Origin of the sequence: Amycolatopsis tucumanensis (genome assembly GCF_021654135.1) — a bacterium.
In the GTDB taxonomy this organism is placed as follows: Bacteria; Actinomycetota; Actinomycetes; order Mycobacteriales; family Pseudonocardiaceae; genus Amycolatopsis_E; species Amycolatopsis_E tucumanensis.
Genome location: NZ_JAKGSD010000011.1, coordinates 72,879 through 127,879, shown reverse-complemented (window position 1 = coordinate 127,879; position 55,001 = coordinate 72,879). Strand labels below are relative to the sequence as shown.

Below are 55,001 nucleotides of genomic sequence, written 5' to 3'. Positions count from 1 at the left end.
CGCGCGTTCAGCCTGCGCAGCTTCTCCGGGCAGCCGGGCACCCTCCGCGAGTACGCCGCGAGCCTGGTGCACCGGCGGCACTGGAGGTTCTCCTGGGACTGACGGAAGGGTTGAGGAGGTCACCATCGCCGAAATCCGGGTGGGCACCTCGGGCTGGCGGTACCCGCCGTGGCGGGGCACGTTCTACCCGAAGGGCCTGGCGCAGCGCCGCGAGCTGGAGTACATCTCGCGGCAGGTGAACTCCGTGGAGATCAACGGCTCGTTCTACTCGCTCCAGCGTCCGGAGCGGTACCGGGCTTGGGCGGAGCAGACGCCGGACGACTTCGTGTTCGCCGTGAAGGGCGGTCGCTTCATCACCCACATGAAGCGCCTGGCCGACACGGAGACACCGCTGGCGAACTTCTTCGCGTCGGGGGTGCTGGCGCTGGGCCACAAGCTCGGGCCGATCCTCTGGCAGCTGCCTGCGAACTTCGCGTTCGAACCCGGACGGTTCGCGGAGTTCTTCGCCGGACTGCCCCGGGACACCCGTGCGGCCGCGGAACTGGCCCGCAAGCACGACGACAAACTGAAGGGAGAAGCCCACACCGAAGCCGGAACCAACCGGCCCCTGCGCTACGCGCTCGAACCGAGGCACCCGAGTTTCTCCTCGGACGAGTGCCGGAACCTGTTGCAGGACAACAACATCGCACTGGTGGCGGCCGATTCGGCCGGCACCTGGCCGAGTTTCGAGGAGGTGACCGCGGACTTCGTCTACGTCCGCCTGCACGGCGACGAGGAGCTCTACGCGAGTGGGTACACCGACGAGGCCCTCCAACGGTGGGCCGACAAGATCCGCCGCTGGCGGCGCACCGGCGGCGGGAAGACACGCGACGTGTACGTCTACTTCGACAACGACATCAAGGTGAAGGCGCCCGGCGACGCCATCGCGCTCGCGACCCGGCTGGGGGTCACGAGCCGCCCGATCGACCTGCCGTCCTGACAAGCCGACCGGGCGTCCTGAAACCGGGTCAGGCGCTCTTCGCCTGGGCGCGGTGCTTGCCCTCCGCGAACTCCTCGACCAGCTTGCGGCAGAAGGCGGGCAGGTCGTCCGGCTTCCGGCTGGTGACGAAACCGGAGTCGGTCACGACTTCCTCGTCCACCCACTCGGCGCCGGCGTTGCGCAGGTCTGTCTGCAGGCTCGGCCAGGAGGTCATCCGGCGGCCGCGCACCACGTCGGCCTCGATGAGCGTCCACGGCGCGTGGCAGATCGCCGCGACGGGTTTCTGCTGCGAGAAGAACCCGCGGACGAAGCGAACGGCGTCGGGAACGGTGCGGAGGAAGTCCGGGTTCGCCACACCGCCCGGCAGGACCAGCGCGTCGAAGTCGTCCGGCGAGACGTCGGTGACGACCTTGTCGACCGGGAACGTGTCGGCCTTGTCGAGGTGGTTGAACGCCTGGATGCTGCCCGGCGAAGTGGACACCAGCTCAGGCTGCCCGCCCGCTTCCTGGACCGCCTTCCAGGGCTCGGTCAGTTCGACCTGCTCGGTGCCCTCCGGCGCGACGACGAAGGCCACTCGCTTACCGGAGAGTGTGTTCGCCACGATTGCACTCCTTCCGTTCCGGGGATTCAGCGGTGAACTACCCGCGTCCGGGCGGGCGTGAAACATGCGGACGTACGATGAGAACAAGCCGATCGGGTGGCAGTCGGAGGGTTCGATGACGAGCACGACGGCCGGCGAAGGCCCTGGCCACGGCCCGCATTTCGTGCAGGCCGTCGGCCGCGCGTTCGCGATCCTGCGCTGCTTCGGGGCGGACCACCCGGCCCTGACGGCGGGCGCGGCGGCCAAGCGGACGGGGCTGGACCGGGCGACCGCGCGGCGGTTGCTGCTCACCCTCGCCGACCTCGGGTACGTGCGTTACGACGGGCAGGCGTTCCGGCTCACGGCGCAGACCCTCGACCTGGGTTACTCGTACCTGTCCGGGCTCGCCCTGCCTGAGATCGCGCACCCGCACCTGCACGATCTGGCGCACAGGCTGAACGAGACGGCTTCGCTCGCCCTGCTCGACCGGGGCGACGTGGTGAACCTGGCCGTGGTGCCCGGGCACCGGCACGCTCCGCCGACGCTCACCGTCGGCGCGCGACGGCCCGCCCACGTCACCTCAAGCGGGCAGGTCCTGCTCGCCGCGTTGCCCGAGGACGAGCTCGCACGGAGGCTCGACGCGCTGCCGGACATCGCCGGGCTGCCGAAGGAGATCGAGCAGGTCCGGGAACGCGGGTGGGCGATGGCCGAACACGACGTCGACGACGACCTGCGGGCGATCGCCGCGCCGGTGCGGCACCGGCGCGGACGGGTGCTCGCCGCGGTGACCGCGTCGGTGCACCCGGACCGGCTCGGACACGGCCTGGTCGAGCGGGACTACGTGCCCGAGCTGCTGCGCGCGGCCTGGTCGATCGAGGCGGATCTGGCGAACCTGCCGGAGGCGTGAGCGTCAGTCGAAGCTGATCCAGGACTTGCCGGCGACCGACTGCACCGACGCGAACGCCTGCGCGGCCTCTTCCAGCGGGAACCGCGCCTGCAGCACCTTGCCCGGCCGGACCTCGTCGCGGTTGAGCAGGCCGACGGTCGTCTCGAAGTCGACCGGGTGGTCGTAGATGAGCGAGCCCTTGAGGGTGTGCTGGCGGTAGACCAGGTCGGCGGTCGTCAGGTCGAGCGGGCGCGAGTTGATGCCGACGAGCAGGGCGGTGCCGCCGCGGCGCAGGCGCTCCAGGCCGGCGCGCAGGGCCTGCGGGACGCCGGACGTTTCGAAGAGGAGGTCGAACTCGCCCTCGACGCCGGTCTCGGCGCCGAACGAATGGGCCAGCTCCGCGCGCCCCTCGTGTGGTTCCTGGACCGCGACCGTCGCACCGAGCGCCCGCAGCGCCAGGCACAGCAGCAGGCCCTGCGAGCCGGCGCCGACCACGAGGACCCGCTGACCAGGCTCGACGCCGGACCGGCGAATCGCCGACCGCGCGACGGTCAGCGCCTCCGTGCAGACGAGGTCTTCCAGGGCGACCGTCTCCGCCGCGGGCCAGGCGAACTCGGCCGGGACCGCGACGTACTCGGCCAGCAGCCCGGGGTGGTTCATGCCGACGATCACCCGGTCGGTACAGGCGGAGGTGAAGCCGGCGACGCACGCCGCGCACCGGCCGCAGCAGTAGTTCGGCTCGATCGCGACCTGCTGCCCGACCACGCGGTCCGCCACGTCCGCCCCGACGGCCACGATCTCGCCGACGCCCTCGTGCCCCATCAGCCACGGCCGCTCGGGCACCTCGCGGGCACCGCGGTAGACGCCGAGGTCCGACCCGCACAGGCCGAGGCCCCGCATGCGCACGAGCACCTCACGCGGCCCGATCTCGGGTTCCGGCAGGTCGACGAGCCGCATCACCTCGGGCTCGGCCAGCACTACGGCCTTCATTCGCTACCTCCACATGTCCGCACCTCGCATGCTAACCGCTAATTAACCAGTTAGTCCATTAGCTGTGAGGCGGGCCCGGATGGTTCGGCGCTTCCGATGGGCTGGTGCACCGGAGGGGCCGATGCAGGCCGGGGCGGTGTGGCGGGCCGGTGCGAGGGGATGACCTTGACCGTGATCGGGTGACGCGGGGCTCTGGAATCGAGCGACACGGCAGGGTTGGGAGACGGTGGTTTCGGGCAGGCGCACGGTGATGGTGGTTCGGGCAGGCGCAGGGTGAGGGAGTGCCTCACACAGGAAGCCCCACCAAGCCGAGTCGGGCACCACTGCCGTCCCTCAGCGTCTGCGCAGGTTCGTACCGCCCAGCGTGCGAGGATGGTCGCCGTGGATGAGCGCCTGGTCTACGCGATCCCCCTGCGGAACCGGTTCCGTGGGATCACCGTGCGCGAAGGGGTGCTCCTGCGCGGCCCCGCGGGCTGGGGGGAGTTCTGCCCGTTCGCCGACTACGACGACCGCGAATCCGCGCCCTGGCTCGCGGCCGCGGTGGAGGCTGCCCAGGTGGGGTGGCCGGCTCCGGTGCGGGATCGGGTCGAGGTGAACACCACCGTGCCCGTCGTGGGCGCCGACGCCGCCTACGAGATGGTCGCCGCGTCGGGGTGCCGGACCGCCAAGGTCAAGGTCGCCGATCCGCGGGCGTCCATTCTGGAGGACTGCGAGCGCGTCGCGGCCGTCCGGGACGCGCTCGGGCCCGGCGGGGCCATCCGCGTCGACGCCAACACGGCCTGGGATGTCGACACCGCGGTGAAGGCGATCCGCGAGCTGGACCGCGCCGCGGGTGGGCTCGAGTACGTCGAACAGCCGTGCCCGTCCATCGACGAGCTGGCCGCCGTGCGGCGGAAGGTGGACGTGCGCATCGCGGCGGACGAGTCGATCCGGCGGGCCGAGGATCCGCTCCGGGTGGCGGTCGCCAACGCGGCCGACGTGGCCGTGATCAAGGTGGCTCCGCTCGGCGGTGTCCGGCGGGCACTCGAGGTCGCCGAGGCCGCCGGGCTGCCGTGTGTGGTGTCGTCCGCGGTCGAAACCAGCGTCGGGCTGGCGGCGGGCCTCGCGCTGGCCGGGGCGCTGCCCGAGCTGGAGTTCGCCTGCGGGCTGGGCACGATGTCCCTGCTCACCGACGACACCACCAGTCAACCACTGTCCCCTGTGGACGGTTACTTGCCGGTCCTGCGACAGGCGCCGGAACCGGACCGCGCAGCCGAAACCGCCGCGGACGAGGTCACCACGAAGGCCTGGCTCGATCGGCTCCGTCGCGTCGAGGGTCGACGGTAGACACGACGGCTGACAACCGGTGGGCTAAGCCACTGCCTCGTCTGCGTCCGAAGACGCCGCCGACGAGCGCACGGGCAACGTCTCGAACGCTGGAGGCGGCTCGCGCCACGTAACGGACTCTCCAGCCCTCACAGCGCGCCACACGCGCTGCGGCGTCAGCGGCATGTCGATGTGCCGCACGCCCAGATGAGCCAGCGCGTCGATCACCGCGTTCTGGACCGCCGGTGTTGAACCGACCGTCGCCGACTCGCCGATTCCCTTGGCGCCCAACGGGTTCCGCTCGGTCAGCGTCTCGGTGTTGCTGACCTCCAGCGCCGGCACGTCGGCGGCCGTCGGGAGGTGGTAGTCGGCGAAGGTGGCGGTCACCGGGTTGCCGTCCTCGTCGTAGGAGACCTGCTCCCACAACGCCTGCGCGATCCCCTGCACCGCGCCGCCGTGCTGCTGCCCGCGCACGATCATCGGGTTCAGCACGCGCCCGCAGTCGTCCACGGCGATGTGCCGCAACGGTTTCACGAAGCCCGTCTCGACGTCCACCTCGACCACCGACACGTGCGCCCCGAACGGGAACGTCGCCCCGCCCGGCTTGAAGTCCGTCGTCTCCAGCAGCGGACGTCCCTCCGCCGCGGCGGCCTCCGCCAGCTCCGCCCAGCCGATCGTCGCCTGCGGGACGCCCGCCACGCCGAGCCGCCCGTCAGTCAGCACGATGTCGTCCACGCCCGCCTCCAGCCGCGACGCGGCCAGCTCGCGAGCGCGCTCCAGCACCAGGTCCGCCGCCTGCCGCACCGCGCTGCCGCCCACCTGCAGCGACCGCGAACCACCCGTGCCGGCGCCACGCGGCACCGCGGCCGTGTCCGACTGCACGAACTCGACCGACTCCAGCGGGATCCCCAGCGCGTCGGCCACCAGCATCGCGAACGACGTCGCGTGGCCCTGACCGTGCCCGGACGTGCCGACCTTGATCGCCGCCGTACCGTCCGCCCGGACCTCCACCGACGCGAACTCGCCGCTGCCGCCGCCGGTGATCTCGACGTACGCGCTCACCCCGATCCCGAGCAGCCGCGACTCGCCGGCCTCGATGCGCCGCCGCTGCTCGGCCCGCAGCTCGTCGTAACCCGCGACCTCCAACGCCTTCCGCAGCGGCAGGTCGTAGTCGCCGCTGTCGTAGCTCGCGCCGCTGAACGTCGTGTACGGGAACTCCTCCGGGCGCAGGAAGTTGCGCCGCCGGATCTCCGCCGGGTCCATGCCGAGCTCCGCCGCGGCCAGGTCCATCAGCCGCTCCAGCATCGCCGTCGCCTCCGGACGGCCCGCACCGCGGAACGCGCCGACCGGCGCGGTGTTCGTCAGCGCCGCTATCGCCGCGTAGCTGATCTTCGGGATCCGGTACACGCCCTGCGCCATCGTCCTGGTCGGACCGAGCGCCAGCCCGCCGCCGAACCCGGCGTACGCGCCCGCGTCGCCGACCACCCGGCAGCGCAGGCCGACGATCGTCCCGTCGCGCCGCAGCCCCAGCTCGCCGTACTGCACCTGCGCCCGGCCCTGCGGCGAGGCCTGCAGGTTCTCCGACCGCGTCTCCGTCCACTTCGCCGGCCGCCCGAAGCGCCGCGCCGCCTCGATCACCACCGCGTGCTCGGCCGTGACCCCGACCTTCCCGCCGAACGCGCCACCCACGTGCGGCGCGACCACGCGGATCCGGTCGCCGTCGTAGCCGAACAGCTTCGCCGCCGCGGCCCGGAAGCCGTGTGGCATCTGGGTCGACACGTAGACCGTCAGGTCGAACTCGCCGTCGCCGGGCAGTGCGACGATCGCGTTGCCCTCCATCGGCGCCACCGCCAGCCGCTGGTTCTCGATCCGCGCTCGCACCACGACGTCGGCGCCGTCGAGCACCTCGCCGCCCACGGCGTCCCGCTCGCCGGCCGCGATGTTCGACCCGATTTCCGGGAACTGCAACGGCGCGCCGTCATCCAGAGCCTGCTCCGGGTCGACCACGGCGGGCAGCGGTTCGTAGTCCACATCGACCAGTTCGAGTGCGTCCACCGCGGCGGCCGCGCTTTCCGCGACCACGGCGGCCACCGGCTCCCCGGCGAAGCGCACCCGGTCGGTGGCCAGCGCGTACCGCTTCGCCCGCGGGTTGAGGTCCAGGAACACCGGCAGCTCGGCCAGGTCGAGGTCCGCGGCGGTGAGCACCGCGATCACCCCCGGCACGGCGGCCGCCTCCGCGGTGTCGATGCCGTTGACCAGCGCGTGCGCGAACGGCGACCGGACGAACGCGACATGGCAGACGCCCTCGAACTGCAGGTTGTCGACGAAGGTTCCACGGCCACGCACCAGATCCGGGTCCTCGACCCGCCGGACCTCGGTGCCGAGCAAAGATCCCGCCATGTGATCGACCTTAACCGTCCCGGAGCACCCTGGCCCAGAGGTTTCCGGGTGCGCTCCGGGTTCGTCCCCGATGTGCTGACCACCCGCGCGGCCGACGATGGGGACATGACGAACACAGTGACCACGAAGAAGCTCCGCCGCAGCTCGACCGACAAGATGATCGCCGGCGTGGCGGGCGGCTGGGCCGACCTGCTCGGCGTCGACGCGGCGATCATCCGCATCGTCCTCGTCGCCGCGACCCTGCTCGGGTTCGGCGCGCCCATCCTGCTCTACGCGATCTGCTGGATGCTCATGCCGCAGGAGTAGCGCAGCAAAAAGCCCGGATGCGCTGTGCGCACCCGGGCTTTCGCCGGACTAGTGGATCAGAAGTCCATGCCGCCCATGCCACCGGTCGGGTCGCCACCCGGAGCGGCAGCAGCCTTCTCCGGCTTGTCGGCGACGACGGCCTCGGTGGTCAGGAACAGGCCCGCGATCGAAGCCGCGTTCTGCAGCGCCGAACGGGTCACCTTGGCGGGGTCGATGACGCCGGCCGCGACCAGGTCCTCGTAGTCGCCGGTCGACGCGTTCAGGCCGTGGCCCTCCGGCAGACCCTTGACCTTCTCCGCCACGACGCCGCCCTCGAGACCGCTGTTGACCGCGATCTGCTTGAGCGGAGCCTCGACGGCGACCTTGACGATGTTCGCACCGGTCGCCTCGTCACCCGAGAGGCGCAGGCCCTCGAAGGCAGCCTTGGACGCCTGCAGCAGGGCCACGCCACCACCGGCGACGATGCCCTCCTCGACGGCGGCCTTCGCGTTGCGAACGGCGTCCTCGATGCGGTGCTTGCGCTCCTTGAGCTCGACCTCGGTGGCGGCACCGGCCTTGATGACGGCCACGCCGCCGGCCAGCTTGGCCAGCCGCTCCTGCAGCTTCTCGCGGTCGTAGTCGGAGTCCGACTTCTCGATCTCGGCGCGGATCTGGTTCACGCGGCCCTGGATCTGGTCCGCGTCGCCGGCACCCTCGACGATGGTCGTCTCGTCCTTGGTGATGACGGCCTTGCGGGCCTTGCCCAGCAGGTTCAGGTCCGCGTTCTCCAGCTTGAGGCCCACGTCCTCGGAGATGACCTGGCCACCGGTCAGGATCGCGATGTCCTGCAGGATGGCCTTGCGGCGGTCACCGAAGCCCGGAGCCTTGACGGCGACGGACTTGAAGGTGCCGCGGATCTTGTTGACGACCAGGGTCGCCAGGGCCTCGCCCTCGACGTCCTCGGCGATGATCAGCAGCGGCTTGCCCGACTGCATGACCTTCTCCAGGACCGGCAGCAGGTCCTTGACGTTCGAGACCTTCGAGCCGAACAGGAGGATGTACGGGTCCTCCAGGACGGCTTCCTGGCGCTCGGCGTCGGTGACGAAGTAGCCCGAGATGTAGCCCTTGTCGAAGCGCATACCCTCGGTGAGCTCGAGCTCGAGGCCGAAGGTGTTCGACTCCTCGACGGTGACGACGCCTTCCTTGCCGACCTTGTCCAGCGCCTCGGCGATCAGCTCGCCGATGGTGCGGTCCGCGGCCGAGATCGAGGCGGTGGCAGCGATCTGCTCCTTGGTCTCGACCTCCTTGGCGGCCTTGTGCAGCTGCTCGACGACGGCCTCGACCGCCTGCTCGATGCCACGCTTGAGGGCGATCGGGTCGGCACCGGCGGCCACGTTGCGCAGACCTTCGCGCACGAGCGCCTGGGCCAGCACGGTGGCGGTGGTGGTGCCGTCACCGGCTACGTCGTCGGTCTTCTTGGCGACTTCCTTGACGAGCTCGGCCCCGATCTTCTCCCACGGGTCCTCGAGCTCGATCTCCTTGGCGATGGAGACACCGTCGTTGGTGATCGTCGGCGCGCCCCACTTCTTTTCGAGCACGACGTTGCGGCCACGGGGGCCAAGCGTCACCTTGACGGCGTCGGCCAGGGTGTTGAGTCCGCGCTCAAGCCCGCGGCGGGCGTCCTCGTCGAACGCGATCAGTTTGGCCATTGGGGTGTTGTCCTCCGGTAGTGGTCGCTGCCATGACCTGCTTCAGGACTGGCAGCAGGACACTTAGCTCGGCCAGGCTCGGTGCCCGCGACGGACGACCTGCTCGGTGCTCCGAGCCGGCCTCACCGTCCCGACCATTGGTGCGTTGGCACTCGACACCGCCGAGTGCCAACGCCTGTTTAGCACTCTCCGGGGGCGAGTGCAAGAACCGCACGTCAGGGGCTCGGTTTGATGGAGATCGTCGCGGGGGGCGGGCCGCCACCGGTGGATGGGCCGGTCGCGCCGCCGGTGGGACCGACGGGGATGTTGGGCGCGGTGGTCGGCGCGGGCGCGGAGCCGCCGCCGCGATTCACCAGAACGAGGGTCACGACGACCGCCGCGACGACGACGAGCCCGGCCAGGCCCGTCCACAGCCACTTGAGGCCGCCACCCTTCTTCGGCGGCTGCTGGCCGTAGCCGTAGGGCTGCTGCTGGGGCGGCCAGCCCGGGTTCCACGGCTGGCCCTGCGGGGCGTTCGGGTGGAACTGCGGCGCCGGCATGCCGGGGTGGCTTTGCATGCCGGGGTGGCCGTACGGGTTCCCGGGCGGCTGGTGGCCCGGCGGGCCGTAGGGACCCGGCTGGCCGGGGTGGCCCGGTTGAGCGGCGCCGGGACGGCCCGGCTGGTCGCCGTGGCCCTGCGGGCCGCCGGGACCGGGCTGGTGTCCTGGGCCGTGCGGGCCGGGGTGGCCACCGCTGGGGACTGCGCCCTGCTGGCCGCCAGGGCCGGGCTGACCCGGCACGCCGGCGCTCGATTGCCCGCCTGCCTGGCCGCCGCCAGGGCCGCCGGCTCCTGCCTGGCCGCCCGGACCGGGCTGCCCTGGTTGACCAGCCCCCGGCTGCCCGCCTGCCTGGCCGACGCCAGGGCCGCCGACGCCAGAGGCACCGGCGCCCGAACCACCAGGGCCCGGCTGCCCGGTACCTGGGCCACCGACACCCCCTTGCCCGGCGCCCGGACCACCAGCGCCCGGTTGGCCGGCGCCGTGCGGGCCGGGGTGGCCGCCCGGCTGTCCCGGCGGGTACGGCTGCATGCCGGCCTCCCGTGTCGCAGCCTGGGGCGGGCCCGGCGGTGTCGTCGAGGCGGCGGCCGGGCCGAGGGCCTTGCGCGCCGCGGTGATCAGCTCGACGCAGTTGTCGTAGCGGTCCGCCGGGGCCTTGGCCATGCCCTTGCGCACGACCTCGTCGACCGCGGCGGGCAGCCCCACCACGCCCGACACCGCGGGCGGTTCCACGGCCAGGTGCCCCTTGATGACCGTCGGCACGTCGCCGCTGAACGGGGGCTGCCCGGTGAGGCACGCGTACAGCACGCACGCCAGCGCGTACTGGTCGGTGCGCCCGTCCAGCGGCTCCCCGCGCAGGTGTTCCGGCGCGGCGTAGGTCGGCGACCCGAGGAAGTCGCCGCCACGGGTGCGGTGACCGGTCGCGCCGCGCCGGGTCAGCCCGAAGTCGGCGACGTAGACGTGCTCGCGCGCCGACTCCCGGCTGGTGACCAGCACGTTGGCCGGTTTGACGTCGAGGTGGACCAGGCCGCGCTCGTGCAGGCAGTCCAGCGCGTCCGCGACCTGGTCCAGCAACCGCAGCGTGCGGTCGGGGGAGATCGGTCCGTCCGCGATGAGACTCGCCAGATCGGCCCCGTCGACGAGGCGCATGGCGATGTAGAGCATCCCGTCGAGCTCACCGAAGTCGTACAACGGCACGACGTTCGCGTGGTCCACGGCGGAGGTGTTGCGCGCCTCGTCCACGAACCGTTCGCGGAACTCGGCGTCGGCACCGAGGTGCTCGCCGATCACCTTCAAGGCCACCTTGCGGCCGAGCCGCACGTCGGTGGCCTTGTACATGACGCTCATGCCACCCTTGCCGAGCACTCCGTCTATGCGGTAGTTGCCCAGCCGGCGACCGGTGAGGTCCCCCGACACATCGCCTGTCACACGGGGCAGCCTACTGCCGGCTTCCACAGCGACGCGAAGCGTCTCCGTTGAGGGTGGTGGCGGGGAAGCGGCCGGCCCCTAGGACACCTTGCGGACGTCCGCTGCCTGTGTCCGGCCGTCCCGGCCCGCCTCGATCTGGAACTCGACTTGATCGCCCTCGTCCAGAGTGCGGAATCCGTCCGACTGGATGGCCGAGTAATGCACGAACACATCAGGTCCCTCGGGGGACGCGATGAACCCGTAGCCTTTTTCGGAATTGAACCACTTGACCGTGCCAACAGCCACGGTTTCCTCCTTGCGAAAACCACCGGGAGCCGTGCCCGCCCGGCTCCCGAAGTGGAAGTCACGGTACCGGAGAAACGCGAAGGATCAATAAGATTCAGCGAGATTTACGCGCTTGCACCAAAAGCGTGCCCGGCCCCGCGAAGTCGATCATGAGTCCTTCGCCCGTCCGGATCGACTGTTGGCCCGAAGGGTCCAACGCCCGCAGGCGGCACTGGACGCTGTCCGGGTAGGCCAGCAGGTGCCCCGGCCGCACCGAGATCAGCTCGCCCGCCGCGAGCTGGAACTGATCCACCGGCCCGGCGCACGCGAGCACGAGCGGGCCCGTTCCGCTGTAGTGCTCCAGGAACCCGTGCTCAGCGCCGAACATCGCCTGCAGACCCGGCCAGGAGTCGGCCCGCACCGACGCCGGGCGCGCGAGCACGGCGTGCCGCGCAATGCACCAGCCGGTGCGGCCGTCGAACTCCAGTGGGTAGACATCGCCGGCGCCGGCGGGCGCGAGGTCGAGCCAGCCGCCTTCCTTGGGCGCGGTGAACACCGACGGCGCCTTGCGCCCGCCGGCCACCTCGGTGAGGCCGAAGCTGCTCGCGAACATCGACTCGCCCCGCGCCTGCACGGCCTCGCCGGGCCCCAGGATCACTCGGGCGACGCCGAACGCGGGCGTGTGCCGGGTGCGGACCTGCATGCCTCCCCCTCCAGATCAACGAGCGGGGGAAGTGTTGCACGGCCACCCCGGCGAGGCAGGATGGTCCGCGTGATTTCCGTCGACACCTACCGCGCCGCCGTCACCGAGTTGCTCGGCACCGCCGCGGCGACCGCGCTCCCGCTGGCCGAGTGCCCCGGGCTGGTGCTGGCCGAGGACGTCCCCGCGGGCGTCTCGCTGCCGCCGTTCGACAACTCGGCCATGGACGGCTACGCGGTGCGCGCGGTCGACGTCGCCTCCGCCACCGCCGCGACCCCGGTCGAACTGCCGGTCGCCGAGGACATCCCGGCCGGGCGCACCGACGTGCCGCCGCTGCTGCCGGGCACCGCGCACCGCATCATGACCGGCGCGCCGATGCCGCCGGGCGCGGACGCCGTGGTGAAGGTCGAGGACACCGACGGCGGCACCGAGAAGGTGTCCATCCGGGAACCGGCCGCGGTCGGCACGCACCTGCGCCGCACCGGCGAGGACGTCACCGCGGGCACGGTCGCGCTGCACGCCGGCACCGTCCTCGGGCCGGCGCAGCTCGGGCTGGCCGCCGCGGTCGGCCTGGACCGGCTGACCGTGCACGCGCCGCTGCGGGTGCTCGTGGTGTCGACCGGCTCGGAGCTGGTGACCCCGCCCCAGGAGCTGCGGCACGGGCAGATCTACGAGTCGAACAGCATCATGCTGGCCGCCGCGATCCGCGCGCTGGGCTGCCGGGTCGAGGTGGTGCGCAGCGTGGTCGACGACGTCGGCGAGTTCCGGTCGGCCATCGAGCCGCGGCTGGCGGACACCGACCTGGTGGTGACTTCCGGCGGGGTCAGCGCGGGCGCCTACGAGGTGGTGAAGGACTCGCTGACCGGCGCGGGCGTCGAGTTCGTCAAGGTGGCCATGCAGCCGGGCGGCCCGCAGGGCAACGGCCGGTGGCACGGGGTGCCCGTGGTGACCCTGCCCGGCAACCCGGTGAGCGTGCTGGTGTCGTTCGAGGTGTTCCTGCGGCCCGCGATCCTGACCGCGCTCGGCCACCGTCAGGTGGACCGGCTGCGGGTGCGGGCGCGGCTCACCGAGTCCCTGCGCTCGCCCGCCGGGCGGCGGCAGTTCCGCCGCGGGTTCTACTCGCACCACGACGGCGAGGTGACCGGCGAGGTCGGCCCGCGCGGTGGCCCCGGCTCGCACCTGCTCGCCGCGTTCGCGCAGGCCAACTGCCTGATCGAGCTGCCGGAGGACGTGGTCGACGCGCCGGAGGGCAGCGAGGTGGACGTGCTGCTCCTGCCGACTGGTACCTCAGTGTGACTTCTTGTAACAGTTGACCTACGACTGGTTACTGATTCGCTTGCGGAGGCTAAGATTCACCCCCTACGGCACCAGCCCGTCACGCCGGGCCGCTGGGCCGTCGGGGGGTTCAGCGGCCCGGCGCGACGAATCGAGAGCTCGCGCGCAGCGCACCAGCGCGACCGCGGTTTCGGTGGACACCAGCCGGGGTAGCGGAACACTGTCGATGTCCGCACGCCATGCCTGGAACAGCTCGGAAAGGCGCTCTTCACGGATGCGCTCCGGGGCCGACATGACGGTTCCTCTCTGCTGTTACTACGGTCTGCATCGGCCGTCGCCACGAATTGTCAGCAACACCCGCCCCGCTCGGGGGCCCGTTCGGCGGGATGCGGAACGGGCCACGCAGACCTGGCGGTAGCGTGGATACCCGGATCGGCGAATCGGCACGCCTGGCCTGGCGTCACGGACCGGTCACACCTTGGACACGAACCAATCGGGACACCGCTTCGATGAGCAGCACTGCGCCGGACAAGGCGAGCAATCCGATCACCCATGCCCTGAACCTCGCGCGCGAGACCTTGCCACCCATGCACCCCGCCGGGCGGCCGTTCGTCGCCGGCGGGGTCGCGGCCACGCTGCTGCTGCGGCGGGCCTGGAAGCCGCTGGGCGCCGTCGGCGCGCTGGCGACCCTGGCGACCGCCGCGTTCTTCCGCGAGCCGAAGCGCGTGCCGCCGGAGCGGGACGACCTCGTCCTCGCCGCGGCGGACGGCATCGTCTCGCTGATCGAGGAGGCCACCCCGCCCGCGGAGCTGGGGCTGCCCGCCGAACCGCGGATGCGGGTCAGCGTCTTCCTCTCGGTCTTCGACGTGCACGTGCAGCGCGTGCCGGCCACCGGGGTGGTCGAGCGCGTCGCCTACCGCCCGGGCAAGTTCCTCTCCGCCGACCTGGACAAGGCCAGCGACGACAACGAGCGCAACTCGGTGCTGCTGCGCACCGAGGCCGGGCACGAGCTGGTGGTCGTGCAGATCGCCGGGCTGGTCGCGCGCCGCATCCTGTGCCAGGTCGCCGACGGCGAGAAGGTCCAGGCCGGGGACACCTACGGCCTGATCCGGTTCGGCTCGCGGGTGGACATCTACCTGCCGCCGGGCAGCGAGGTGCTGGTGCGCAAGGGCCAGCGGACGATCGGCGGCGAGACGCCCCTGGCTGCGCTGCCGGAGCGAGGAGCCTGATCATGGTCCGGGTGATGACTCCGTCGGTGCGGCTGCTGCCCAACGCGATCACGGTCCTCGCGCTGTGCGCGGGCCTGTCCGCCGCGCAGTTCGCGCTCAACCGGCAGTTCGTGCTGGCGATCGGCGCGATCGGCGTCGCGGCCGTCCTGGACAGCCTGGACGGCCGCATCGCCCGGCTGCTCGACGCGACGTCGAAGATGGGCGCCGAGCTGGACTCGCTGTCCGACGCGATCTCCTTCGGTGTCTCCCCGGCGCTCGTGCTCTACATCTGGTTCGGTGACACCTCCGGCATCGGCTGGATCGTGTCGCTGACCTTCGCCGTGTGCATCGTGCTGCGGCTGGCGCGCTTCAACACGCTCCTGGACGTGGAGAAGCCGCCGTACGCGAAGGAGTTCTTCGTCGGCGTGCCCGCGCCCGCGGGTGGCCTGTGCGCGCTGATGCCGGTGATCCTGACGCTGGAGTTCGGCGAGGGCTGGTGGTCGTCGGCGCCGGTCGTCTACGTGTGGACGGTGGCGATCGCGCTGCTGCTGATCAGCAGGCTGCCGACGCTGTCGCTGAAGTCGGTCAAGGTGCCCGCGAAGGCCGCCGCGCCGCTGCTGGTCGGGGTCGGCCTCGCGGCGGCGGCGATCATCCAGTACCCGCTGATCGCGCTGGCCGTCGCGCTGCTGCTGTACCTGGCGCACATCCCGTACGCGGTGCGGCGCTACCAGTGGCTGGCCAACCACCCCGAGGCGTGGGGCGTGCCGCTGCGCGAGCGCCGGGCGATCCGGCGCAGCACGAGCCGCCTGCGCCTGCGGCGGCCGCGGATCCGCGTGGCGGGCAACCAGCGGCTCGGCGTCCGCCGGACGCCGGACCACGTGGTGCGCGGGGTGCGCACGTACCCGGCCGCGGAGAGCCAGGACCGCTCCCGCCGCCGCAGCTGGCGCCGCATCGGCCTGCGCCAGCGCAACCGCTAGCGCAGGCCCCGGACGAACACGTCGAGCTGGTAGCGGAAGTCCTGCACGCCGTCGATGCCGGCCAGCGCGGGCATCACGCGGTGCACGTTCGGGTGCCGCTGCGGCGTGACGGTGCGGCGGCACCACTCGACGGCCGGGTGGCGGTTGAGCGTCTCGAACGCGTTCAGGCCGAGCGCGCGCAGCCGCTCGACCTGCTCGAAGACCCGCGCCGCGATGCCGTCCAGCAGGTCCTGCTTGTGCGCAGATGGACGCGGACGAGCTGCTTACCACCACCCGCTTGGTGCGGCGGAAGCTGGACCTGGACCGGCCGGTGGAGCAGGAGGTGATCACCGAAGGCCTGCGCGTCGCGATGCAGGCGCCGATCGCGGGCAACCAGCTGGACGCGATCCGCTGGCTCGTGGTCCGCGACCCGGAGCTGAAGGCCCGCGTCGCCGGACCGGTCCGCGAAGTGGGTGAAGCCGCCCAGCGCCAGTACGGCCACCTGGTCGCGCCGCGCTCGCTCGCCTCGGCGAAGTTCCTGCTGGGCAACATCCACCGCGTCCCGGCGCTCGCGTTCGCCTGCCTGGCCGGGCGGCCGGACGGAGCTGACCGGTCTACCCGGCGATCTGGAGCTTCCAGCTCGCGCTGGCGCGCCCGCGGCCTCGGCAGCACGATCACCGGCTACCACCTGTTCGGCCACGAGGAGGAGGTCGCGCGCCTCCTCGGCATCTCCGAGGGCTTCACCCAGGTCGCGTTGCTGCCGGTCGCCTACACGACGCAGAAGGACTTCCAGCCCGCCGCGCGGCCACCGGTCGAGGAGATCACCTACCTCGACCGGTGGGGCGCCCGCGTCAGCTGAGTTCCAGGACAGCCTTGCCGCGCAGCCGCCGGCCGAGGAGCGCCGCGGTCGCCTCGGCATGCCGGGACCAGTCGCCGCGCCAGGTGATCCCGGCGTCGAGGCGGCCCCCGGCCACCTCGGCGGCGAGCCAGGTGAGGTCCTCGGTGAAGTCGGTCCGCGGGTCGGCGAGCAGGAAGAACGTGCTGATCGACCGGTCGTGGCGGCCGTCGGTGGGCACGAACGCGCCGACCGGGAACACGACGTCCTCCCCCGCCGAATGCCCGACGCTGACCAGCCGGCCGCCGGCGCGCAACGCCGTGAACGCGGCCACCATCTGCTCGCCCTCCACGTTGTCGAGCACGCCGTGGACGGGCCGGCTCACCTCGGCCGGGTGCTTGATCACCTCGTGCGCCCCGAGCGCTTCGAGCACGCTCACCTGAGCCGGGTCCGCGCTGACCGCGACGACCTCGGCGCCCGCCCGAGCCGCGAGCTGCACCGCGAACCGGCCGACGCCGCCGGACGCCCCGGTGATCATGATCCGCTTGCCCAGGGTCTGCCCGAACCGCCGCAGCACGTGCAGCGCGGTCAGCCCGGCCACCGGGATCGTGCTGATCGCGCCCCCGTCCGCCCCCTCCGGCACGGTGCCGATCGCGGTGGTCCGCACGGCTCGCAATTCGGCCCAGGCGCCGGTCATGCCGAGCGTGATCACACGCGTTCCGGCGGCCGGTCCCGAGCCATCGGCGGCGGCCCGCACCACCACGCCCGTCGCGTCCCAGCCCGGCACGCTCCCTTCGGGCAGCTGGGCGGTGTCCACCATGAAGGCCTCGCCGTAGTTGAGCGAGACGGCCTCGACCCGCACCAGGGCCTCGTCCGGCGCGGGCACCGGATCGGGCGCTTCGGCCAGCACCAGCCGGGATTCCGCGGATCGGTCGACGACGAGCGCACGCATGTTCTCTCCTCCCAAAGCGATCTTGCGCCCATGGTGCCACTGAGTGGCACTTGCCATCAAGGCGCATCAACTAGACTGATCGCGATGACCACGACCGAGCAGTCGCTCCCGCTGCGGGAACGCAAGAAGCTGCGCACGCGCCAGGCGCTGGCCGAGACCGCCGTCGCCATGTTCACCGAGCGCGGCTTCGACGCGACCACGCTCGACGAGCTGGTCGACGCGGTCGAGGTCTCCAAGCGGACCTTCTTCCGCAACTTTTCGTCCAAAGAGGACGTCGCGCTCACCGCGATCAAGCAGCTGTGGGAGACCTACCTCGCTGTGCTCACGGAGCGGCCGCCGTCCGGACCGCTGCTCGGCGTGCTGAAGGACGCCCTGCTGACGACCCTCGCCAGGCTGGACGACCACTGGTACCGGCAGTTCCTGCCGACGGTCCGGCTGACCGAGGGTTGCGCCGCGCTGCACGCGCACTCGCTGCGGTACTGCGCGGAGGTCAAGTCCGAGATCGTCCGCGTCCTCGGCGGCGGCCCCGATCTCGAGTTGCGGCTGCTGGTCGAGGTCGTGGTCGGGACGTGGAACTGCGCGCTCGCCGAGTGGAGCCCGTCCGGCGAGCGGGACCTGCTGCCGGTCCTCGTCAACCGCGCGTTCGGCACCCTTCCGGCCGCGCTCGCCCTAGAGTGAGGGCGTGAGCGCGCCCCAGATCACGTTGACCATCCGGCACACGCCGTCCGCACTCGACACCCGGCGCGGCATCGTCCGCCTGCATCCGGAGGTCCTCGACGCGCTCGGCCTGCGCGCCTGGGACGCCGTGCACCTCACCGGCGCCCGGGTGAGCGCCGCGCTCGCCGCGCCCGGCGACGCGTCCGGGACGCCCGGGTTCGTCTTCGCCGACGACGTCACCCTGTCCAACCTCGGCGTCACCGAGGGCTCGGAGGTCGTGGTCGCGCCCGCGGACGTCACGCAGGCCCGCTCGGTCACCGTCGCCGGGTCGCGGCTGGCCAGCGCGTCGGTGTCGCCGAACACGCTCCGGCTCGCGCTCACCGGGAAGGTCCTCACGGTCGGCGACGCGGTGTCGCTCCTCCCGCAGGACCTCGCCCCGGCTCCGGGCTCGGACGTGACGACCGTGCGCGGCCAGCTGTCCCGCGCGATCGGCGCCGGCTGGACCACCGAACTGCTCACGGTCACGGCGACCGAACCCGGCGGACCGGTCGTGATCTGCCCGTCCACCGTGGTCAGCTGGCGGGACGGCGCCCAGTCGAGCGCCGAGTCGAGCGTCCAGTCGAGCGCACGGTCGAGCGCACCGGCGACGGTGGCCCCGCGCGTGGAACCCGAGGTGATCGCCGAACCGGAGGAGCCCGCCCCGCCGGTCAGCGACCTGTGCGGCGCGCAGGACCAGGCCCGCACGCTGGCCGAGTGGGTCGACCTGACGTTCCGCCGCCCCGACCTGCTGGCCAGGCTCGGCACCTCGGCCCGGTTGGGGGTGCTGCTGTCCGGCGCGGAGGGCGTGGGCAAGACGACGCTCGTCCGGTCGGTCGCCGCGGCCGAGGACCTGCGCCTGGTCACGCTGGCCGCGCCGTCGATCGCCGTGCTGGAGCCGAACGCGATCGCCACCCGGCTGCGGGAGGCGATCGACCAGGCCGCCGCGGGCGGTCCGGCGGTGCTGCTGATCACCGACATCGACACGCTGCTGCCGGCGACGCAGCCGCCGCCCGTCGCGACCGTGGTGCTCGACGAGCTGCGTGGCGCGCTGACGCGCCCGGACCTCGCGGTGGTCGCCACCACCGCTCGCCCGGAGGCCTGTGACCCGCGGTTGCGCGCGGCCGACCTGCTCGACCGCGAGTTGGCCATCCCGCAGCCGGACGCCCGGATCCGCACCGAGCTGCTGCGCGTGCTGCTGCGCGACGTGCCGCTGGAATCCACTGTGGACCTCGGCGGCATTGCCGACCGGACACCGGGTTTCGTGACCGCGGACCTGCTGGCGCTGCGCCGGGACGCCGCGGTGCGGGCCGCGCTGCGGCAGCGGGACGTCGAGGAGCCGCGCATCTCGCAGCAGGACCTGCTGGACGCCCTGCAGTCGGTGCGCCCGATCTCGATGTCCACTTCGGACAGCCTGGCGACCGGCGGGCTGACGCTGGACGACGTCGGCGACATGACCGACGTCAAGCAGTCGCTGACGGAGGCGGTCCTGTGGCCGCTGCGGTACCCGGACTCGTTCGCGCGGCTGGGGATCGCGCCGCCGCGCGGGGTGCTGCTGTACGGGCCGCCCGGTGGCGGCAAGACGTTCCTGGTGCGGGCGCTGGCGGGCAGCGGCGCGCTGAACGTGTTCGTGGTCAAGGGCGCCGAACTGCTGGACAAGTGGGTCGGCGAGTCGGAGCGGGCCGTGCGGGAGCTGTTCCGCAAGGCCGCCGACGCCTCGCCGTCACTGGTGTTCCTGGACGAGATCGACGCGCTCGCGCCGCGCCGCGGCCAGTCCGGTGACTCCGGGGTGTCCGACCGGGTGGTCGCCGCGCTGCTCACCGAGCTGGACGGGGTCGAGCCGATGCGGGACGTGGTCGTGCTCGGCGCGACCAACCGGCCCGAGCTGGTCGACCCGGCCCTGCTGCGCCCCGGGCGGCTGGAGCGGCTGGTGTACGTGCCGCCGCCGGACGCGCAGGCGCGGGCCGACATCCTCCGCGCCACCGCCCGGCACACCCCGCTCGCGTCCGATGTGGACCTGGACGAGGTGGCGGCGAGCCTGGACGGCTACTCGGCGGCGGACTGCGCGGCGCTGATCAGGGAGGCCGCGCTCACCGCGATGCGCGAGTCGCTGGAGGCCGCCGAGGTCACGGCGGCGCACCTGGAGACGGCGCGCAAGGCGGTGCGGCCCTCCCTGGACCCGGCGCAGCTGGCCGCGCTGGAGTCCTACGCGAAGAACCGGGCCTGACACGCGGAAAGGGCGGCCGGTAGCGTCGGCCGCCCTTTCCGGAAACCCGGGCTCAGGAACCCTTGACCTGCGAGCCCTTGTAGTCGTTGGTGACGATCACGATGACACCCGGGCTCGCGTCCTGGATGCCGTCGAACCGCGGCTCGACCTTCATGCCGAACGCGGTGGCCAGCGAACGCGCCGCGGTCTCCTCGTCCGTGCCCGGCGTGTAGTACACCGTCGTCGTCGGGATGATCCCCTGCGGGTAGTTGCCGACCTCGACGACGTTCCAGCCGTTCGCGCGCAGCTCGTTGGCGGCGCGGGCGGCCAGGCCGTGGATCGTGCTGTTGTTGTAGACCCGCACCGGCACCCACTTGGCGGCGGTCTGGTCGGCGGCCGCTCCGCCGTCACCCGCGCCAGGGGCGCCCGTCGTGCCGCCCGGCTGGGTCGCCGTGCCACCGGGCCCGCCCGGCGTCGCGGTGTCCGTCGGCTGCCCCGGCGGCGGCGTTTCGGAGGTCGGCGGGACCGGGCTCGGCGGCGTCGGCTCCGTGGGGGTCGCGCCCGTGGTCTCGGTGGGCGCTGTCGTCCCGTCCGTGGCCGTCGGGCTCGGCGCCGCGGTCTGGCCGTTGTCCCCGTCGCCGTTCAGCGCGGTGATGCCGCCGATCACGACCGCCACAAGAGCGACCCCGATCAGCACCACACCGGCCAGGCGCAGCGGGCGGGACAGGCCCTGCAGAAAGTTCATAGCGCTTCGATCCCCAGTCGCCGGGCGACCCGTTTGCGCTGCCGCGCGGAGCGCATCTTGCGCAGCCGCTTCACCAGCATCGGGTCGGCGCGCATCGCTTCCTCTTTGTCGAGGAGCTGGTTGAGCAGCTGGTAGTACCGGGTGGGCGAGAGGCCGAACTCTTCGCGGACGGCCTGTTCCTTGGCCCCCGCGTAGCGCCACCACTGGCGTTCGAACGCCAGCACCTTGAGCTCACGGGGCGTGAGCCCGCCCTCGTCGCCGGTGGGCTCGGGCGACGGCCGGTCGCCTCCGGCCATCGACTCCGCGGCGTCCATCTGACTCCTCAAGTCGCAAACCACACGGTTGTGATCCCGCGGGCGCCATTCAACCACGGGTCGAGGGTCCGGTTGTGGGATCACGGCCCGGCGCGTCACGGCTCGTCCGCTGGGTACGATCGCGGATTGTGACCATCCACCCGATCCGGATCGCCGGCGACCCGGTGCTGCACAACCCCACCCGCGAGGTGGAGAAGTTCGACGACGAGCTGCGCACCCTCACCGACGACATGTTCGAGACCATGTACGCCGCCGAAGGGGTGGGGCTGGCGGCCAACCAGATCGGCGTCGACCTGCGCGTCTTCGTCTACGACTGCCCCGACGACCAGGGTGTGCGGCACAAGGGCCTGGTGGTCAACCCGAAGCTGGAGACCTCCGAGATCCCGGAGACCATGCCCGACCCCGACGACGACTGGGAGGGCTGCCTGTCCGCGCCCGGCGAGTCGTACCCGACCGGGCGGGCGAGCTGGGCCAAGGTCACCGGCTTCGACCTCGACGGCAACCCGATCGAGGTCGAGGGCACCGGGTACTTCGCGCGCTGCCTGCAGCACGAGACCGACCACCTGGACGGCTACATCTACCTGGACCGCCTGGTCGGCCGCCACGCGCGCGACGCGAAGCGCATGCTCAAGCGCAACAAGTGGGGCGTCCCCGGTCTGTCCTGGCTGCCCGGGTCGGAGTGAGCTTTCGCCCTCGGTGAACGAGAGGGCTTTCCGCGTGCCCACGAGCGCACACTGGTTATTGATGTAACTGTGTAATCGCGGGGTGGTGGTGGCGGTGGATGACACCGATGCCCTCGACGCCTACTCACGCTCGGTGAGCACGGTGGCCGCCGAGGTGACGCCGCACGTGGCGAGCGTGCGGCTGTCCCGGGGCAGTGGTTCGGCGGTCGTGTTCGCCGACGACGGGCACCTGGTGACGAACGCGCACGTGGTCGGCGGCGGCACGCACGGCACGGCGACGTACTCGGACGGCACCGAGGCGCGGTTCACGGTGGTCGGCGCGGACCCGTTGTCGGACCTGGCCGTGCTGCGCGCGTCGGAGGCGCCGAGCGCGGCCCGGATGGGCGACGCGGACAAGCTGGTCGTCGGGCAGCTGGTGGTGGCGATCGGCAGCCCGCTCGGGCTCGCCGGTTCAGTGACCGCGGGCGTGGTCAGCGCGCTGGGCCGGTCGCTGCCGGTGCGCACCCGCAGCGCCGGGCGGGTGATCGAGAACGTGATCCAGACCGACGCGGCGCTGAACCCGGGCAACTCGGGCGGCGCGCTGGCGGATTCGGCGGGCCGGGTGGTCGGCGTCAACACGGCGGTCGCCGGGTTCGGCCTCGGTCTGGCGGTGCCGATCAACGAGACCACCCGGCGGATCATCGACACGCTGCTGGTGGAGGGCCGGGTGCGGCGGGCGTACCTCGGGGTGGTCGGGGTGCCGGCGCCGTTGCCGGACGAGGTCGCCGAGCACACCGGGCAGCGCGCGGGGCTGCGGATCGTGGAGGTGGTGCGCGGCGGGCCGGCCGAACGGGCGGGGCTGCGGCCGGGCGACCTGGTGCTGACCGTGGGGCGCTCGCGGATCACGGACGCGCAGGACATCCAGCGGCAGCTGTTCGCCGAGGTGATCGGCACGAGGCTGGCCATCACGGTGCTGAGGAACGGCGCGATGGTCGACGTGTTCGCGACGCCGAGCGAGCTGGTGAGTTAGAAGGCCGCGGTCGCGAGCACGAGGTCGAACGGCGCGGGCAGGCGGATCTCCTCGCCGAAGGACACCTGCTCCGAGCGGCGGTAGTGCCCGTCGACGGGATCCGAGAACAGGGTGACCGACGGCTTCGGCTCGGCGTACCGGTCGATCAGGAGGTAGAGAGGCACCGGCGCCTGGGCGTAGGCCCAGAGCTTCTCGACACGATCAGTGCGGGCGTTGCCCTGGGAGACGATCTCCACCACCAGTTCCGCGGCCTCCGCCGGAACGGGCACGTTGTCCGGACGGGACAGCAGTTCGTGGTGCGGAACCACGACCAGGCCGGGCACGTAGAGCCGGCTCGCGCTCCGAATGGAGACGCCGAGCTTCTGCAGGATGGCCCGATCCTCCGGGACCGCCCGCACCAAGGCGCGATGGACCGACGCGGCGATCCTGCTGTGCCCGTTGTCGACGGGCGGCGTCAGTGTCACCCCTGCCGGGGTGATCTCCGCCCGCCAGCCCTCCGGCACGTCGAGGTTCTGCCACTCGCGAAGCCGGGTCTCCCAGTCGCCCACGTGCCGCAGCCTAGAAGGGCGTTTCCCGTGGTCAACCGCGGTCCGGCACGTCAGTCCGCGGCCCTCAGGCGAGCTTCAGCAGCAGCTCGCTCAGCTCCACCGGCGTCGTGATCATGCAGTCGTGGCCCGTGGGCAGTTCCCAGATCTCCGCGGGCGTTCCGTTGGGCTGCACGGCGGGCACGGGGCGGCGCGCGAAGCCCTCCGGTTTCACCGTGCAGTGGATGTGCGTCCGCGGGATCGCCCGCGTCGCCGGGTTGTCCAGCCGCACCGGTTGCTGCAGGCAGCGCACCGGCTGGTCGGACAGCATCGTGCGCAGCCAGGCGATGTCATCAGGATCCGTGACGCCGAACAGGCCGGCCGGCGGCGGCAGCTCGGGCATCGGCGGGACGCGCCAGCCGCTTTCGGAGGCCAGCGCCAGGTCGATCAGCCCCTGGGTGACGGGCAGGACGTCCGCCGCGGATTCGCCGTCCTCCGGGACCATCGCGTCCAGGTACACCAGCCGCGCGACCCGGTCCGGCAGCTCGTTCGCCACCGACGAGATCACCAGCCCGGCGTAGCTGTGCCCGACGAGCACCACGTCGGTGAGGTCCTCCGCGCGGATCAGACCGGTCACGTCCGCGACGTGCGTGTCGAGGCCGACCTCGGGGCCGGCCAGGTGCACCGTATCGCCGTAGCCGGTCAGCGTCGGCGCGAGCACGCGGTGCCCGGCCGCCTCCAGCAACGGCGTCACCCGCGTCCAGCACTCCCCGGTGTGCCACGCGCCGTGCACCAGCAGGTAAGTCGTCATCGTTCACTCCACTTAGAAACGGGACACTGTCCCGGTTAACATACGGGACAGCGTCCCGCTTAGCTACCACCGGGTGGGAGAATGGACGGCGTGGACGACAGCGCACCCAAGCGGGCCGACGCGCGGCGCAACCAGAAAGCCCTGCTGGACGCGGCGGCCGCGGTCTTCGTCGCGTCCGGGGTGGAGGCGCCGATCCGCGACATCGCGGCCAAGGCGGGCGTCGGGACCGCCACGATCTACCGCCACTTCCCCACCAGGGCGGACCTGATCATCGCGGTCTACCGGCACCAGGTGGAAGCGCTCGCCGAGGCCGGTCCGGCGCTGCTCGCCGCCAGCGCGACCCCGTACGCCGCCCTGGCGGAGTGGCTCGACCGGTTCGTCGACTTCGTGATCACCAAGCAGGGCCTGCCCGCCGTGCTGCAGTCCGACGACCCCTGCTACGACCCCCTGCACTCCTACTTCCTGGACCGGCTCGTCCCGGTCTGCACACAGCTGCTCGAAGCCGCGTCAGCCGAGATTCGCGACGGCCTCGACGCGTACGAGCTGATGCGCGGCATCGGCGGCCTCTGCGCGGGCGCGAGCAGCAAGCACCCCTACGACGCGCGCCGCCTGGTCGGCATGCTCGTCGCCGGGCTGCGCCGGCCGGACTGAAGACCTCCGCCGCGGTGGAGAGCGGACACGGCCAGCCCGCCGAGCACGCCGACCGCCCCCAGCAGCGGCAACGCGCCCAGCGCGGCACCGGCCGACAACGCGCGCCCGCCCAGCCACGCGCCCGCGCTGATGCCCAGGTTGAAGATCGACGTGTAGACCGCGACCGCGAGCGTCGGCGCTCCGGCGGCGGCCACCACCACCCGCGTCTGCAGCCCGGGGACCAGCGCGAACGCCACCGCGCCCAGTGCGAACACGCCGACTACCGCCCCGGCTCGCACCGAAGCGATCGCCGCGAAGAGGACCATCGCCGCCGCCAGCACCGCGATGAGCGCCCGCAGCGAAGCCCACGGCCACCGGTCCGCGAGCCGCCCGCCTGCCAGGTTCCCGCACAGCGCCCCGGCGCCGAACACCATGAGCAGCACGACCACCCCGCCGGGCGGGAAGATCCGGCCGAGGATCGGCGACAGGTAGGTGTAGGCCACGAAGAACCCGGTCTCCGTCACCAGCGTCACCGCCAGCAGCACCAGCACCGGCCGCGTCACCAGCGCCCGCAGCTCCGGTCCCAGCCGCGGCGGTTCCGCGGTCCGGGCGGCGGGCACCAGCAGCGCCACCGCCGCCATCGCGGCCAGCGCCACGACCGCCAGCAACCAGAACGACGTCCGCCACCCGTACGCCTCACCCACGAGGGTGCCCAGCGGCGCGCCGAGGACGGTCGCCAGGTTCAGCCCGGTCGACACGAACGCGATGGCCCACCCGCGCTTCGACGGGTGGACCATCGACGCGGCCAGCACGAGCGCGATCGCGAAGAACGTGCTGTGCGTCAGCGCGGTGACCACCCGCGCGGCCAGCAGCACGCCGAACCCGGTCGCGCTCGCCGCGAGCGCGTTGCCCGCCGCGAACACCGCGACCAGCCCGAGCAGCGCCGCCTTGCGCGGCACCCGCAGGGTCGCGGCGGTCACGAGCGGACCGCCGATGGTCACCGTCAGCGCGTACCCGGCCACGAGCAGGCCGGTCGAGGGCACCGGCACGCGCAGGTCGGCCGACAACGCGGGCAGCAGTCCGATCACGAGCGTCTCCGCCGTGACGACCACGAAGAGACAGGCGCCGAGCGCGATGAGCGCGGCCGTGGTTCGCATGATCGTCAACTTAGGGGCTGACACCGGTGTGAAACTCCAGCGCGGGTGAGCGGTCTCACCGTCGTGCTCTTGAGGTCTGCCGCGCGACGTGGCATGGTCGGACGGACAACCGAACACGCGGGAGCTCGCGCCTTGGCGGGCTGAGAGGGCGGCTGGTGTCCGTTGGGACCCGGCGCCGCCGACCGCTGAACCTGACCGGGTAATGCCGGCGTAGGGAGTATTTCTAGTGACGACGCTGGAAAACGGCAAGAACGTCGCGCCGACCGTGACCACCGGGCCGATCACCGGATCCCGGAAGGTCTACCACCACACCGAAAACGGGCTGAAGGTCCCGGCCCGCCGCATCGAGCTGACCAACGGCGACCACTTCGACGTCTACGACACCTCCGGCCCGTACACCGACCCCGAAGTCACGATCGACGTCCACAGTGGACTGGCGCCGCTGCGTGCCGACTGGATCGCGAACCGGGAGCACAACACGCAGCTGGGCTTCGCCAAGGCCGGCGTGATCACCCGCGAGATGGAGTTCATCGCCGCGCGCGAGCGGGTCACGCCCGAGTTCGTGCGTGACGAGGTCGCCGCGGGCCGGGCGGTCATCCCGGTCAACCGCAACCACCCGGAGAGCGAGCCCGCGATCATCGGGAAGAACTTCCTGGTGAAGGTCAACGCGAACATGGGCAACTCGGCCGTGTGGTCGTCGGTCGAGGAGGAGGTCGACAAGATGGTGTGGGCGACCCGCTGGGGCGCCGACACGATCATGGACCTGTCCACCGGCAAGCGCATCCACGAAACGCGCGAGTGGATCATGCGCAACTCCCCCGTCCCGGTCGGCACCGTGCCGATCTACCAGGCCCTGGAGAAGGTGGACGGCGATCCGGCCAAGCTGTCCTGGGAGGTCTACCGGGACACCGTGATCGAGCAGTGCGAGCAGGGCGTGGACTACATGACCGTGCACGCCGGCGTGCTGCTGCGCTATATCCCGCTGACCGCGAACCGGGTGACCGGCATCGTCTCCCGGGGCGGTTCGATCATGGCCGCGTGGTGCCTGGCGCACCACAAGGAGTCGTTCCTGTACACGCACTTCGAGGAGCTGTGCGAGATCCTGCGCGCCTACGACGTGACGTTCTCGCTCGGCGACGGCCTGCGCCCCGGCTCGATCGCGGACGCCAACGACCGCGCCCAGTTCGCGGAGCTGGAGACGCTCGGCGAACTCACGCACATCGCGCGCGCCCACGACGTCCAGGTGATGATCGAAGGCCCCGGCCACGTGCCGATGCACAAGATCAAGGAGAACGTGGAGCTGGAGGAACGGCTCTGCGGCGAGGCCCCGTTCTACACGCTCGGTCCACTCACGACGGACATCGCGCCTGCCTACGACCACATCACCTCCGCCATCGGCGCGGCGCAGATCGGCTGGTACGGCACGGCGATGCTGTGCTACGTGACGCCGAAGGAGCACCTGGGCCTGCCCAACCGGGACGACGTGAAGGCGGGCGTGATCGCGTACAAGATCGCCGCGCACGCCGCTGACCTCGCCAAGGGCCACCAGTACGCCCAGGACTGGGACGACGAGCTGTCCAAGGCCCGCTTCGAGTTCCGCTGGACCGACCAGTTCAACCTCTCGCTCGACCCGGACACCGCGCGCTCGTTCCACGACGAGACACTGCCCGCCGAGCCCGCCAAGACGGCGCACTTCTGCTCGATGTGCGGGCCGAAGTTCTGCTCCATGCGGATCACCCAGGACGTCCGCAAGTACGCCGAGGAGCACGGGCTGTCCACTGTGGATGCGATCGAGGCCGGGATGCAGGAGAAGTCGGCCGAGTTCGCCGAGAACGGCAAGCAGGTCTACCTCCCGGTGGTCCAGCCGTAATGAGCGTCACCCCGAAGACCGCGCTGACCATCGCCGGGAGCGATTCCGGCGGTGGGGCGGGGATCCAGGCCGACCTGCGGGCGTTCTTCGCCTGCGGGGTGCACGGGATGACCGCGATCACCGCGGTCACCGTGCAGAACTCCGTCGGTGTGCAGGGCTTCACCGAGATCCCGCCGGACGTCGTGTCGGCGCAGATCAAGGCCGTTGCCGGGGACATGGGCGTGGACGCGGCCAAGACCGGCATGCTGGCGACGGCGGAGATCATCACCGCCGTCGCCAAGACGCTCGACGAAGTCCACATCGGACGCAACGCGGACGTGCCGTTCGTGGTGGACCCGGTGGCGGCGTCGATGCACGGGGACGCCCTGCTGCGTGAGGAGGCGCTGGAAGCCATCCGCACGGAGCTGTTCCCGCGCGCGACGCTGGTGACCCCGAACCTGGACGAGGTCCGGCTGCTCACCGGCGTCGAGGTCACCGACAGGGCCAGCCAGCGCGACGCGGCGCGGGCGCTGCTGGCGCTGGGTCCGATGTGGGTGCTGGTCAAGGGCGGGCACCTCTACGACGACCCGGAGTGCGTCGACCTGCTGTCCGACGGCGTGCAGTTCATCGAGCTGTCCGCGCGGCGGATCGACACGCCGCACACGCACGGCGGTGGCGACACGCTGGCCTCGTCGATCACCGCGTTCCTCGCCAAGGGGCTCGGGGTGCCGGACGCGGTGGACGAGGGCAAGCGGTTCATCGAGCGGTGCGTGGCCGAGGCGTACCCGCTGGGCGAGGGCGTCGGGCCGGTGTCCCCGTTCTGGCGGCTCGCTTGATCGGCGGGTTTGCGACACTGGGGGCATGAGCCAGAACGCGAGTCCGCCTGCCGCCCTGACCATCGCCGGATCCGACTCCGGTGGTGCCGCGGGGTTGCAGGCGGACCTGCGCACGTTCCTGACCTGCGGGGTGCACGGCCTGGTCGCGGTCACGGCGGTGACCGTGCAGAACACGCTCGGCGTGCACGACCGGTCCGACATCCCGGCGCGGATCGTGGCCGGGCAGATCGAGGCCGTGGCCGCGGACATGGGCATGCAGGCGGCGAAGACCGGCATGCTGGCCTCCGCGGAGATCATCGAGGCGGTCGCGGAGGCGTGCGACCGGGCGGAGATCGGGCGGGACTCGAAGGTGCCGTTCGTGGTCGACCCGGTGGCCGCGTCGATGCACGGGCACCCGCTGTTCGACGCGGCCGGGCTGGCCGCGCTGCGGGACCTGCTGCTGCCGCGGGCCGCGGTGATCACGCCGAACCTGGACGAGGTGCGCCTGCTGACCGGGATCGAGGTGACCGACCGCGCGGGCATGCACGACGCGGCGGTGGCGCTGAAGGAGCTCGGGCCGAAGTACGTGCTGGTGAAGAGCGGTCACCTGACCAGCGACCCGGAGTGCGTGGACCTGCTCTACGACGGCCGGACGTTCATCGAACTGCCCGGGCCGAGGTTCTCCACGCCGCACACTCACGGCGCGGGGGACGCGATGGCGTCGGCGCTGACCGCGGGCCTGGCGCGGGGCATGTCGATGCCGGAGGCCGCGCGGTTCGGGAAGTGGTTCGTCGGCAACGCGGTCGCGAACTCCTACCCGATGGGCGCGAAAGTCGGCCCGGTGTCGGCGTTCTGGAGGCTGGCGCCGGAGGATCGCTGAGCCGCGAGGTTCCAACACCCGCGGGTTTCGGGCTCAGGGCTGGGAGGTCTGCGCTCCGGTCCATGGGGCCCACGCTCCGGGGCGCGGGTTCCCGCGGGTCCCACGCTCTCGGGCGGAGTCTCACTCCCACGCGGGAATTCAGCACCCGCGCGCGAGTCCCGCGCTCCCGGCGCGAGTTCCGCACTCCCCGGCGCGAGCCCGCTCTCCGGGCGCGAATTCAGCACCCCCGGCCGCGAGCGACGCCTCCCCGCCACCGCGCACCCCGGGCGCGGGTCAGCTCTCGTCGCCGGCCAGCAACGCCTCCAGCGCCGGCAGCGCCTGCCCCAGCGCGGCCTGGTGCTCCGGCGACAGGCGGTCGATCCGCTTCTGCAGCTCGTGCACCCGCGTCGACCGCAGGTCCAGCAGCATCCGCTCGCCCTGCGGGGTGGCCGTCGCCAGCCAGGCGCGCCGGTCGATCGGGTCGGGCTCGCGGCTCGCCCAGCCGGCGTCGACCAGCGAGGCGACTATCCGCGACATCGTCGCGGCCGCCACGCCCTCCTTCGCCGCCAGGTCGCCGAGCCGCATCGGCCCGAAGGCGACCAGCGTCGACAGCGCGGAAATGGAGCCGTGGCCGGGCCCGGGTGTGCCTGCCTGCCGCAGCGACCGGGACAGCCGGCCGACGGCGAGGAACAACCGCCCAGCGACGTCCTCGGTTGACTCAACCACTCTCGAGCTCCTTCGCCTCGCCGACCGCTCGGGTGCGCTAAACCATACGTGCTCGCCGCGGCAAACCGAGGTGAAGCCGGGTTTTTCAGCGCGGCGGGCTGGACGCGTGCGCCCAGAACCGCTGCGGGATCCGGCCCGCCTGCCGGGCCAGCCGCCCGGCGACCACCGCCGAGCGCATCGCGTACGCCATCCGCTCCGGGTCCTGCGCCCTGGTCACCGCCGTGGACAGCAGCACCGCGTCGCACCCGAGTTCCATCGCCAGGGCCGCGTCGGAGGCCGTGCCGATGCCCGCGTCGAGGATGATCGGCACGCCCGCGCGGGCCACGATCAGCTCGATGTTGTGCGGGTTGCGGATGCCCAGCCCGGTGCCGATCGGCGCGCCCAGCGGCATCACCGCGGCGCACCCGGCCTCCTCCAGCCGCAGCGCGAGCACCGGGTCGTCGTTCGTGTAGGCGAACACGGTGAACCCGTCGGCGACGAGCTGCTCGGCCGCGTCGAGCGTCTCGACCGGGTCGGGCAGCAGCGTCCGGTCGTCGGCGTGGACCTCGAGCTTGATCAGATCGGTCTCCAGCGCCTCGCGGGCGAGGCGCGCGGTCAGCACGGCCTCCGCGGCGCTGCGGCAGCCCGCGGTGTTCGGCAGGAGCCGGATCCCGAGGCGGCGCAGCAGGTCCAGCACACCGGAACCGCCCTCGGCGTCCGCGCGGCGCAGCGCGACCGTCGTCAGCTCGGTGCCGGACGCGACGAGCGCCCGTTCCAGCACCGACAGGTTCGCCGCGCCACCGGTTCCGATGATCAGCCGTGACCCGAGCTTGTGCTCGCCGATCACGAGCTGGTCGCCGTCGAACATGACCTCACCCACCTTGCACCGCCGTCAGGATCTCCAGCCGCGCGCCCGCGGGGACGGTCCTGGCCGTCCACTCGCCGCGGCGCACGACCTCGCCGTTGAGGGCGACCGCGACGCCGCGCTCGGGCGCGTCGACCGCCTTGAGCACGTCGGTCACCGTCGCGTCGTCGGGGACCTCCCGCCACTGCCCGTTGACCTGCACTTCCATCAGACCCCTCCTGTTCCGAGCCGGGCCGGGTCCGCCGCGAGCGCCTCCTCGGGCGGTTTCTCCCCGGACAGCCAAGCCACGACGGCGTCGGCGGTCACCGGCGCCATGAGCAGACCGTTGCGGTGGTGACCGGTCGCGGCGAGGACGCCGTCGCCGAGGTCACCGATGAACGGGAGCGTGTCGGTGCTGGCCGCGCGCAGCCCGGCCGCGGTTTCGATCAACTCGTACTCGTCGATGCTGGGGAAGATCCGCTCGGCGCCTTCGAGCAGCTCGCGCACGCCGCGGGCGCTCACGCTGTCGTCGAAACCGGCCTCGTACTGCGTCGCGCCGAGGACCAGCTCGCCGCCTTCGCGCGGCACGAGGTACACCGGTCGCCCCTCCACGACGGCGCGCACCGTGCGCGTGGGCGGTGGCAGGCTCGTGCGCCGTGCGCGCAGGCGGAGGATCTCGCCCTTGAGCGGACGGACACCTCGCGCGAGCACCGGGTGCAGCCGGGCGCTGTGCGCGCCGGCGGCGACGACCACGACGTCGCACTGGACCTCGCAGTGGGCGGTGCGGACGCGGCCGGGCTCGACAGCCACCGCCTCGTCGCCGGTGAACTCGGCGCCGTGCTGGAGCGCGGCGGCTTCGAGGGCGCGGAGCAGCTTTCGGTTGTCGACCGCCAGGTCGCCGGGCACGAGCAGGCCGCCGCGCACCGCGCCGAGCCCGGGTTCGAGCGAGCGCAGCCTGCGGCCGGTGACCTGCTCGACGTCGCGGCCGACGGAGCGCAGGTAGCCGGCGAGGATGTCCAGCTGGTCGGCGTCGGCCCGGTCCAGTGCCACGACGACCGTGCCGGCGCGGGACAGCCCCGGGTCGCCGCCGTCTGCCGCAAGCGCTTGCGCGAACGTGGGCCAGCGCCTGAGGGACTCCTCGCCGAGAGCGAGGGAGTCCTCCTCGCCGGGCCAGGCCTCGGTGACGGGGGCCAGCATGCCGCCGGCGACCCAGGACGCGCCGCGGCCGGGCGCGGGGTCGACGACGGTGACGCGGTGCCCGGCCGCCGCGGCGCGCCAGGCCACGGACAGGCCGATGACCCCGCCGCCGACGACGGCCACGTGCTGGTTGCTCATGAGAATCACGCTCCCTGCGCCGGCATGATCCGGATCAGGTTCCACGGTCGGAGCGCTGGCAGCTCCCTCTCAGCCCGTGGCTCGGGCTCCCGTGCGGACACCTCCACCCTAACGTGCGAGATAGGGTTCAGGCCATGCCAGGGCTCAGTGGTGACGAGATCAGGAAACGCCTCGACGCGGCGCGGCTCTACCTGTGCACCGGGGACCGGCCGGACCTGGCCGAGTTCGCCGACGCCGCGCTGGCCGGCGGCGTGGACATCATCCAGTTGCGGGACAAGCGGGACGGGGCGCCGCTGGAGGCCCGTCAGGAGCTGGCCGCGCTGGAGATCCTGGCGGAGGCGTGCGCGCGGCACGGGGCGCTGCTGGCGGTGAACGACCGGGCGGACATCGCGGCGGCCGTCGACGCCGACGTGCTGCACCTCGGGCAGGACGACCTGCCGGTGCCGCTGGCGCGGCGGGTGATCGGCGACGAGCCGGTGATCGGCCGCTCGACGCACGACCGTCCACAGGCCGAGGCCGCGGCTGTGGAAGAAGGTGTGGACTACTTCTGCACGGGCCCCTGCTGGCCGACGCCGACAAAGCCCGGCCGTCCCGCGCCGGGCCTGGACTTGGTGCGCTCGACCGCGGCGCTCGGCACCGCGCGCCCGTGGTTCGCCATCGGAGGCATCGACGCCGAGCGGCTGCCGGAAGTGCTGGCGGCGGGCGCGACGCGGATCGTGGTGGTGCGGGCGATCACGGAAGCCGAGGATCCGGCTGCGGCCGCTCGTGCGCTGCGGGCACAGCTGGACTGAGCCGGGCAGCTCGGCGCTGGAACCCCGGGCTCCCGACCGCACGCGCTGGCGAACGGCCGCGCCATCACCGCCACCCGCGCGCGGCTCTCTGGCCCGGACACGGGCGAGCCAGCGGCCGTCACGCGACCGGCTGCCCGAGGAGCTGGCGGCGGCCGCCTCACGATCGTGATGGCTCGCGCCACCACCGCCGCCCGCGCCGCGGACACAGCTCGACTGGCCGCCCGAGGCGCCCACGGCAGGCACGATCACCGAGACCGAGGACCCGGCTGCAGCCACTCGCCCGCTGCGGGCACAGCTGGACTGACACGGGCCGTCGTGGCCGTGGCTCGCCCGAGCGGTAGCCGAGTGTGGTTCGCCGCGGTCAAGCCAGACCGACGGACGCCCCAGAACGGCGGGGAGGCTCTCAAGCCACCCGCAGGCGGTCGAGCCGCTCGTGCAGCATCGCGCGAGCCGACTCCGCCGTGCGGCGGCCGAGCAGGATCTGCACCGTGAGGCCGTCCGCGAGGGCGATGAGCGTCTCCGCCTCGGCCGGGACATCCACGCCGGCCCGCACCTCGCCGGCGTCCTGCGCGGCCCGCAACAACACGGCGAGCAACTCCGCCAGCCCGGCGTAGTGGCCGCGCTGCACCTCCGCCAGCGCGGGGTCGACCGCCGACTGCGCGGTGAACGCCATCCACACCCGCGCCTCCACCGGATCGTCGGCCGCGAGCATCGCCGTCAGCGTCTCCGCGAGCATCGTCACCGGTGACGCGGAACCGCCGATCCTGGCCTGCGCCCGCTCGCTGATCCGCCGGTTCACGTGCTCCTGCGCGAAGACCAGCATGTCCTCCTTGGTGCTGAAGCACCGCTGGACCGCGCCCATCGACACGCCCGCCTCACCGGCCACCTCGCGCAGGCTCACGCCCTCCAGCCCACGGCGGCTGATCAGCGCGCACACGGCGTCCGCGATCTGCCGCCGCCGGTCGTCGTGGTCGATCTTCCTGGGCATGCCGCCACTGTACCGATGCGAGCGCATCGAATCGTGCTACGGTTTTCGATGCAGTCGCATCGGAAACGGAGGCGCCATGAACAACGCCCAGAAAGCCCGCTGGATCGTGGGCACGCTCCTGTTCGTCCAGGGCTTCGGCTCGGCCGTCACGGACGCCCTGTGGAACACCACGTTCGGCGTCGCCGGCCTGCTCCGGGCCGCCGGCTTGCCCGGCTGGTTCGACTACGTGGCCGGCACCGTCGGCGCGATCCTGCTGATCTGGGCACTCACCCGAACCAGCAGGGCGAACGGCCGTGCGTGAACTCGGCCGCCGGGCCTTCCTCAGCACGACCGCGCTCGCGGCCGCGGGCTGCACCCCACCAAAGGCGACCACGGCGGACCCGGTCTTCGTGCTCGTCCACGGCGCCAACGGCAACGCGGGCTCCTTCGCCCCGGTGGTCGCCGAACTGACCCTCGCCGGCCACCGGGCCCTGGCCGTCGACCTCCCCGGCCACGGCCCGCGGGGACACTTCCCGGTCAGCTACCAGACCCCGCAGGACCTGGCCGCCTTCGCGGCCGAACCGTCACCGCTCGCGGGGATCACCCTGGCCGACACCATCGCGCACGTCACCGCCGTGGTCCGCCGGGCGGCGGCCCTTGGCCCGGTGGTCCTCGTCGGCCACAGCCTCGGCGGCGCGACGATCACCGGCGTCGCCAACCAGGTCCCGGGCCTCGTCGCCCGGCTGGTCTACCTGTCCGCCTTCTGCTGCGTCCGCCTGCGTAGCGTTCTCGACTGCTTCCTGGCCCCGGAAGCGGCCGGCTCGCTCCTGCCCGCCATCCCCGGCATCGGGGATCCGCAGGCCAGCGGCGTGGCACGGACGAACTGGCGGTCGGCGGACCCCGCGTTCCTCGCGGCGGCGAAGGCCGCACTCGCCGCGGACTACGCGGACAGCACGTTCCGCGCCGCCCTGAACGCGATGGAGCCCGACGAATCGTGGGCGCTGACCACCGGTGACGCGCGCGGCGACCCGGCGACGTGGGGCCGGGTTCCGCGCACCTACCTGCGCTGCACGCGGGACCGGGCCATCCCCCTCGCGCTGCAGGACCGGATGATCCGGGAGGCCGACGAAGCGACCCCGCGCAACCGGTTCGACGTGCGCGACCTGGACGCGCCCCACCTCGGCCCCGAGGACCCGCGCGAACTGGCCGAACTGCTCGCCGGCTGACACGAAACAGGCCCTTCGCGAAAACTCGCGAAGGGCCTGTGGCCGGTTTCGGATCAAGGACTGCTTGGTGCCGTGGTCGCCGTTTCGGATGCGGCGGACGGCGTTTCCTGGACGCTGGTGCTCGGCGTCGTCGTCACGGGGGACTCGGTCTCCTCGGCGCTGGACGACGTCGTCGGCGCGCTGCTCGTGCTCGCCGGCGCCCGCTCGTCCTCGCTCGTCGAGCTCTCGGTGACCGTCGTGACCTGCGTGGTCGTCGTCTCGGCGCCGCCGGAACCGCCGACCACCCGGCCCAGCGTCGTCCCGGTGCCGCCGGACACGGTGCTCCCGGTCGCCGCCTCGAAGCCGGTGATCGCCAGCATCCCGACCACGAACGCCACCACACTGGTCGCGACCGCGAGCGTCCACCGGCTCTTCCACCAGGGTTTCGCGGCGGCGGGCGGCGCCTCCTCCTCGACCGGCTGGTCCACCGGCTTCGGGATGAACACCGTCTTCTCGCCGCCCCCGGAACCGCCCTGCCCGGCCATCGGCATCCGGCGCGTCGTGCCGGACAGCGGTGGCGTGATCGGGTGCACGACCCTCGTCGGCATCTCGGTCAGCTGCGTGGCCGGTCTTCGCTGCGCGGCCCCGTTCTGCTGGTGCCTGATCAACGGGTGCGTCGACCGCGGCGCGACCGCGGGCGGCACGACCTTCGTCTGCTGCCGGGTCTCGGCCACGGCCAGCAGCTCGGCCGTCTTGCGCGCGGCCGCCCGCGTGCTGCGCAGCGAGCGCAGGTAGATCTCGCCACCCACGGTCGTCACGATGCTCGCGACACCGGCGCCGATGACCGTGCCCGCCACCCCCAGCGTGGAGCCCAGGAAAGCAGCCGTCACCGCGGCCAGCGCCGACGCCACCACCTGCGCCGGAGACAGCCCGGACTTCTTCTCGGCGCTCTCTTCCTTCTCCTCGGTCATGATCGCGGTGTGTTCGCTCTCCCTCTCGTGTTAACCCCATCGTGTCCAACGTGTTTGTCGATTGAGATGCTCCCAGCGTTGCCGGAAGGTGACGCAGGCCACTCTCAACGTCCACAGTGGACACAGCGGGCTTAACGATCCCTTGACAACGCAAGGGATCTTGGAGAGTTACGGGCGCCGCAGCGTGGTCACGAACTTGTACCGGTCACCGCGGTAGATGGACCGCACGAATTCGACCGGTTTGCCGTCCGCGGCGAACGAATGCCGCGACAGCAGGAGCATCGGGGTGCCGACGTCGGCGCCGAGCAGGTCCGCCTCCTGCGGCCCGGCCAGGGCGGTCTCGATCGTCTCCTCGGCGCTGTCCATCTCCACGCCGTAGTGCTCGCGCAACACCGCGTACAGGGAACCGCCCGCCGACACGTGTTTGCGCAGGCCGCGGAACCGGCCGAGCGGCAGGTGCGTGGTCTCCAGCGCCATCGGCTCGCCGTCGGCCAGCCGGAGACGGCGCATCCGCAGCACCTTCGCGCCGTTGCGGATGCCGAGCAGCTTCGCCAGCTCGGGCTCGGCCGTCAGCTCCTCGACCTCCAGCAGCTTCGACGACGGCTCGCGACCCTTCGCCCGCATGTCCTCCGTGTAGGACGACAGCTGCAGCCGCTGCGCGAGCTTCGGCTCGGCGGCGAACGTGCCCTTGCCCTGCACCCGGTGCAGCCTGCCCTCGGCGGTGAGGTCCGCCAGGGCCTGCCGCACCGTGGTGCGGGAGACCGCGAACTCGGTGGCCAGCGAGCGTTCGGTGGGAATCGGCGAACCCGGCGGCATCGTCTCCAGCAGGTCGAGCAGATGCTGCTTCAACGCCCAGTACTTCGGTTCGCGCTGACCGCGCGTGGCTGACTCCAACATGACCGACTCCTCCTCGAACCGCGCCTCCGGCGCAGGATGAAACTACCCTTTCCGGATGGAACCGCGCCCGGGGTAGCATTGGTCTAGACCTCCGAAGGGATCCAGCATGAGCAACCCCGGACAGCACATGGCCGCGGAAATCGCCGAACAGCCCGCCGTTCTGGGCGGCCTGGTGGCCCGCCGCGGGGAGATCGCCGACGTCGCCGCCGCCATCTCCCGGCGCCCGCCGCGGTTCGCACTGCTGGCCGCGCGCGGCTCCAGCGACCACGCGGCGCTGTACGCGAAGTACCTCATCGAGGTCCTGCTCGGGCTGCCGGCCGGGCTCGTCTCGCCCTCCACGGTGACCCTCTACGGGGCGCGCCCCGACCTGCGGGACGTGCTGCTGGTGTCGGTCAGCCAGAGCGGCGGCTCGCCCGACCTGCTGGAGTTCACCCAGACCGCCCGCAAGCAGGGCGCGCTGACCGTCGCGGTCACCAACACCCCGGCCTCGCCGCTGGGCGGCGCCGCCGAACTGGCCGTCGACATCGGGGCCGGCACCGAGACCGCGGTGGCCGCCACCAAGACGTACTCCGCGACGCTGCTCGCGTTGTACCTGCTCATCGACGCCGTCCGGGGCGGCGACTCGTCCGCCGCGGCCGAGATCGAACCGCTGGCGCGGCAGGCGCTGGAGGTCGACGTGCAGCGCGCCGTGGACCGGTACCGCTTCGTCGACCGGATCATCACCACCGGTCGCGGCTACTCCTATGCGACCGCGCTGGAGTCCGCGCTCAAGCTCGCCGAGACCAGCTACCTCGCCGCCCGCGCGTACAGCGGCGCGGACCTGCTGCACGGGCCGGTCGCGGCCGTCGACGAGGAGACCGCGGTGCTGGCGATCACCGGTGCCGGGCGGGGCGGAGCCGCCCTGCGCGACGTGCTCACCGCGGTCGCCGAGCGCGGCGCCGACGTGCTGGCGCTCGGGTCGTCGGCGGGCGAGGTGCCCGCCGCGGTCCGCATCCCGGTACCGTCCGTGGCCGAGGAACTCGCGCCAGTGCTGGAGGTGCTGCCGGTGCAGCGGATCGCGCTCGGGCTGGCGCTGGCCCGCGGCTTCGACCCGGACCGCCCGCGCGGGCTGAACAAGGTGACCAGGACGCGATGAAGTTCGTCCTCGGGGTCGACGCGGGTGGCACGTCCACGCGTGCGCTGGCGGTCGCCGCGGACGGCACGGTGCTCGGCGCCGGGCGCGCGGGCGGCGCCAACCCGAACTCGCACCCGCCCGCGGAGGCGGTCGCCAACCTGGCGGCGGCGATCCGCGCGGCCACCGAGGTCCCCGGCCGGGCAAGCGCTTGCGTCGTCGGCATGGCCGGCACCGCGAAGCTGACCGACCCGGCGGTCGCGGCCCTGTTCGAGCGCACCTGGCGCGACCTGGGCCTCGACCGCGTGGTGGTGCTGACCGACGCGGAGGTCGCGTTCGCCGCCGCCACCGACGCGCCCGACGGGACCGTGCTGATCGCGGGCACCGGCTCGATCGCGGGCCGGATCCGCAAGCGCCGCATGGTCGCCACCGAGGGCGGCTACGGCTGGCTGCTCGGCGACGAGGGCTCCGGGTTCTGGCTGGGCCGGGAGGCCGTGCGCGCCACGCTGGCCGCGCTGGGCCGCGACGGCGACCTCGGCCCGCTGGCCACCGCGGTGCTGGCCGAGGCCGGGGTCGACGCGACCGACCGGAAGTACGCGTGGCGGCGGCTGATCACGGTCGCCAACGCCGAGCCGCCGGTCCGCCTCGCCCGGTTCGCGCCGCTGGTCGCGGTCGACGACCCGGCCGCGACCGACATCGTCGAGCGCGCCGCCGACCTGCTGGTCGCGACCGCGCTGGCGACCCGCGAGCCGGACGAGGACACCCCTGTGGTGCTGGTCGGCAGCGTCCTCGGCGACGGCACCAGGGTCGGTGAGCGGGTGCGGGCGAAGCTGGCCGGGCTCGAGGTCCGCACCAGTTCGGACGGTGTGCTCGGTGCGGCCTGGCTCGCCGCCGTCGAGGCGTTCGGGGAGGCCGCGGCGCGCCGTCCGGGCTGACCGACCAAAGATCCGGGCGTTTTTCGTGCGCGGAGCACGAGTGCCGGGCCCGCCGCCCGTCGTACGGTGTGGGCGGCCCCCGGACCTCCCCCTCGCCGGGGGCTCTTACTCGCGCCCGGACTCCGGCACGACGCGCAGCCCGGGGTGCTCCTTCGGCAGCGTCCGGTACAGCACCCAGCCGCTCACCGCGATCGTCAGCGCCTGCAGCGGCCAGGTCATCACTGTGCGCGCGACGCCCAGCGCGACCAGCTCGCCCGCCCACCACAGCGGCAGGTAGACGACCACGCGCAGCACGTACTGCAACGACCACACCAGACTCGCCCGCGAGTAGGCGCGCAGCAGGTCGGGATCCTTGCGCCAGCGGGTCTTCTGGCCGAGCAGCAACCCGACCACGACACCCAGGAGCGGCCACCGGACGACCACACTGGTCACCCACAGCAACGCACTGGCCACGTTGGACAGCACCTGGATCAGGAAGAAGTCCTGCGCGCGACCGGTGTGCAACGCGATCAACGCGGCCACGATCACCGCGGCGAGGCTGACCACGACGGCCCGCGCCTTGTCGCCGCGGGTCAGGCGCACCACGCCGACCACCACGGCGGTGGCGATCGCCGCGGCCGCGCCCCAGGCGATCGACGAACCCGCGGCCAGCCAGCCGATCACGAACGCCAGCGGCGGCAGGCTCGCGTCGATCGCACCCTTGCGACCACCCAGGATGCTGCCCAGCGACTCCCTCTGCGGCGTGGCTTGTCCGGTCACCCCTACAGCGTGCCCCAAAACTGTCGGTGCGGGCAGCTACCATCGAGATCTTCGCCACACGATCCGGGCGGACGGCGGTAATGGAGAAGCTCAGGAGGCCGACAACGTAAGAGACTGTGACCTCGCGCTGAACCGACGGTGGCGTAGGTCGGGATTACAGGTGCATCCTGCTGAGTTGTTCGAGGGGCGATCAACACAGGTGCTGGCGAAAGGGGACGGCAGCGTGCGTGAGTACGACAGCTATGTCGCACTGGGTGACAGCTTCACCGAAGGTCTCAACGACTTCAACCCGGACGGGACCTTCCGAGGCTGGGCCGACCGGCTCGCCGAGATCCTGGCCGAAGGACAACCAGGCTTCCAGTACGCCAACCTGGCGCTGCGCGGGAAGATGCTCGCCGAGATCATCGAAGAGCAGGTACCCATCGCCCTCGAGCTCAAACCCGATCTGGTGACGCTGTGCGCCGGCGGCAACGACGTGATCGTGCCCGGCTCCGACGTGGACGAGATCGCGGCGCAGCTCGACGAGGTGATCGGCAAGCTGCGCGCGGCCGGCATCGACGTCCTCGTGTTCAACGGGCCGGACACCAAGCACCTGCCGGTGATGAGCGTGCTGCGCGGCAAGATCGGGATCTACAACGCGCACCTGTGGACCAGCGCGATCCGGCACGGCGCCAAGATCGTCGACCTGTGGGCGATGGACCCGCTGCACGACCCGCGCGCCTGGAGCGACGACAGGCTGCACTTCACCGCCGAGGGCCACCGGCGGATCGCGTTGCGCGCGGCCGAGGTGCTGGGTGTGCCGACGTCGGAGGACTGGCGGGAGCCGTGGCCGGTCGTCGACGCGCGGGCGGACTGGATCACCAACCGCCGGTCGGACCTGGCGTGGACGAAGACGCACCTGTTGCCGTGGATCCGGCGGCAGCTGCGTGGCGAGTCGATGGGCGACGGGTTGTCGCCGAAGCGGCCGCAGCTGGAGCCGTTCGCGGTGCGCCCGCCGGTGTCGGACGACCGCGCCCCGGCGAGCTGAGCGTCACGCAGCTGTTGGTAGGCCCACCCGTCGCCCACCGCCACCCTCAACGGAGACGCTGCGCGTCGCTGATAACTTCATGACATGCCGCTGCCCCATTGGACCCCGGAGGGGGTTCTTCCGACTGGGCGGCTTCCGGCGGACGTGGCCGACATCTACGAACGTCTCGTCTTCGACGCGCCGCACCAGAACGCCCGCGAGATCCTGTTCAGCGCTCTGAACAGCTATCTCGGCGCGGTCGCCCGGATCATCCCGAGCGGCCGCGCCTGGATCGGCGGGCAGTTCATCACTCGCACCCCGGACGTGCCCAGCGGGCTCGACGTCGTGCTGATCCCGGACGACTGGGGCAGCCTCAAGCGCATGACGGGCCGCGTGCGGGACGCGCTGTACGGGCTGCTGACCCTGCGCGGGGTGATCGTCGGGCAGCCCGCGATGTACCTCGATCAGGTACAACCCGTCGGGGGTCTGCTCGACGGGTTCCTGTGCTTCCCCGGTGACGAGGAGACGTGGGCCAACACCTGGTCGTACGAAGGGCGCCGCGGGTTCCCCGAGGTGGTGTGGTGATGATGGACTTCCGCCGGATCGCCGACGAGATCCCGGGCGGCACGTGGCTGGACGACCTGGCGCGCGCGTCGGCGATGGCCGCGCACGCGAAGTTCGAGCGGACGGCCCGGTCGCCGTTGCTGCGCGTGTCGATGCTCGGGTCGACGAACCTGGACGCGTACACGTTCTCCGACATCAGCCGGGCGCTGCAGGACGCGACGGCGAAGGTCGGGCACATCATCCGCAACCCGCAGGGCGAGATCACCTACGTCCAGCAGACCGACCGCGACAAGGCGCCGCTGATCCAGCGCGGCCAGGCGGGCAACACGATCTTCTTCGGCTTCCCCGAGCCGGCGCCGGACGACGCGTTGATCCACGACGGGATCGAGACGCTGTCCGAGCGCGCGGTGAAGGAGCTGTGCGACTTCCTGCCCGCGAACGGCTCCGACGACGGCGCGCTGGACGCGGTGCTGCTGCAACGGGACACGGTGCGCAACGCGGTGAGCGACATCGTCAGCGCGGTCGTCAAGAACACCGGCATCGGGCTGCAGCTGACGCCCACCGCTGGTGAGGACGTGACCCGCAGCATGACGACCGACCAGGCGAAGGTGCTGCACAACAGCCTGCGGGAGTCGCGGGAGGAGGTCGGCTACGAGACGGTCTCCGGCCGGCTCGACGGCGTGCGCACGCGCCGCCGGATCTTCTACCTGGAGCGCGAGTCCGGCGGGACGATCCAGGGTGCGGTGGCGCCGGACCTGCTGGACCAGATCAAGGAGAACCTGGACCGCCCGGTGACGGCCCGCCTACGGGTAGTCCGCACGACGACGATCGACGGCCGCCGCGGCCGCCCGGTGCACGAGCTGCTGGAGATCACGCCGGAAGTGAACCTGTTCGACCAGTGAGTTTGGTCGGTGGTGGGGCTGCCGGCTGGGTTCCGCGTGGCGGGTGGGCACCGCGGAGCTCGGTGCGGCACGGCTCGGTCCGGCGGCGTGACGCGGCCCGGCGCGGCTCGGTCCGGCGGCGTGACGCGGCCCGGCGCGGCTCGACCGGCGGCGTGGCACGGTCAGGCACACGACCTTGATGCGGTACGGCGCGGCTCGGTCAGGCATGGGGCAGCTCGGCACGGCACGGCCTTGATGCGGTGCGGCGCGGTCCAGCACGGCGCGACTCGCTGCGGCACGGGGCAGCTCGCCCCGATGCGGCACGCTGCGGTGCGGCTCGGCCCAGCACGGTGCGCCGTGGGTGCAGTGCGGCACAGCCCGCCCCGGCACTTTCCACCCCGGCGCGGCTCGGCCCGGCGCGGCCCAGGACGGTGTGGCGCGGTCCGGCACTGCCCGCTTCCGCGGGACGCTGCTCGGTGCGACGCGGCTCCGCTCGACGCGGTCCGACATGGCACCGTTCAGCGCGGCCCGGCTGGCGCGGCCCGGCTCGGTCCAGCCACCGCGCGGCCCGGCTCAGTCCAGCCACCGCGCGACGCGGCTCGGTCCAGCCACCGCGCGGCCCGGCTCAGTCCAGCCACCGCGCGCCACTCCGCCGGCGTCCGCAGGCGCGGCGCGGCTCGGCTGCCGCAGCGCGATTCGGCCACCGCTGAGTGCGGTCCGGCGCGGTCCGGCGCGGTCGCGCCGCACCCAGATGCCCGTCACCGAAACCACCATGCGGCGATGAACGGACCGTTCACCGCTTCCAGCCGTCCAGCGGAGCAACCACCAGGGCCAACCAGCCGAAACCCAAGGCGGCCGTCTGACGCTCCCCCACTGCGCCAGACGGCCAAGCCGGACCATACGCCCTCCGCAAGATCCATCGCTAAGAATTCGCTAAGTGCGGGGGCACCTTGTACTCGAAAGCGTCACCCCTCGTGACCCCGCGCAGCGTCCACCGGTAGCCCCAGCTCTGCCATCTCCGCGAGAACCTCCGCGGGCGGCCGGGGGCTGACCCGCGAGTGCAGCTCCGCCGCCAGCCCCACCTGCAGGCGTGCGCCGTCGAGGTCGCCGTCGCGGCGGGAGAGTCGTCCCAGCGTCAGCCGGCCGACCGCCTCCTGCAGCAGGAAACCCCGCAGCGACGCCAACTCGACCGCGGCGGACGCGTGCTTCCACGCCGCGCCGTCGTCGTCGAGGCCGAGGTACGACTCGGCCAGGTTGTTGAGCGACACGACCACATAGCTGTCGTCACCGAGGCGGCGGTCGATCTCCAGCGACGACAGCTGGTGCGCGATCGCCTCCGCGTACCGGCCCCGCGCCTTCTCCGCCTCCGCGCAGTTCGCCAGCGCCTGGCCCCGCAGCTCGTCCGTGCCCGCCGCCGAGGCCGCCTTCGTCAGGCACTCCACCGCCTCGTCGTGGCGACCGCAGCTGTTCAACGCGCACCCCAGGTGGATCATCGCGCAGGTGCGGCTCCCCTCGTCCGCCGCGATCGCCAGCGCCGCGGACGCGTCCGCCAGCGCGTCGGCCCCCAGGTCGAACGTCAGGAACATCGCGCAGCGCGAGATCAACATCCAGAACCGAGCCCGCGGATCCCCGCTCGCCTCGGCCGCCGCCATCCCCAGCGCCACCAGCCGCCGCCACTCGTCCCACAGCGGGCGCACCACCCGGTACGTGTGCGCCACCCGCGCCAGCCGCCACACGTCCTCGTGCAGACCGGCCGCCGCCGCGGCCTCCAGCACGGCCAAGAGGTTCGGCCACTCGGCCACGAACCACGCCAGCGCGTCGTCGAAACCGGACAACGCGGGCACCGGCACCTCGACGAACGAAAAGTCCAGCGGGTCCACGATCCGCAGCAACCGGCGGCGCGCCGCGTCAGCCGCCGCCTGGTAGTAGCGCACCGCCGGCCGCGGACTCGACGAACCAGCCAGTTCGCGCGCGTACAACCGCACCAGGTCGTGCCGCGTGAACACCTCCGGCGCGCTCTCGGTCAGCAGGTGGTGGGCCGCCAGCACCCGCAACCGTCGCCGCGCCTCCACGACCGGCACCCCGCACAACGCCGCCGCCACGAACGGACCGACCGCGGGCCCGGGAAACGCCCCCAGCGCCCGGAACATCGCCCCCACCTCGGCGGGCAGCCCCCGCACCGACACGTCCAGAGCCGCTCGCACCCCGGCGTCGTCCACGTCCAGCGCGGCCAGCCGCGTCCGCTCGCTCGCCAGCTCGGCCACGAACTCCGGCACCGTCCACGCCGGACCGGCCGCCAGCCGCGCGCCCGCGATCCGCAGCGCCAGCGGCAGGTCCCCGCACGACCCCGCCACCTGCGAGTGGTACTCCTCGAACGCCCCGCCCGCGACGTCGGCGATGAGCCGCACCGAGTCCCGCCGCGCCAGCGGCTCCAGCGACCGCACCCGCGCACCGTGCGAAACGGTCAGCCCGTCCAGCCGCGCCCGCGAGGTCACCACCGCGACCGACCCCGGCCCCGGCGGCAGCAACGGCCGCACCTGCTCGGCCGACCGCGCGTCGTCCAGTACCACCAGCATCCGCCGGCCACCGGTGAGCGACCGGTACAACGCGAGCCGCTCCCCCTCCGGCTCCGGCACCTCGTCCGCGGGCACGCCGAGCCCGAGCAAGAACTGCGCCAGCACCTCCGCGGCCGGCACCGGCGCCTCGAACCCGCGCAACGCGGCGAACAGGACCCCGTCCGGGAACTTCGGCACCGCGCCGTGCGCCCACGACACGACCAGCGCGCTCTTGCCGATCCCGGGTGGCCCGGTGATCACGCCGACCGGCGCCACCTCGTCCAGCCAGGCCAGGTCCGCCGACCGCCCGGCCAGCAGCGGCACCGCGGGCGGCAGCTGCCGCGGCACCACCCGGCTCACGTCGATCGCCGACACGACCGGCGCCAAGTCGTCGTTCAGCACGTGTTCGTGCAGCGCCCGCAGGTCGGGCCCGAGGTCGAGGCCGAACTTCTCCGACGCCGCCCGCGCCGCCTCCCGGTACACCTCGAGCGCGTCCGCCCGGCGCCCCGAGTGGTAGAGCGCCCGCATCAGCTGCCCGACCGTCCGCTCACGCCGCGGCTCCGCCCGGACGATCGTGGTCAGCTCGGCGATCAGCTCTTCGTGTCGTCCCAGCGCGAGGTCGGCGTCGACCCGGGCGCCGTGCACCGCGATCCGCAGGTCCGCCAGTTCCGGCGCGCGCACCGACTCCGGCACCCCGCCCAGCTCCGGCCCCTGCCACAACGCCCACGCCTCGTGCAGCAGCGAGGCGCGTTCCACCAACGGCGCGGCCTCGGCGCGCTCGAACAACGCGCGGGCGCGGTGAACGTCGACCAGCAGCGGGTCGACGTTCAACCGGTAGCCGGGCGCGGCCGTGTCGATCCGGACCTCCGGCGTGCCGGCCGACCGCAGCACGCGCCGCAGCTGGGAGACGTTGCCGTGCACGATCGTCCGCGCCGTCGGCGGCGGGTCGTGGTCCCACAGCGCGTCGATCAGGTCGTCGAGCGCGACGATCCGGTTCGGCTGCAGCGCCAGCAACGCGAGCAGCCCGCGCACACCGGGACCGCCGATCGGCACCGGCCGGTCACCGGCGCACAGCTGCACCGGGCCGAGCAGCTGGACGCGCAAACCCTTGAGCACAGGCCCCTCCCAGAGCGCCGCGCCGGAGGAAACGAGTACGGCCCCGCACCATCAGTCCCGATCTGATGGTGCGGGGCCGCACTCGGTGAAACAAGTGACGGGGCCGGGTGCGCCTCGCCATCGCTACCGGCGTCACACGGGATTCACCCCGAGCAAGGAAGACCCATGCTGCCGCCGTTCGCAGTGGCGGCACTGTAACAGGGCGCGATGAAGCGGCTACACCCGACCCGCACTTCTTCCGGTGTCTACCGCGTCACAGGCGTGAAGTCCCGGCTGCCGATGAAGGTCGGCCGCGGCTTCGCCGCCGCGAACGGCTCGACGAGCGCGTTCTCGACGCTGTTGAACACCAGGAAGATGTTCGAGCGCGGGTACGGCGTGATGTTGTTGCCGGACCCGTGCATGATGTTGGAGTCGAACCACAGCGCCGAGCCCGCGGGCCCGGTGAACTGGTCGATCCCGTACTCCGCGGCGAGCTTGGTGATGTCGTTCTCGCTGGGAACGCCGATCTCCTGCTCCTTCAGCGACGACTTGTAGTAGTCGTCCGGGGTCTCGCCGACGCACGGGACGAACGTCCGCTGCGAGCCCGGCATGACCATCAGGCCGCCGTTGAAGGGGTAGTTGTCGGTCAGCGCGATCGAGCAGCTCACCGCCCGCGGACGCGGCATGCCGTCCTCGGCGTGCCAGGTCTCGAAGTCGGAGTGCCAGTAGAACCCGGTGCCCTTGAAACCCGGCATGTAGTTCACGCGGCTCTGGTGGATGTACACCTCGGAGCCGAGGATCTGCCGGGCGCGGTCGAGGACACGCGGGTCGCGCACGAGTTCGGCGATCAGCTCGCTGATCTTGTGCACCTCGAAGATGGACCGGACGCTGCCGGTCTTCTTCTCGGTGATGACCCGCTCGTCGGCCTTCAGCTGCTCGTCACTGGAGAGCCGGACGAGCTCCTGCCAATAGCCCTGCACTTCGGCGGGCGAGAGCAGGCCCTCGACGATGTGGTACCCCTTCGCGTCGTGCGAAGCGAGTGTCGCCGCATCGATCGGGCCGTCGGCCTCACTGCCCCAGACAGTGGGGTCGACGCGATCGAAGGGCTCGGCCGGGGCAGGAACCCTGGTCGGGTAACTGTCCTCGACACCGGTTTCCATGATCGTCAAATCGGTTCGCCTCCTTTTATGCGTTGCCTTTCGGTAGGGGCCTCGCTCCGTGGTGGCTCAGGCGGACTTCTCGTCCGCCTCGTCCTCCTCGACGACGAGCGGGTACACGCCGTTCTCGTCGTGCACCTCCCGGCCGGTGACCGGCGGGTTGAAGACGCACACGGTCTTCATGTCGGTCTTCGGGCGGACCTGGTGCTTGTCGTGGTCGTTGAGGAGGTACAGGGAACCCGGCTTGAGCTGGAACGTCTCGCCGGTCGCCTTGTTGGTGATCTCGCCTTCGCCCTCGTAGACGAAGACCGCCTCGATGTGGTTGGCGTACCAGAAGTCGTTGACGGTCCCCGCGTACAGCGTGGTCTCGTGCACCGAGAAGCCGACCTTCTCCTTGGCCAGGATGATCCGCTTCGAGCGCCAGTTCGGCGTCTTGATGTCGGCGTCGGTGTCGGTGATCTCGTCGAGGGTCCGGACGATCAAAACTTATCCCCTTCTCGTTCTTCTCTACTTACCGAGCACGGCCTTGACGGAGGCGTCGATGATCTCCAGCCCCTCGCCGACCTCGGCGTCCGTGAGGGTCAGCGGCGGCAGCAGCTTCACCACCTCGCTGTCCGGCCCGGAGGTCTCCATGAGCAGGCCGCGTTCGAACGCGGCCGCGCAGACCCGGCCGGCGAGTTCCCCGTTCTGGAACTCCAAACCGCGGGCGAGGCCGCGGCCCTTCGCGGTCAGCTCCGCTTCCGGGTAGGCGTCGACGAGGCCCTGCAGCGCGGCGCCGATGCGCTCGCCCTTGGCGCGGACCGACTTCTCCAGCTCGTCGTCGCTCCAGTAGGTGCGCATGGCCTCGGCGGCGGTGACGAACGCCGGGCTGATGCCGCGGAAGGTGCCGTTGTGCTCACCCGGCTCCCAGACGTCGAGGTCGGGGCGGATCAGGGTCAGCGCCATCGGGATGCCGTAGCCGGACAGCGACTTGGACAGGCACACCATGTCCGGCTTGATGCCGGCTTCCTCGAAGCTGAAGAACGGGCCGGTGCGGCCGCAGCCCATCTGCACGTCGTCGACGATCAGCAGGATGTCGTGCCGCTTGCACAGGTCGGACAGGCCACGCAGCCACTCGATGCCGGCGGCGTTGATGCCGCCCTCGCCCTGCACGGTCTCGACGATCACCGCGGCCGGCTCGTTGAGTCCACTGCCGGAGTCCTCGAGCAGCCGCTCGAAGTACAGGAAGTCCGGGTAGACGCCGTCGAAGTACTGGTCGTAGGGCATCGGCGTGGCGTGCACCAGCGGGATGCCCGCGCCGTGCCGCTTCATCGAGTTGCCGGTGACCGACAGCGCGCCGATGGTCATGCCGTGGAAGGCGTTGGTGAAGTTGATGACCGACTCGCGGCCGGTGACCTTGCGGGCCAGCTTCAGCGCGGCTTCGACGGCGTTGGCGCCACCGGGGCCGGGAAAGATGACCTTGTAGTCCAGCTCGCGCGGCTTGAGGATCTTCTCGTCGAGCGTCTCGAGCAGGTCGCGCTTGGCGACGGTGAACATGTCGAGCGCGTGCGTGACGCCGTCGCGCTCGATGTAGTCGATCAGCGCCTTCTTGAGCACGGGGTTGTTGTGCCCGTAGTTCAGCGCGCCGGCGCCGGCGAAGTAGTCGAGGTACGGGCGGCCGTCCTCGGCGTAGAGGCGGCTGCCCTGCGCGCGGTCGAACACGACCGGCCATCCCCGGCTGTAGCTGCGCACTTCGGATTCGAGCTTTTCGAAGATGCTCACTTTGGGTTTTCCCCTCACTGGTGCTTGTCGACAGCTAATCGCACGGGCGTCCTCGCCCAATTCCGCCGTTATCTCGGGAGCAGCGGCCCGATTCGGTAAAGGTCTTCCGGCTCGTGCCGTGTGCCGTCGTCCGGAAAGTCGGCCGAGCCGAACAGCTCGGTGCGCTCCAGCTCCGCTCCCCACCGTTCCGCGAAGGAGGTGAACAGGCGGATGGACGCTTTGTTGTCGGGCGTGATGGTGGTCTCCAGGTGACGCACCCCGTCGGCCACCAACCGCGTGAACAGGTTGTCGAGCAGGGCTCCGGCCAGCCCCTGCCCGCGTTGCGACGCGTCGACGGCGACCTGCCAGACGAGCGCGGTGTCCGGCGCCGTTGGTCGGCGATAAGCGATCACGAATCCGACCGCGTCACCGTCCACCCGCGCCACCACCGAGGTCTCGGCGAAATCGCGGCACCACAACAGATATGCATAAGGCGAGTTGAGATCGAGCTTCTGCGAATCGCGTGCGATTCGCCAAAGCGCAGCCCCGTCGGCCTTGGTCGGATTTTCGATCAAGTGCTTTCCGGACATGTCAAAACAACCTAACAGAGTTGTTTCGGTCGTTCAGCGCATCGTCGTGCGCACAGCCTGGCTACCTGCAACAACGACGAAACACACGTGAGAATGACAACAGAAAGCTGGCGCTGCGGAACCCAGGTATGCTATGGCCCCTTACCTGGGTGGGGCCTTATCACGTAGAGCGCTCGTCCGGCGCTGCGCGTTACACGGTAGTGGCAGCGCTCACAGGACGCGAGTCCACTGGCCGGGATCGCACGCCGCCCAGAACCGGACGCCGAAGCGCGACAGGCGCACGGTCCGCCGCACCAGCCGCGCCCGGCGGGCGGATTTCGCGGCCGTCCGGACCAGGTCCTCGGTCGCCAGGATCTCGTACTGCGACTCCAGCTCGGCGGACTCGTCGTCCAGCTCGACCAGGCCGAACCCGGCCAGCCGCGTCAGGTAGCCGGGCACCTCGTCGGCCAGCGTCACGCCGGCCGCCTTGCCGACGGTCGAGGCGTTGCGCAAGATCGTGCGGCCGCCGCCGAACCCACGCTCAGTGACGTCGATCACAGGGAACGCCGCACCGGTGGCGAGCGTGGCGATGATGCGGGCCTCGTCGGGGGTGAGCTGGCGCAGCACCGTGGCGTAGAGGTACTCGCGGGCCTGCTCGCGGCCGAAGCCGACGGACCGGTCCAGCAGCTCCTTCATCGCGGCGCGCAGCGGCTCGCGCGCGGGGACCAGCTCACCGGCGCCGTTGGGGGCGTGCTCCGTGCCGGCCGCGCTCAGCGCGACCACGTACGGGTCGTCGACCTCGTCGAGACGGCGGCGCAGCCCGGTCAGGACCTGCCGCTCGACCTGCCGCAGCCCCTCACCGGCCAGTTCGAGGCCCGGCAGCGGCAGCCGCTTGCCGATCGTGAACCCGGTGCGTGCGGCCCACCCGGCGAACCGGCCCGCCCGGCGCAGCAGGTTCTCGTCGCCGCCTTCCGGCGAACTCGGCAGGTTCTCGCTGGTCAACCACATCACCCCGTTTCCCAGGATGATGTTACGGCCGGGTCAGCGGAGAGCCTTGTTCGCCTTCCGGGTCGCCTTGCGCAACTGGAAGATGCGCGCGCCGCCGACCAGGGCGACCAGGACGGCGCCGGCGATCGCGGAGAACAGCATGGCCACGGCCAGCGGCAGGCTGCCCTCCATCCCGAGGAAGGCCACCGTCGTCGAGTCCAGGTTCTGCAGGATGAAGATCAGCAGGAAGACCAGGATGATCAGGGCGACGATGATCGCGACCCAGGTCCCGCTGACGCGGGTCCGTTTGATCTTGACCGGCTTCGCGGGCGCGGGTTCCGTCACGGGCGGCTGGGGTGGGGTGCCGGTGGCCGGCTCGTCCCCCTGCGCGTGAGTCATACGCCGATTGTGCTCGGGTGGGTGGATTCGCGCAGGTCGAAATCACACGGACCGGCTAACCGGCCAGCTGAGCGTGACCACATCGCGACCCGAGGAGCCCAGGTCCGGCGGCGTCCGCTCGTCGACACCGAGACCACGCAGCGCCTCGGCGACCTCACCCGCCCGGTCCACGGGCAGGCAGAGCCGCCGCCGGGTGACGTCGACCAGCTCGTCGAACCGGGCGTACTCCGGCCTGGCCGGCTTGTGCCAGCGCACGACCGCGGGCTCCAGGCCGAGTTCCCGTAGCGCGGCGACGGCGTCGTCGGCCGTCGGCCCGTCCGGGCGCTCGATGCCGTGGAAGTGCCGCCACAGCGGGTTGAGGGTGGTCAGCGGGTGGGCCTCGGCCAGTTCGACGACGACCTTCCGGCGCGCGTGGGCGGTCAGCGCGTCGGCGAACGGCGCGAGGTCGGGGGCGTTGTAGATGACGTGCGCGCAGACCACCACGTCGGCGGGCTCGACGTCGACGTCCGGCCACCGCCCCTCGACGGTGTGGTGCGGCAGCGACAGCGCCTCGGCCCGCCGCCGGAACTCCGCGAGCAGCCCGGCACTGGTGTCGACGGCGGTGACCCGTGTGATCGACCGCGCGCACGGCAGGCTCGCGGCCCCGGCGCCCGCGCCGACGTCCAGCACGGTGCCGGGCAACGCGTCCAGCACGGCCTGGTGGGTCGGCGTCGCGGGCGCCGCTATCTGGCGGTCGGCGCGGCGGGCGAACACCTGCTTCGGCACGACCCAGGGCGATTCGGGCGCCGCGGCCAGGATGTGCTCGGGGATCGCCCAGTCCGCCAGCTGCTCGGACCACCTGCGCAACGCGTCGGCCATGTCCTCATTGTGCCGGTCAATCAGTGATTGATTCGGTGATGGATCCGTGCTTCCCTGGAGGAGTGCCGAGCACCGACGCCTCCACCCGTGAGCGACTGCTGACCGTCGCCGAACGACTGCTGCTCGAATCCGGCTACGACGCGGTGTCCGTGCGGGCGATCAACAGCGCGGCCGGCATGAACCCGGCCGCGGTGCACTACCACTTCGGGTCGAAGGACGCGCTCATCGCCGCGCTGCTGGAGGCCCGGCTCGCACCGGTGTGGCAGCGGCGGCTGGACGAGGTCACCGAGCGGCGGCGCGGCGGCTGGACGCCGACGGTGCCCGAACTGGTGGACCTGGTCGTCACCCCGCTGGCAGAGCTGGCCGCGGACCCCGTCGGAGCGCTGCGGCTGCGGCTGCTGGCGCGGTTCGTGCTGGGCAGACGGGAGCCGGCGTGGACGTCGCGGTGGTTCGGGCTCGGTCCGTGGATCGAGCTGCTCCGGGACGCGCGGCCGGAGCTGGCGAAGGCGGAGGCGGCGCAGCGGTGGCTGCTCGCGTTCGGCCTGGTGCTGCAGTTCTTCGCCGACGGGATGCCCGGCGAGGTGCCGGTGGAGACGCTGCGGGCGTTCGTCGCGGCGGGATTGGCGGGGTCATGACCGACGTCTTCGCGCCCGCGCGGATCGGGCCGGTCGAGCTGCGCAACCGGATCATCAAGGCGGCCACGTTCGAGGGCGCGACGCCGGACGCCCTGGTCACCGACCGGCTGATCGAGTTCCACCGGCGGCCGGCGCGCGGCGGGGTGGGGATGACGACGGTGGCCTACTGCGCGGTGTCGCCGGAGGGGCGCACCGACCGGCACCAGATCTGGATGCGCGAGGAGGCGCTGCCCGGGCTGCGGCGGCTCACCGAGGCCGTGCACGCGGAGGGCGCGGCGGTGAGCGCGCAGATCGGGCACGCGGGGCCGGTCGCGAACGCGGCGTCGAACCGGTTGCCGGCGCTGGCGCCCGGCCGTTTCCCCAACCCGCTGGGAATGCGGATGACACGAGCGGCCACTGTGGACGATCTGGCGCGCGTCGTGCGTGCGCACGCGTCGGCTGCCCGGTTCGCGGTCGAGGCCGGGTTCGACGCGGTGGAAATCCACTTCGGACACAACTACCTGGTGAGCTCGTTCCTCAGCCCGCGGTTGAACCGGCGCCGCGACTCCTACGGCGGGTCGCTCGCGAACCGGGCGCGGCTGGCGCTGGAGGTCGCGCGGGCGGTGCGGGACGAGGTCGGGTCGCGCATCGCCGTGACGGCGAAGCTGAACATGGACGACGGTGTGCCGGGCGGGTTCTGGCTGGACGAGAGCGTGCAGGTCGCGCGGTGGCTGGAGGCGGACGGGACCGTCGACGCGCTGGAGCTGACCGCAGGCAGTTCGCTGCTGAACCCGATGTACCTGTTCACCGGGGACGCGCCGGTGCGGGAGTTCGCGGCCGCGTTCCCGCAGCCGGTGCGCCTCGGCATCCGTGCCGTGGGCGGGGCGTTCCTGAAGAGCTACCCGTTCCAGGAGGCCTACCTGCTGGACCGGGCGCGCCAGTTCCGCGCGGCGGTGGACCTGCCGTTGATCCTGCTCGGCGGGATCACGCGGCTGGAGACGATGGAGCGGGCGATGGCCGAGGGGTTCCAGTTCGTGGCGATGGCGCGGGCGTTGCTGCGTGAGCCGGACCTGCCGCTGCGCTTGCGGGCCGGGGCGCGTTCGCTGTGCGTGCACTGCAACCGCTGCATGCCGACGATCTACCGGGGGACGCGATGTGTGCTGACGTGATCGCCGTGACCGGGTCCGCTTCGGGGATCGGGGCGGCCGTGGTGGCGGCGTTACGGGCGGACGGACACGAGGTGGTCGGCGTCGACCTGCGGGACGCGGAGGTGTGCGCGGATCTGTCCACTGCGGACGGCCGGCGGGCGGCGGTGGACGGGGTGCTCGCGCTGGCGCCTGCGTTGGACGGGCTCGTGGTGTGCGCCGGGCTCGGGCCGCACGTGCCGGATCCGCTGCGGATCGTCGAGGTCAACTACCGGGGCGCGGTCGAGGTGCTGGACGGGTTGTTCCCGGCGCTGCGCGGCGCGGCGGTGGCGGTGTCGTCGTCGGCCTCGACGATGGTGAAGTGGGCGGACAACCCGATCGCGCGCGGCGAGGAGGCGGCCGCGCTGGCGGAGGCCGGCGAGTTCGCGGGACACTTGGCGTACTCGTGGTCGAAGAACGCGCTGACGGTCGCGGTGCGGCAACGGGTTGCGCAGTGGGGCGCGGCGGGCGTGCGGCTGAACACGGTGGCGCCCGGGGCCGTGGACACGCCACTGCTGCAGGCGGGCCTGGCATCCCGCTTCGGGGACGCGATCCGGAACTACCAGGCGCCGATCGCGCGCCGGGGGCGGCCGGTCGAGATCGCCTCGCTGATCCGCTACCTGCTCGGCCCGGAGGCGGGCTACATCCACGGCGCGCAGCTGATGATCGACGGGGGATCGGACGCATTGCTGCGGCCGACGGAGTTCTGACCCGGGGCGCTTTGCTTGGGCACCGGCAGGATCGGCGCCCTGCCGCGGCAGGCGGCTCGCAGGGGCTCGCCGCACCCCACATCGGCAGCAGGCAGGGGGCCTCTGCTGCTCGGGCTCAGCTCGCGCCCAGCACAGCCCAACGGGCGCCCTGCCGCGGCGGCAGGCGACCACCGCCGAAGGCGGCCGCAGTAGCAGGCGACCGCAGCGGCAGGCCCCGCAGCGGCAAGCAGCCCCACTGGCAGGCCGCCCCACTGGCAGGCCGCCACACCGGCAGGCCACCCCACCGGCAGGCCCCCGCACCGGCAGGCCACCCCACTGGCAAGCAGCCCCAGTGGCAGGCCCCCGCACTGGCAGGCCGCCCCACCGGCAGGCCGCCGCACTAGCAGGCCGCCGCAATGGCAGGCCGCCGCACTAGCAGGCCGCCCCAGTGGCAAGCAGCCGCACTGGCAAGCCGCCCCAGTGGCAAGCAGCCGCACTGACAGGCCGCCACACCGGCAGGCCGCCACACCGGCAGGCCGCCACACCGCCACACCGGCAGGCCGCCACACCGCCACACCGGCAGGCCGCCACACCGCCACA

Annotated in this window: 58 protein-coding genes and 2 riboswitches (1 of these 60 only partly in view); of the genes, 28 read left to right on the top strand and 30 right to left on the bottom strand. The window is 72.2% G+C overall.

Annotated features, from left to right (window positions below):
• On the top strand, positions 1–102 hold the final stretch of the coding sequence (locus L2C96_RS14385; RefSeq protein ID WP_237336483.1) for a DUF4253 domain-containing protein. It extends 675 nt beyond the left edge of the window; the window shows 102 of its 777 coding nt (coding positions 676–777); its start codon lies off the left edge, out of view; it ends in the stop codon at positions 100–102.
• A gap of 37 nt (positions 103–139) precedes the next feature.
• Positions 140–979, top strand: a complete 840-nt coding sequence (locus L2C96_RS14380; RefSeq protein ID WP_237336482.1) for a DUF72 domain-containing protein — start codon at positions 140–142, stop codon at positions 977–979.
• 28 nt (positions 980–1,007) lie between these two features.
• Here L2C96_RS14380 and L2C96_RS14375 read toward each other — a convergent pair whose 3' ends face one another.
• Positions 1,008–1,580: a type 1 glutamine amidotransferase domain-containing protein gene (locus L2C96_RS14375; protein ID WP_027935703.1), complete on the bottom strand. Its 573-nt coding sequence runs from the start codon at positions 1,578–1,580 to the stop codon at positions 1,008–1,010.
• Between the two features lie 64 nt (positions 1,581–1,644).
• On the opposite strand from L2C96_RS14375, the gene L2C96_RS14370 reads away from it, so the two are divergent.
• A complete protein-coding gene (locus tag L2C96_RS14370; RefSeq protein WP_237336481.1) occupies positions 1,645–2,466 on the top strand; it encodes an IclR family transcriptional regulator domain-containing protein in 822 nt (273 codons plus the stop codon).
• A gap of 3 nt (positions 2,467–2,469) precedes the next feature.
• Here the strand turns inward: L2C96_RS14370 and L2C96_RS14365 are convergent, their stop codons facing one another.
• Positions 2,470–3,435: a zinc-dependent alcohol dehydrogenase gene (locus L2C96_RS14365; protein ID WP_027935704.1), complete on the bottom strand. Its 966-nt coding sequence runs from the start codon at positions 3,433–3,435 to the stop codon at positions 2,470–2,472.
• A 372-nt stretch (positions 3,436–3,807) separates the two neighbouring features.
• Here L2C96_RS14365 and L2C96_RS14360 point away from each other — a divergent pair, with 372 nt between their 5' ends.
• Positions 3,808–4,761 carry an o-succinylbenzoate synthase gene (locus L2C96_RS14360; RefSeq protein WP_237336480.1) on the top strand — a complete coding sequence of 318 codons (954 nt, stop codon included), beginning with the start codon at positions 3,808–3,810 and terminating at the stop codon, positions 4,759–4,761.
• A 24-nt stretch (positions 4,762–4,785) separates the two neighbouring features.
• On the opposite strand, the gene L2C96_RS14355 is transcribed toward L2C96_RS14360, so the two are convergent.
• Positions 4,786–7,140, bottom strand: a complete 2,355-nt coding sequence (locus tag L2C96_RS14355; RefSeq protein ID WP_237336479.1) for a xanthine dehydrogenase family protein molybdopterin-binding subunit — start codon at positions 7,138–7,140, stop codon at positions 4,786–4,788.
• Between the two features lie 105 nt (positions 7,141–7,245).
• On the opposite strand from L2C96_RS14355, the gene L2C96_RS14350 reads away from it, so the two are divergent.
• On the top strand, positions 7,246–7,446 hold the full coding sequence (locus L2C96_RS14350; protein WP_027935706.1) for a PspC domain-containing protein: 201 nt from the start codon (positions 7,246–7,248) through the stop codon (positions 7,444–7,446).
• A 56-nt stretch (positions 7,447–7,502) separates the two neighbouring features.
• Here the strand turns inward: L2C96_RS14350 and groL are convergent, their stop codons facing one another.
• From groL to L2C96_RS14330, 4 genes are all read right to left on the bottom strand, one after another.
• Positions 7,503–9,134, bottom strand: a complete 1,632-nt coding sequence (gene groL, locus L2C96_RS14345; protein ID WP_020416957.1) for a chaperonin GroEL — start codon at positions 9,132–9,134, stop codon at positions 7,503–7,505.
• A 215-nt stretch (positions 9,135–9,349) separates the two neighbouring features.
• Positions 9,350–11,098, bottom strand: coding sequence for a serine/threonine-protein kinase (locus L2C96_RS14340; RefSeq protein ID WP_237336478.1), 1,749 nt, complete (start codon positions 11,096–11,098; stop codon positions 9,350–9,352).
• 78 nt (positions 11,099–11,176) lie between these two features.
• Positions 11,177–11,383, bottom strand: coding sequence for a cold-shock protein (locus tag L2C96_RS14335; protein ID WP_017985292.1), 207 nt, complete (start codon positions 11,381–11,383; stop codon positions 11,177–11,179).
• A 94-nt stretch (positions 11,384–11,477) separates the two neighbouring features.
• A complete protein-coding gene (locus L2C96_RS14330; protein WP_237336477.1) occupies positions 11,478–12,065 on the bottom strand; it encodes an AIM24 family protein in 588 nt (195 codons plus the stop codon).
• 69 nt (positions 12,066–12,134) lie between these two features.
• Between L2C96_RS14330 and moeA the strand changes: the two genes are divergently transcribed.
• A complete protein-coding gene (moeA, locus tag L2C96_RS14325; RefSeq protein ID WP_237336476.1) occupies positions 12,135–13,358 on the top strand; it encodes a molybdopterin molybdotransferase MoeA in 1,224 nt (407 codons plus the stop codon).
• Positions 13,359–13,421: 63 nt separating this feature from the next.
• Here moeA and L2C96_RS14320 read toward each other — a convergent pair whose 3' ends face one another.
• Positions 13,422–13,631 carry a hypothetical protein gene (locus L2C96_RS14320; protein WP_037322861.1) on the bottom strand — a complete coding sequence of 70 codons (210 nt, stop codon included), beginning with the start codon at positions 13,629–13,631 and terminating at the stop codon, positions 13,422–13,424.
• A gap of 215 nt (positions 13,632–13,846) precedes the next feature.
• Between L2C96_RS14320 and L2C96_RS14315 the strand changes: the two genes are divergently transcribed.
• The 3 genes from L2C96_RS14315 to L2C96_RS14305 all read left to right on the top strand — a co-directional run bounded on the left by L2C96_RS14315 (position 13,847) and on the right by L2C96_RS14305 (position 16,360).
• Positions 13,847–14,566 carry a phosphatidylserine decarboxylase gene (locus L2C96_RS14315; protein WP_020416961.1) on the top strand — a complete coding sequence of 240 codons (720 nt, stop codon included), beginning with the start codon at positions 13,847–13,849 and terminating at the stop codon, positions 14,564–14,566.
• A 2-nt stretch (positions 14,567–14,568) separates the two neighbouring features.
• Complete coding sequence (pssA, locus tag L2C96_RS14310) at positions 14,569–15,522, top strand: CDP-diacylglycerol--serine O-phosphatidyltransferase (RefSeq protein ID WP_020416962.1); 954 nt, start codon at positions 14,569–14,571, stop codon at positions 15,520–15,522.
• 244 nt (positions 15,523–15,766) lie between these two features.
• Complete coding sequence (locus L2C96_RS14305) at positions 15,767–16,360, top strand: nitroreductase family protein (RefSeq protein WP_237336475.1); 594 nt, start codon at positions 15,767–15,769, stop codon at positions 16,358–16,360.
• Here L2C96_RS14305 and L2C96_RS14300 read toward each other — a convergent pair.
• Positions 16,353–17,288, bottom strand: a complete 936-nt coding sequence (locus tag L2C96_RS14300; protein WP_237336474.1) for a zinc-binding dehydrogenase — start codon at positions 17,286–17,288, stop codon at positions 16,353–16,355. The two genes, L2C96_RS14305 and L2C96_RS14300, sit on opposite strands and share 8 nt — an antisense overlap.
• An 84-nt stretch (positions 17,289–17,372) precedes the next feature.
• Here L2C96_RS14300 and L2C96_RS14295 point away from each other — a divergent pair, with 84 nt between their 5' ends.
• Positions 17,373–17,966 carry a TetR/AcrR family transcriptional regulator gene (locus L2C96_RS14295; protein WP_237336473.1) on the top strand — a complete coding sequence of 198 codons (594 nt, stop codon included), beginning with the start codon at positions 17,373–17,375 and terminating at the stop codon, positions 17,964–17,966.
• A gap of 4 nt (positions 17,967–17,970) precedes the next feature.
• Positions 17,971–20,208 carry an AAA family ATPase gene (locus tag L2C96_RS14290; RefSeq protein WP_237336472.1) on the top strand — a complete coding sequence of 746 codons (2,238 nt, stop codon included), beginning with the start codon at positions 17,971–17,973 and terminating at the stop codon, positions 20,206–20,208.
• Between the two features lie 52 nt (positions 20,209–20,260).
• On the opposite strand, the gene L2C96_RS14285 is transcribed toward L2C96_RS14290, so the two are convergent.
• Both L2C96_RS14285 and L2C96_RS14280 read right to left on the bottom strand, forming a co-directional pair.
• On the bottom strand, positions 20,261–20,932 hold the full coding sequence (locus tag L2C96_RS14285) for a LytR C-terminal domain-containing protein (protein ID WP_020416967.1): 672 nt from the start codon (positions 20,930–20,932) through the stop codon (positions 20,261–20,263).
• Positions 20,929–21,246: a DUF3263 domain-containing protein gene (locus L2C96_RS14280; protein ID WP_020416968.1), complete on the bottom strand. Its 318-nt coding sequence runs from the start codon at positions 21,244–21,246 to the stop codon at positions 20,929–20,931. Before L2C96_RS14280 ends, L2C96_RS14285 begins: the two co-directional genes overlap by 4 nt.
• A 128-nt stretch (positions 21,247–21,374) precedes the next feature.
• On the opposite strand from L2C96_RS14280, the gene L2C96_RS14275 reads away from it, so the two are divergent.
• Positions 21,375–21,929 carry a peptide deformylase gene (locus L2C96_RS14275; protein ID WP_017985307.1) on the top strand — a complete coding sequence of 185 codons (555 nt, stop codon included), beginning with the start codon at positions 21,375–21,377 and terminating at the stop codon, positions 21,927–21,929.
• Positions 21,930–22,023: 94 nt separating this feature from the next.
• On the top strand, positions 22,024–22,938 hold the full coding sequence (locus L2C96_RS14270) for a S1C family serine protease (RefSeq protein WP_039791290.1): 915 nt from the start codon (positions 22,024–22,026) through the stop codon (positions 22,936–22,938).
• Here the strand turns inward: L2C96_RS14270 and L2C96_RS14265 are convergent.
• Both L2C96_RS14265 and L2C96_RS14260 read right to left on the bottom strand, forming a co-directional pair.
• Positions 22,935–23,486, bottom strand: a complete 552-nt coding sequence (locus L2C96_RS14265) for a Uma2 family endonuclease (RefSeq protein ID WP_237336471.1) — start codon at positions 23,484–23,486, stop codon at positions 22,935–22,937. The two genes, L2C96_RS14270 and L2C96_RS14265, sit on opposite strands and share 4 nt — an antisense overlap.
• A 64-nt stretch (positions 23,487–23,550) precedes the next feature.
• Positions 23,551–24,273, bottom strand: coding sequence for an alpha/beta fold hydrolase (locus L2C96_RS14260; RefSeq protein WP_237336470.1), 723 nt, complete (start codon positions 24,271–24,273; stop codon positions 23,551–23,553).
• 81 nt (positions 24,274–24,354) lie between these two features.
• On the opposite strand from L2C96_RS14260, the gene L2C96_RS14255 reads away from it, so the two are divergent.
• Positions 24,355–24,924, top strand: a complete 570-nt coding sequence (locus tag L2C96_RS14255; protein WP_237336469.1) for a TetR/AcrR family transcriptional regulator — start codon at positions 24,355–24,357, stop codon at positions 24,922–24,924.
• Here the strand turns inward: L2C96_RS14255 and L2C96_RS14250 are convergent.
• Positions 24,867–26,060 (bottom strand): MFS transporter, encoded by a 1,194-nt coding sequence (locus tag L2C96_RS14250; RefSeq protein WP_237336468.1) that lies wholly within the window; start codon positions 26,058–26,060, stop codon positions 24,867–24,869. The two genes, L2C96_RS14255 and L2C96_RS14250, sit on opposite strands and share 58 nt — an antisense overlap.
• 107 nt (positions 26,061–26,167) lie before the next feature.
• A riboswitch (TPP riboswitch) is annotated at positions 26,168–26,294 on the top strand.
• Between L2C96_RS14250 and thiC the strand changes: the two genes are divergently transcribed.
• From thiC to thiD (L2C96_RS14235), 3 genes are all read left to right on the top strand, one after another.
• Positions 26,287–27,930, top strand: a complete 1,644-nt coding sequence (thiC, locus tag L2C96_RS14245; protein WP_237336467.1) for a phosphomethylpyrimidine synthase ThiC — start codon at positions 26,287–26,289, stop codon at positions 27,928–27,930. (Overlaps the previous riboswitch by 8 nt.)
• Positions 27,930–28,745, top strand: a complete 816-nt coding sequence (thiD, locus tag L2C96_RS14240) for a bifunctional hydroxymethylpyrimidine kinase/phosphomethylpyrimidine kinase (protein WP_020416975.1) — start codon at positions 27,930–27,932, stop codon at positions 28,743–28,745. Before thiC ends, thiD (L2C96_RS14240) begins: the two co-directional genes overlap by 1 nt.
• Before the next feature lie 25 nt (positions 28,746–28,770).
• Positions 28,771–29,604, top strand: coding sequence for a bifunctional hydroxymethylpyrimidine kinase/phosphomethylpyrimidine kinase (thiD, locus tag L2C96_RS14235; RefSeq protein WP_237336466.1), 834 nt, complete (start codon positions 28,771–28,773; stop codon positions 29,602–29,604).
• A 273-nt stretch (positions 29,605–29,877) separates the two neighbouring features.
• On the opposite strand, the gene L2C96_RS14230 is transcribed toward thiD (L2C96_RS14235), so the two are convergent.
• The 4 genes from L2C96_RS14230 to thiO all read right to left on the bottom strand — a co-directional run bounded on the left by L2C96_RS14230 (position 29,878) and on the right by thiO (position 32,467).
• Positions 29,878–30,309, bottom strand: coding sequence for a MarR family winged helix-turn-helix transcriptional regulator (locus L2C96_RS14230; protein ID WP_020416977.1), 432 nt, complete (start codon positions 30,307–30,309; stop codon positions 29,878–29,880).
• Positions 30,310–30,394: 85 nt separating this feature from the next.
• Entirely contained in the window at positions 30,395–31,156 is a 762-nt protein-coding gene (locus L2C96_RS14225) for a thiazole synthase (RefSeq protein ID WP_051123488.1), read from the bottom strand.
• Positions 31,157–31,160: 4 nt separating this feature from the next.
• Positions 31,161–31,361, bottom strand: coding sequence for a sulfur carrier protein ThiS (gene thiS, locus L2C96_RS14220; protein WP_020416979.1), 201 nt, complete (start codon positions 31,359–31,361; stop codon positions 31,161–31,163).
• Positions 31,361–32,467, bottom strand: a complete 1,107-nt coding sequence (gene thiO / locus L2C96_RS14215) for a glycine oxidase ThiO (protein WP_237336465.1) — start codon at positions 32,465–32,467, stop codon at positions 31,361–31,363. Before thiO ends, thiS begins: the two co-directional genes overlap by 1 nt.
• Positions 32,462–32,570, bottom strand: a riboswitch (TPP riboswitch). (Overlaps the previous gene by 6 nt.)
• Positions 32,571–32,601: 31 nt before the next feature.
• On the opposite strand from thiO, the gene thiE reads away from it, so the two are divergent.
• Positions 32,602–33,258: a thiamine phosphate synthase gene (gene thiE, locus L2C96_RS14210; protein WP_020416981.1), complete on the top strand. Its 657-nt coding sequence runs from the start codon at positions 32,602–32,604 to the stop codon at positions 33,256–33,258.
• Positions 33,259–33,661: 403 nt separating this feature from the next.
• On the opposite strand, the gene L2C96_RS14205 is transcribed toward thiE, so the two are convergent.
• The gene (locus tag L2C96_RS14205) at positions 33,662–34,246 is read right to left on the bottom strand and encodes a TetR/AcrR family transcriptional regulator (RefSeq protein ID WP_237336464.1); all 585 of its coding nucleotides are present in this window, start codon (positions 34,244–34,246) and stop codon (positions 33,662–33,664) included.
• Between the two features lie 76 nt (positions 34,247–34,322).
• On the opposite strand from L2C96_RS14205, the gene L2C96_RS14200 reads away from it, so the two are divergent.
• Together L2C96_RS14200 and L2C96_RS14195 are read left to right on the top strand one after the other, a co-directional pair.
• Entirely contained in the window at positions 34,323–34,547 is a 225-nt protein-coding gene (locus L2C96_RS14200) for a hypothetical protein (protein WP_237336463.1), read from the top strand.
• Positions 34,540–35,451: an alpha/beta hydrolase gene (locus L2C96_RS14195; protein ID WP_237336462.1), complete on the top strand. Its 912-nt coding sequence runs from the start codon at positions 34,540–34,542 to the stop codon at positions 35,449–35,451. Before L2C96_RS14200 ends, L2C96_RS14195 begins: the two co-directional genes overlap by 8 nt.
• 53 nt (positions 35,452–35,504) lie before the next feature.
• Here the strand turns inward: L2C96_RS14195 and L2C96_RS14190 are convergent, their stop codons facing one another.
• Complete coding sequence (locus L2C96_RS14190) at positions 35,505–36,401, bottom strand: hypothetical protein (RefSeq protein ID WP_237336461.1); 897 nt, start codon at positions 36,399–36,401, stop codon at positions 35,505–35,507.
• Positions 36,402–36,569: 168 nt separating this feature from the next.
• Positions 36,570–37,298: a GntR family transcriptional regulator gene (locus L2C96_RS14185; RefSeq protein WP_017985323.1), complete on the bottom strand. Its 729-nt coding sequence runs from the start codon at positions 37,296–37,298 to the stop codon at positions 36,570–36,572.
• Between the two features lie 127 nt (positions 37,299–37,425).
• Here L2C96_RS14185 and L2C96_RS14180 point away from each other — a divergent pair, with 127 nt between their 5' ends.
• Complete coding sequence (locus tag L2C96_RS14180) at positions 37,426–38,433, top strand: SIS domain-containing protein (protein ID WP_237336503.1); 1,008 nt, start codon at positions 37,426–37,428, stop codon at positions 38,431–38,433.
• Complete coding sequence (locus L2C96_RS14175; RefSeq protein ID WP_020416987.1) at positions 38,430–39,344, top strand: N-acetylglucosamine kinase; 915 nt, start codon at positions 38,430–38,432, stop codon at positions 39,342–39,344. Before L2C96_RS14180 ends, L2C96_RS14175 begins: the two co-directional genes overlap by 4 nt.
• A gap of 105 nt (positions 39,345–39,449) precedes the next feature.
• Here the strand turns inward: L2C96_RS14175 and L2C96_RS14170 are convergent, their stop codons facing one another.
• Positions 39,450–40,103, bottom strand: coding sequence for a DUF3159 domain-containing protein (locus tag L2C96_RS14170; RefSeq protein WP_020416988.1), 654 nt, complete (start codon positions 40,101–40,103; stop codon positions 39,450–39,452).
• 223 nt (positions 40,104–40,326) lie between these two features.
• Here L2C96_RS14170 and L2C96_RS14165 point away from each other — a divergent pair, with 223 nt between their 5' ends.
• From L2C96_RS14165 to L2C96_RS14155, 3 genes are all read left to right on the top strand, one after another.
• A complete protein-coding gene (locus tag L2C96_RS14165; protein ID WP_164470592.1) occupies positions 40,327–41,130 on the top strand; it encodes an SGNH/GDSL hydrolase family protein in 804 nt (267 codons plus the stop codon).
• 84 nt (positions 41,131–41,214) lie between these two features.
• A complete protein-coding gene (locus L2C96_RS14160; protein WP_027933772.1) occupies positions 41,215–41,694 on the top strand; it encodes a DUF6932 family protein in 480 nt (159 codons plus the stop codon).
• A gap of 2 nt (positions 41,695–41,696) precedes the next feature.
• Positions 41,697–42,575: a hypothetical protein gene (locus tag L2C96_RS14155; protein ID WP_237336502.1), complete on the top strand. Its 879-nt coding sequence runs from the start codon at positions 41,697–41,699 to the stop codon at positions 42,573–42,575.
• A 944-nt stretch (positions 42,576–43,519) separates the two neighbouring features.
• Here L2C96_RS14155 and L2C96_RS14150 read toward each other — a convergent pair.
• The 8 genes from L2C96_RS14150 to L2C96_RS14115 all read right to left on the bottom strand — a co-directional run bounded on the left by L2C96_RS14150 (position 43,520) and on the right by L2C96_RS14115 (position 51,914).
• Entirely contained in the window at positions 43,520–46,225 is a 2,706-nt protein-coding gene (locus L2C96_RS14150; protein WP_237336460.1) for an AfsR/SARP family transcriptional regulator, read from the bottom strand.
• Between the two features lie 245 nt (positions 46,226–46,470).
• Positions 46,471–47,364 (bottom strand): ectoine hydroxylase, encoded by an 894-nt coding sequence (gene thpD, locus L2C96_RS14145; RefSeq protein ID WP_017985331.1) that lies wholly within the window; start codon positions 47,362–47,364, stop codon positions 46,471–46,473.
• A 66-nt stretch (positions 47,365–47,430) separates the two neighbouring features.
• Positions 47,431–47,844, bottom strand: coding sequence for an ectoine synthase (locus L2C96_RS14140; protein ID WP_020416992.1), 414 nt, complete (start codon positions 47,842–47,844; stop codon positions 47,431–47,433).
• A 24-nt stretch (positions 47,845–47,868) separates the two neighbouring features.
• Positions 47,869–49,122, bottom strand: a complete 1,254-nt coding sequence (ectB, locus tag L2C96_RS14135; protein WP_020416993.1) for a diaminobutyrate--2-oxoglutarate transaminase — start codon at positions 49,120–49,122, stop codon at positions 47,869–47,871.
• Positions 49,123–49,190: 68 nt separating this feature from the next.
• On the bottom strand, positions 49,191–49,691 hold the full coding sequence (gene ectA, locus L2C96_RS14130) for a diaminobutyrate acetyltransferase (RefSeq protein WP_237336459.1): 501 nt from the start codon (positions 49,689–49,691) through the stop codon (positions 49,191–49,193).
• A gap of 210 nt (positions 49,692–49,901) precedes the next feature.
• The gene (locus L2C96_RS14125) at positions 49,902–50,678 is read right to left on the bottom strand and encodes an Abi-alpha family protein (protein ID WP_237336501.1); all 777 of its coding nucleotides are present in this window, start codon (positions 50,676–50,678) and stop codon (positions 49,902–49,904) included.
• A 33-nt stretch (positions 50,679–50,711) separates the two neighbouring features.
• Complete coding sequence (locus L2C96_RS14120; RefSeq protein WP_027933766.1) at positions 50,712–51,056, bottom strand: LapA family protein; 345 nt, start codon at positions 51,054–51,056, stop codon at positions 50,712–50,714.
• Between the two features lie 42 nt (positions 51,057–51,098).
• Positions 51,099–51,914, bottom strand: a complete 816-nt coding sequence (locus tag L2C96_RS14115) for a class I SAM-dependent methyltransferase (RefSeq protein WP_237336458.1) — start codon at positions 51,912–51,914, stop codon at positions 51,099–51,101.
• A 62-nt stretch (positions 51,915–51,976) separates the two neighbouring features.
• Between L2C96_RS14115 and L2C96_RS14110 the strand changes: the two genes are divergently transcribed.
• From L2C96_RS14110 to L2C96_RS14100, 3 genes are read left to right on the top strand one after another with little or no spacing between them, the layout of a single operon-like run.
• Positions 51,977–52,549, top strand: coding sequence for a TetR/AcrR family transcriptional regulator (locus L2C96_RS14110; RefSeq protein WP_237336457.1), 573 nt, complete (start codon positions 51,977–51,979; stop codon positions 52,547–52,549).
• Positions 52,546–53,697 carry an NADH:flavin oxidoreductase gene (locus L2C96_RS14105; RefSeq protein WP_237336456.1) on the top strand — a complete coding sequence of 384 codons (1,152 nt, stop codon included), beginning with the start codon at positions 52,546–52,548 and terminating at the stop codon, positions 53,695–53,697. Before L2C96_RS14110 ends, L2C96_RS14105 begins: the two co-directional genes overlap by 4 nt.
• Before the next feature lie 5 nt (positions 53,698–53,702).
• On the top strand, positions 53,703–54,422 hold the full coding sequence (locus tag L2C96_RS14100) for an SDR family oxidoreductase (protein WP_237336455.1): 720 nt from the start codon (positions 53,703–53,705) through the stop codon (positions 54,420–54,422).
• Positions 54,423–55,001 lie beyond the last annotated feature (579 nt).

Coding starts and splice junctions, on each gene's coding strand:
- L2C96_RS14295 (WP_237336473.1), top strand. CDS start 17,373: ATGACCACGACCGAGCAGTCGCTCCCGCTGCGGGAACGCAAGAAGCTG.
- L2C96_RS14175 (WP_020416987.1), top strand. CDS start 38,430: ATGAAGTTCGTCCTCGGGGTCGACGCGGGTGGCACGTCCACGCGTGCG.
- L2C96_RS14355 (WP_237336479.1), bottom strand. CDS start 7,140: ATGGCGGGATCTTTGCTCGGCACCGAGGTCCGGCGGGTCGAGGACCCG.
- L2C96_RS14155 (WP_237336502.1), top strand. CDS start 41,697: ATGGACTTCCGCCGGATCGCCGACGAGATCCCGGGCGGCACGTGGCTG.
- ectA (WP_237336459.1), bottom strand. CDS start 49,691: ATGTCCGGAAAGCACTTGATCGAAAATCCGACCAAGGCCGACGGGGCT.
- thiO (WP_237336465.1), bottom strand. CDS start 32,467: ATGAGCAACCAGCACGTGGCCGTCGTCGGCGGCGGGGTCATCGGCCTG.
- thiD (WP_237336466.1), top strand. CDS start 28,771: ATGAGCCAGAACGCGAGTCCGCCTGCCGCCCTGACCATCGCCGGATCC.
- L2C96_RS14200 (WP_237336463.1), top strand. CDS start 34,323: ATGAACAACGCCCAGAAAGCCCGCTGGATCGTGGGCACGCTCCTGTTC.
- L2C96_RS14260 (WP_237336470.1), bottom strand. CDS start 24,273: ATGACGACTTACCTGCTGGTGCACGGCGCGTGGCACACCGGGGAGTGC.
- L2C96_RS14370 (WP_237336481.1), top strand. CDS start 1,645: ATGCGGACGTACGATGAGAACAAGCCGATCGGGTGGCAGTCGGAGGGT.
- L2C96_RS14305 (WP_237336475.1), top strand. CDS start 15,767: ATGGACGCGGACGAGCTGCTTACCACCACCCGCTTGGTGCGGCGGAAG.
- L2C96_RS14190 (WP_237336461.1), bottom strand. CDS start 36,401: ATGACCGAGGAGAAGGAAGAGAGCGCCGAGAAGAAGTCCGGGCTGTCT.
- L2C96_RS14285 (WP_020416967.1), bottom strand. CDS start 20,932: ATGAACTTTCTGCAGGGCCTGTCCCGCCCGCTGCGCCTGGCCGGTGTG.
- thiE (WP_020416981.1), top strand. CDS start 32,602: ATGCCAGGGCTCAGTGGTGACGAGATCAGGAAACGCCTCGACGCGGCG.
- L2C96_RS14255 (WP_237336469.1), top strand. CDS start 24,355: ATGGACGGCGTGGACGACAGCGCACCCAAGCGGGCCGACGCGCGGCGC.
- L2C96_RS14120 (WP_027933766.1), bottom strand. CDS start 51,056: ATGACTCACGCGCAGGGGGACGAGCCGGCCACCGGCACCCCACCCCAG.
- L2C96_RS14280 (WP_020416968.1), bottom strand. CDS start 21,246: ATGGACGCCGCGGAGTCGATGGCCGGAGGCGACCGGCCGTCGCCCGAG.
- L2C96_RS14115 (WP_237336458.1), bottom strand. CDS start 51,914: ATGGCCGACGCGTTGCGCAGGTGGTCCGAGCAGCTGGCGGACTGGGCG.
- L2C96_RS14180 (WP_237336503.1), top strand. CDS start 37,426: ATGGCCGCGGAAATCGCCGAACAGCCCGCCGTTCTGGGCGGCCTGGTG.
- L2C96_RS14160 (WP_027933772.1), top strand. CDS start 41,215: ATGCCGCTGCCCCATTGGACCCCGGAGGGGGTTCTTCCGACTGGGCGG.
- pssA (WP_020416962.1), top strand. CDS start 14,569: ATGGTCCGGGTGATGACTCCGTCGGTGCGGCTGCTGCCCAACGCGATC.
- L2C96_RS14185 (WP_017985323.1), bottom strand. CDS start 37,298: ATGTTGGAGTCAGCCACGCGCGGTCAGCGCGAACCGAAGTACTGGGCG.
- groL (WP_020416957.1), bottom strand. CDS start 9,134: ATGGCCAAACTGATCGCGTTCGACGAGGACGCCCGCCGCGGGCTTGAG.
- L2C96_RS14125 (WP_237336501.1), bottom strand. CDS start 50,678: ATGTGGTTGACCAGCGAGAACCTGCCGAGTTCGCCGGAAGGCGGCGAC.
- thiS (WP_020416979.1), bottom strand. CDS start 31,361: ATGGAAGTGCAGGTCAACGGGCAGTGGCGGGAGGTCCCCGACGACGCG.
- L2C96_RS14315 (WP_020416961.1), top strand. CDS start 13,847: ATGAGCAGCACTGCGCCGGACAAGGCGAGCAATCCGATCACCCATGCC.
- L2C96_RS14330 (WP_237336477.1), bottom strand. CDS start 12,065: ATGCAGGTCCGCACCCGGCACACGCCCGCGTTCGGCGTCGCCCGAGTG.
- L2C96_RS14205 (WP_237336464.1), bottom strand. CDS start 34,246: ATGCCCAGGAAGATCGACCACGACGACCGGCGGCGGCAGATCGCGGAC.
- thiD (WP_020416975.1), top strand. CDS start 27,930: ATGAGCGTCACCCCGAAGACCGCGCTGACCATCGCCGGGAGCGATTCC.
- L2C96_RS14320 (WP_037322861.1), bottom strand. CDS start 13,631: ATGTCGGCCCCGGAGCGCATCCGTGAAGAGCGCCTTTCCGAGCTGTTC.
- L2C96_RS14360 (WP_237336480.1), top strand. CDS start 3,808: ATGGTCGCCGTGGATGAGCGCCTGGTCTACGCGATCCCCCTGCGGAAC.
- L2C96_RS14300 (WP_237336474.1), bottom strand. CDS start 17,288: ATGCGTGCGCTCGTCGTCGACCGATCCGCGGAATCCCGGCTGGTGCTG.
- L2C96_RS14250 (WP_237336468.1), bottom strand. CDS start 26,060: ATGCGAACCACGGCCGCGCTCATCGCGCTCGGCGCCTGTCTCTTCGTG.
- L2C96_RS14365 (WP_027935704.1), bottom strand. CDS start 3,435: ATGAAGGCCGTAGTGCTGGCCGAGCCCGAGGTGATGCGGCTCGTCGAC.
- L2C96_RS14225 (WP_051123488.1), bottom strand. CDS start 31,156: ATGTTCGACGGCGACCAGCTCGTGATCGGCGAGCACAAGCTCGGGTCA.
- L2C96_RS14350 (WP_027935706.1), top strand. CDS start 7,246: ATGACGAACACAGTGACCACGAAGAAGCTCCGCCGCAGCTCGACCGAC.
- L2C96_RS14105 (WP_237336456.1), top strand. CDS start 52,546: ATGACCGACGTCTTCGCGCCCGCGCGGATCGGGCCGGTCGAGCTGCGC.
- thpD (WP_017985331.1), bottom strand. CDS start 47,364: ATGGAAACCGGTGTCGAGGACAGTTACCCGACCAGGGTTCCTGCCCCG.